55 protein-coding genes, 1 other RNA gene and 1 pseudogene (1 of these 57 cut by a window edge) are annotated in these 55412 nt (G+C 71.5%); 35 read left to right on the plus strand and 22 right to left on the minus strand.

The features are described from left to right. Positions 1-330 (plus strand): annotated as a pseudogene (locus AB0M30_RS03230) (sugar dehydrogenase); the annotation flags it as partial. An 84-nt stretch (positions 331-414) separates the two neighbouring features. On the opposite strand, the gene AB0M30_RS03235 reads toward AB0M30_RS03230, so the two are convergent. Both AB0M30_RS03235 and AB0M30_RS03240 read right to left on the minus strand, forming a co-directional pair. Next, positions 415-1938 carry a 3-hydroxyacyl-CoA dehydrogenase gene (locus tag AB0M30_RS03235; protein WP_364579192.1) on the minus strand — a complete coding sequence of 508 codons (1524 nt, stop codon included), beginning with the start codon at positions 1936-1938 and terminating at the stop codon, positions 415-417. Between the two features lie 37 nt (positions 1939-1975). Beyond that, on the minus strand, positions 1976-2647 hold the full coding sequence (locus AB0M30_RS03240) for a TetR/AcrR family transcriptional regulator (RefSeq protein ID WP_103343512.1): 672 nt from the start codon (positions 2645-2647) through the stop codon (positions 1976-1978). Between the two features lie 126 nt (positions 2648-2773). Here AB0M30_RS03240 and AB0M30_RS03245 point away from each other — a divergent pair, with 126 nt between their 5' ends. Then, positions 2774-3220: a nitroreductase family deazaflavin-dependent oxidoreductase gene (locus AB0M30_RS03245; protein ID WP_103343513.1), complete on the plus strand. Its 447-nt coding sequence runs from the start codon at positions 2774-2776 to the stop codon at positions 3218-3220. Here AB0M30_RS03245 and AB0M30_RS03250 read toward each other — a convergent pair. From AB0M30_RS03250 to AB0M30_RS03265, 4 genes are all read right to left on the minus strand, one after another. After that, a complete protein-coding gene (locus AB0M30_RS03250) occupies positions 3210-3407 on the minus strand; it encodes a hypothetical protein (RefSeq protein WP_364579195.1) in 198 nt (65 codons plus the stop codon). The genes AB0M30_RS03245 and AB0M30_RS03250 overlap by 11 nt on opposite strands. Before the next feature lie 9 nt (positions 3408-3416). Beyond that, positions 3417-4082: a response regulator transcription factor gene (locus tag AB0M30_RS03255; RefSeq protein ID WP_364579198.1), complete on the minus strand. Its 666-nt coding sequence runs from the start codon at positions 4080-4082 to the stop codon at positions 3417-3419. Next, complete coding sequence (locus AB0M30_RS03260) at positions 4079-5233, minus strand: histidine kinase (RefSeq protein ID WP_364579200.1); 1155 nt, start codon at positions 5231-5233, stop codon at positions 4079-4081. Before AB0M30_RS03260 ends, AB0M30_RS03255 begins: the two co-directional genes overlap by 4 nt. 469 nt (positions 5234-5702) lie before the next feature. Further along, positions 5703-6320, minus strand: coding sequence for a hypothetical protein (locus tag AB0M30_RS03265; RefSeq protein WP_364579203.1), 618 nt, complete (start codon positions 6318-6320; stop codon positions 5703-5705). A gap of 181 nt (positions 6321-6501) precedes the next feature. Here AB0M30_RS03265 and AB0M30_RS03270 point away from each other — a divergent pair, with 181 nt between their 5' ends. Both AB0M30_RS03270 and AB0M30_RS03275 read left to right on the plus strand, forming a co-directional pair. Next, complete coding sequence (locus AB0M30_RS03270; protein WP_364579206.1) at positions 6502-7251, plus strand: response regulator transcription factor; 750 nt, start codon at positions 6502-6504, stop codon at positions 7249-7251. Next, on the plus strand, positions 7229-8731 hold the full coding sequence (locus tag AB0M30_RS03275; RefSeq protein WP_364579209.1) for a HAMP domain-containing sensor histidine kinase: 1503 nt from the start codon (positions 7229-7231) through the stop codon (positions 8729-8731). Before AB0M30_RS03270 ends, AB0M30_RS03275 begins: the two co-directional genes overlap by 23 nt. A 14-nt stretch (positions 8732-8745) precedes the next feature. Here the strand turns inward: AB0M30_RS03275 and AB0M30_RS03280 are convergent, their stop codons facing one another. Further along, entirely contained in the window at positions 8746-9360 is a 615-nt protein-coding gene (locus AB0M30_RS03280) for a class I SAM-dependent methyltransferase (RefSeq protein ID WP_364579210.1), read from the minus strand. Between the two features lie 84 nt (positions 9361-9444). Here AB0M30_RS03280 and AB0M30_RS03285 point away from each other — a divergent pair, with 84 nt between their 5' ends. From AB0M30_RS03285 to ffs, 9 genes are all read left to right on the plus strand, one after another. Further along, entirely contained in the window at positions 9445-11328 is a 1884-nt protein-coding gene (locus AB0M30_RS03285; protein ID WP_364579213.1) for a glycosyltransferase family 39 protein, read from the plus strand. 653 nt (positions 11329-11981) lie between these two features. Next, positions 11982-12995, plus strand: coding sequence for an ABC transporter substrate-binding protein (locus AB0M30_RS03290; protein ID WP_364579216.1), 1014 nt, complete (start codon positions 11982-11984; stop codon positions 12993-12995). Beyond that, positions 12992-13942, plus strand: coding sequence for an ABC transporter permease (locus AB0M30_RS03295; RefSeq protein ID WP_364579219.1), 951 nt, complete (start codon positions 12992-12994; stop codon positions 13940-13942). Before AB0M30_RS03290 ends, AB0M30_RS03295 begins: the two co-directional genes overlap by 4 nt. Continuing rightward, positions 13939-14727 carry an ABC transporter ATP-binding protein gene (locus AB0M30_RS03300; RefSeq protein WP_364579222.1) on the plus strand — a complete coding sequence of 263 codons (789 nt, stop codon included), beginning with the start codon at positions 13939-13941 and terminating at the stop codon, positions 14725-14727. Before AB0M30_RS03295 ends, AB0M30_RS03300 begins: the two co-directional genes overlap by 4 nt. 25 nt (positions 14728-14752) lie before the next feature. Further along, positions 14753-17542, plus strand: coding sequence for a nitrate- and nitrite sensing domain-containing protein (locus tag AB0M30_RS03305; RefSeq protein ID WP_364579224.1), 2790 nt, complete (start codon positions 14753-14755; stop codon positions 17540-17542). Further along, positions 17539-17973, plus strand: coding sequence for a roadblock/LC7 domain-containing protein (locus tag AB0M30_RS03310; protein WP_103343522.1), 435 nt, complete (start codon positions 17539-17541; stop codon positions 17971-17973). Before AB0M30_RS03305 ends, AB0M30_RS03310 begins: the two co-directional genes overlap by 4 nt. 11 nt (positions 17974-17984) lie before the next feature. Continuing rightward, the gene (locus tag AB0M30_RS03315) at positions 17985-18338 is read left to right on the plus strand and encodes a DUF742 domain-containing protein (RefSeq protein ID WP_020642116.1); all 354 of its coding nucleotides are present in this window, start codon (positions 17985-17987) and stop codon (positions 18336-18338) included. Then, a complete protein-coding gene (locus AB0M30_RS03320) occupies positions 18316-18915 on the plus strand; it encodes an ATP/GTP-binding protein (RefSeq protein ID WP_103343523.1) in 600 nt (199 codons plus the stop codon). The genes AB0M30_RS03315 and AB0M30_RS03320 overlap by 23 nt, the downstream gene beginning before the upstream one ends. A gap of 21 nt (positions 18916-18936) precedes the next feature. After that, positions 18937-19031: signal recognition particle sRNA small type (gene ffs, locus AB0M30_RS03325), an RNA gene on the plus strand. A 379-nt stretch (positions 19032-19410) separates the two neighbouring features. Here the strand turns inward: ffs and AB0M30_RS03330 are convergent. Then, entirely contained in the window at positions 19411-20286 is an 876-nt protein-coding gene (locus AB0M30_RS03330) for a fused MFS/spermidine synthase (protein WP_364579227.1), read from the minus strand. A gap of 55 nt (positions 20287-20341) precedes the next feature. On the opposite strand from AB0M30_RS03330, the gene AB0M30_RS03335 reads away from it, so the two are divergent. Both AB0M30_RS03335 and AB0M30_RS03340 read left to right on the plus strand, forming a co-directional pair. Beyond that, positions 20342-21907: an ALF repeat-containing protein gene (locus AB0M30_RS03335; RefSeq protein WP_364579228.1), complete on the plus strand. Its 1566-nt coding sequence runs from the start codon at positions 20342-20344 to the stop codon at positions 21905-21907. A 43-nt stretch (positions 21908-21950) separates the two neighbouring features. Then, on the plus strand, positions 21951-24164 hold the full coding sequence (locus tag AB0M30_RS03340) for a DNA polymerase III subunit gamma and tau (RefSeq protein WP_364579231.1): 2214 nt from the start codon (positions 21951-21953) through the stop codon (positions 24162-24164). A 190-nt stretch (positions 24165-24354) separates the two neighbouring features. On the opposite strand, the gene AB0M30_RS03345 is transcribed toward AB0M30_RS03340, so the two are convergent. Then, a complete protein-coding gene (locus AB0M30_RS03345; protein WP_364579234.1) occupies positions 24355-24786 on the minus strand; it encodes a TIGR03618 family F420-dependent PPOX class oxidoreductase in 432 nt (143 codons plus the stop codon). A 49-nt stretch (positions 24787-24835) separates the two neighbouring features. Here AB0M30_RS03345 and AB0M30_RS03350 point away from each other — a divergent pair, with 49 nt between their 5' ends. Beyond that, on the plus strand, positions 24836-25189 hold the full coding sequence (locus AB0M30_RS03350) for a helix-turn-helix domain-containing protein (protein WP_364579236.1): 354 nt from the start codon (positions 24836-24838) through the stop codon (positions 25187-25189). Here the strand turns inward: AB0M30_RS03350 and AB0M30_RS03355 are convergent. Then, the gene (locus AB0M30_RS03355; RefSeq protein WP_364579239.1) at positions 25174-26034 is read right to left on the minus strand and encodes an N-acetylmuramoyl-L-alanine amidase; all 861 of its coding nucleotides are present in this window, start codon (positions 26032-26034) and stop codon (positions 25174-25176) included. The two genes, AB0M30_RS03350 and AB0M30_RS03355, sit on opposite strands and share 16 nt — an antisense overlap. A gap of 78 nt (positions 26035-26112) precedes the next feature. On the opposite strand from AB0M30_RS03355, the gene AB0M30_RS03360 reads away from it, so the two are divergent. Beyond that, positions 26113-26472 (plus strand): YbaB/EbfC family nucleoid-associated protein, encoded by a 360-nt coding sequence (locus AB0M30_RS03360; protein WP_013230627.1) that lies wholly within the window; start codon positions 26113-26115, stop codon positions 26470-26472. Positions 26473-26477: 5 nt separating this feature from the next. Next, positions 26478-27074 carry a recombination mediator RecR gene (gene recR / locus AB0M30_RS03365; protein WP_103343528.1) on the plus strand — a complete coding sequence of 199 codons (597 nt, stop codon included), beginning with the start codon at positions 26478-26480 and terminating at the stop codon, positions 27072-27074. Here the strand turns inward: recR and AB0M30_RS03370 are convergent. Continuing rightward, positions 27071-27628: a glucosaminidase domain-containing protein gene (locus AB0M30_RS03370; protein WP_364579242.1), complete on the minus strand. Its 558-nt coding sequence runs from the start codon at positions 27626-27628 to the stop codon at positions 27071-27073. The genes recR and AB0M30_RS03370 overlap by 4 nt on opposite strands. Positions 27629-27684: 56 nt before the next feature. Beyond that, positions 27685-28794 carry a UDP-N-acetylglucosamine 2-epimerase gene (locus AB0M30_RS03375; RefSeq protein ID WP_360164664.1) on the minus strand — a complete coding sequence of 370 codons (1110 nt, stop codon included), beginning with the start codon at positions 28792-28794 and terminating at the stop codon, positions 27685-27687. A gap of 71 nt (positions 28795-28865) precedes the next feature. Here AB0M30_RS03375 and AB0M30_RS03380 point away from each other — a divergent pair, with 71 nt between their 5' ends. Next, complete coding sequence (locus tag AB0M30_RS03380) at positions 28866-29885, plus strand: glycosyltransferase family 2 protein (RefSeq protein ID WP_364579244.1); 1020 nt, start codon at positions 28866-28868, stop codon at positions 29883-29885. Continuing rightward, the gene (locus AB0M30_RS03385; RefSeq protein ID WP_364579247.1) at positions 29882-31171 is read left to right on the plus strand and encodes a hypothetical protein; all 1290 of its coding nucleotides are present in this window, start codon (positions 29882-29884) and stop codon (positions 31169-31171) included. Before AB0M30_RS03380 ends, AB0M30_RS03385 begins: the two co-directional genes overlap by 4 nt. A gap of 7 nt (positions 31172-31178) precedes the next feature. On the opposite strand, the gene AB0M30_RS03390 is transcribed toward AB0M30_RS03385, so the two are convergent. Further along, positions 31179-33389, minus strand: a complete 2211-nt coding sequence (locus AB0M30_RS03390) for a DUF6541 family protein (RefSeq protein WP_364579249.1) — start codon at positions 33387-33389, stop codon at positions 31179-31181. A gap of 19 nt (positions 33390-33408) precedes the next feature. Here AB0M30_RS03390 and AB0M30_RS03395 point away from each other — a divergent pair, with 19 nt between their 5' ends. The 9 genes from AB0M30_RS03395 to AB0M30_RS03435 all read left to right on the plus strand — a co-directional run bounded on the left by AB0M30_RS03395 (position 33409) and on the right by AB0M30_RS03435 (position 43274). After that, entirely contained in the window at positions 33409-35379 is a 1971-nt protein-coding gene (locus AB0M30_RS03395; protein ID WP_364579251.1) for a DUF6541 family protein, read from the plus strand. A 12-nt stretch (positions 35380-35391) separates the two neighbouring features. Beyond that, on the plus strand, positions 35392-36150 hold the full coding sequence (locus AB0M30_RS03400) for a glycosyltransferase family 2 protein (RefSeq protein ID WP_103343534.1): 759 nt from the start codon (positions 35392-35394) through the stop codon (positions 36148-36150). 13 nt (positions 36151-36163) lie between these two features. Continuing rightward, the gene (locus AB0M30_RS03405; RefSeq protein ID WP_103343535.1) at positions 36164-36598 is read left to right on the plus strand and encodes a DUF2304 domain-containing protein; all 435 of its coding nucleotides are present in this window, start codon (positions 36164-36166) and stop codon (positions 36596-36598) included. A gap of 4 nt (positions 36599-36602) precedes the next feature. Beyond that, a complete protein-coding gene (locus tag AB0M30_RS03410) occupies positions 36603-37139 on the plus strand; it encodes a uridine kinase (protein ID WP_364579254.1) in 537 nt (178 codons plus the stop codon). A 329-nt stretch (positions 37140-37468) separates the two neighbouring features. Continuing rightward, positions 37469-39148: an ABC transporter substrate-binding protein gene (locus AB0M30_RS03415; protein WP_360164650.1), complete on the plus strand. Its 1680-nt coding sequence runs from the start codon at positions 37469-37471 to the stop codon at positions 39146-39148. An 86-nt stretch (positions 39149-39234) separates the two neighbouring features. Continuing rightward, complete coding sequence (locus tag AB0M30_RS03420) at positions 39235-40236, plus strand: ABC transporter permease (RefSeq protein ID WP_103343538.1); 1002 nt, start codon at positions 39235-39237, stop codon at positions 40234-40236. Beyond that, entirely contained in the window at positions 40233-41162 is a 930-nt protein-coding gene (locus AB0M30_RS03425; protein WP_103343539.1) for an ABC transporter permease, read from the plus strand. The genes AB0M30_RS03420 and AB0M30_RS03425 overlap by 4 nt, the downstream gene beginning before the upstream one ends. 7 nt (positions 41163-41169) lie before the next feature. Next, positions 41170-42165: an ABC transporter ATP-binding protein gene (locus tag AB0M30_RS03430; protein WP_364579258.1), complete on the plus strand. Its 996-nt coding sequence runs from the start codon at positions 41170-41172 to the stop codon at positions 42163-42165. Beyond that, complete coding sequence (locus AB0M30_RS03435) at positions 42162-43274, plus strand: oligopeptide/dipeptide ABC transporter ATP-binding protein (protein ID WP_364579262.1); 1113 nt, start codon at positions 42162-42164, stop codon at positions 43272-43274. The genes AB0M30_RS03430 and AB0M30_RS03435 overlap by 4 nt, the downstream gene beginning before the upstream one ends. A gap of 46 nt (positions 43275-43320) precedes the next feature. On the opposite strand, the gene AB0M30_RS03440 is transcribed toward AB0M30_RS03435, so the two are convergent. Then, the gene (locus AB0M30_RS03440; protein ID WP_364579265.1) at positions 43321-44517 is read right to left on the minus strand and encodes a DUF6596 domain-containing protein; all 1197 of its coding nucleotides are present in this window, start codon (positions 44515-44517) and stop codon (positions 43321-43323) included. After that, positions 44514-44870 carry a YciI family protein gene (locus tag AB0M30_RS03445; protein ID WP_364579267.1) on the minus strand — a complete coding sequence of 119 codons (357 nt, stop codon included), beginning with the start codon at positions 44868-44870 and terminating at the stop codon, positions 44514-44516. Before AB0M30_RS03445 ends, AB0M30_RS03440 begins: the two co-directional genes overlap by 4 nt. Positions 44871-44944: 74 nt before the next feature. On the opposite strand from AB0M30_RS03445, the gene AB0M30_RS03450 reads away from it, so the two are divergent. After that, the gene (locus AB0M30_RS03450) at positions 44945-45376 is read left to right on the plus strand and encodes a nuclear transport factor 2 family protein (protein WP_364579270.1); all 432 of its coding nucleotides are present in this window, start codon (positions 44945-44947) and stop codon (positions 45374-45376) included. Between the two features lie 699 nt (positions 45377-46075). Continuing rightward, positions 46076-46729 carry a DedA family protein gene (locus tag AB0M30_RS03455; RefSeq protein ID WP_364579273.1) on the plus strand — a complete coding sequence of 218 codons (654 nt, stop codon included), beginning with the start codon at positions 46076-46078 and terminating at the stop codon, positions 46727-46729. Here AB0M30_RS03455 and AB0M30_RS03460 read toward each other — a convergent pair. Beyond that, positions 46726-47619 carry an EamA family transporter gene (locus AB0M30_RS03460; protein ID WP_364579276.1) on the minus strand — a complete coding sequence of 298 codons (894 nt, stop codon included), beginning with the start codon at positions 47617-47619 and terminating at the stop codon, positions 46726-46728. The two genes, AB0M30_RS03455 and AB0M30_RS03460, sit on opposite strands and share 4 nt — an antisense overlap. An 86-nt stretch (positions 47620-47705) precedes the next feature. Here AB0M30_RS03460 and AB0M30_RS03465 point away from each other — a divergent pair, with 86 nt between their 5' ends. Next, positions 47706-48611, plus strand: coding sequence for a LysR family transcriptional regulator (locus AB0M30_RS03465; RefSeq protein ID WP_364579278.1), 906 nt, complete (start codon positions 47706-47708; stop codon positions 48609-48611). Here AB0M30_RS03465 and AB0M30_RS03470 read toward each other — a convergent pair. Then, positions 48601-49203, minus strand: a complete 603-nt coding sequence (locus tag AB0M30_RS03470; RefSeq protein WP_364579280.1) for a TetR/AcrR family transcriptional regulator — start codon at positions 49201-49203, stop codon at positions 48601-48603. The genes AB0M30_RS03465 and AB0M30_RS03470 overlap by 11 nt on opposite strands. Positions 49204-49261: 58 nt before the next feature. Here AB0M30_RS03470 and AB0M30_RS03475 point away from each other — a divergent pair, with 58 nt between their 5' ends. Next, a complete protein-coding gene (locus AB0M30_RS03475; RefSeq protein WP_364579282.1) occupies positions 49262-49882 on the plus strand; it encodes a peroxiredoxin-like family protein in 621 nt (206 codons plus the stop codon). Here the strand turns inward: AB0M30_RS03475 and AB0M30_RS03480 are convergent. Then, on the minus strand, positions 49869-50420 hold the full coding sequence (locus tag AB0M30_RS03480; protein ID WP_364579285.1) for a DedA family protein: 552 nt from the start codon (positions 50418-50420) through the stop codon (positions 49869-49871). The genes AB0M30_RS03475 and AB0M30_RS03480 overlap by 14 nt on opposite strands. A gap of 131 nt (positions 50421-50551) precedes the next feature. Here AB0M30_RS03480 and AB0M30_RS03485 point away from each other — a divergent pair, with 131 nt between their 5' ends. Beyond that, entirely contained in the window at positions 50552-51454 is a 903-nt protein-coding gene (locus AB0M30_RS03485) for an SDR family oxidoreductase (protein WP_364579288.1), read from the plus strand. Here the strand turns inward: AB0M30_RS03485 and AB0M30_RS03490 are convergent. Both AB0M30_RS03490 and leuA read right to left on the minus strand, forming a co-directional pair. Next, the gene (locus AB0M30_RS03490) at positions 51445-52422 is read right to left on the minus strand and encodes a YafY family protein (RefSeq protein ID WP_364579290.1); all 978 of its coding nucleotides are present in this window, start codon (positions 52420-52422) and stop codon (positions 51445-51447) included. The two genes, AB0M30_RS03485 and AB0M30_RS03490, sit on opposite strands and share 10 nt — an antisense overlap. A gap of 3 nt (positions 52423-52425) precedes the next feature. Continuing rightward, entirely contained in the window at positions 52426-54186 is a 1761-nt protein-coding gene (gene leuA / locus AB0M30_RS03495) for a 2-isopropylmalate synthase (protein WP_364579293.1), read from the minus strand. A 295-nt stretch (positions 54187-54481) separates the two neighbouring features. Here leuA and AB0M30_RS03500 point away from each other — a divergent pair, with 295 nt between their 5' ends. Continuing rightward, a complete protein-coding gene (locus tag AB0M30_RS03500; RefSeq protein WP_364579296.1) occupies positions 54482-54847 on the plus strand; it encodes a hypothetical protein in 366 nt (121 codons plus the stop codon). A 78-nt stretch (positions 54848-54925) separates the two neighbouring features. Here AB0M30_RS03500 and AB0M30_RS03505 read toward each other — a convergent pair whose 3' ends face one another. Continuing rightward, positions 54926-55204 (minus strand): hypothetical protein, encoded by a 279-nt coding sequence (locus AB0M30_RS03505; protein ID WP_364579299.1) that lies wholly within the window; start codon positions 55202-55204, stop codon positions 54926-54928. Positions 55205-55261: 57 nt separating this feature from the next. Beyond that, positions 55262-55412, minus strand: partial view of a nitroreductase family protein gene (locus AB0M30_RS03510; RefSeq protein ID WP_364579301.1) — the final stretch only. The gene runs 443 nt beyond the window's last position; 151 of the gene's 594 nt are visible here — the last part of the coding sequence; its start codon lies beyond the right edge, outside the window; it ends in the stop codon at positions 55262-55264.

The raw sequence follows: 55412 nt of genomic DNA on the forward strand, positions 1-55412 counted from the left end.
ATCTACGGGGAGATCCGGAAGAAGTGGGCCGAGCTGGATTACGAGCGTGGTCTCGGCTATCCGACCACTGACGAGCTGGGCACACCGGACGGCCGCGGCCGCTACAACCACTTCACCGGCGGCGGCTCGATCTACTACACGGGAACCACCGGCGCGCACATGGTGAAGGGCGAAATCCGGAAGCGCTGGGCCGCGCTCGGCTGGGAGTACTCCTACCTGCACTACCCGAAGTCGGACGAGTACGTGACGAACGGGGGCTACCGCAGCGACTTCGAGGGCGGCTACCTCACCTACACCTCCGCCGCCGGGGCCCGGGACCACCACTGGTGACCCGCCACGAAGATTTCCGGCGGCGGCCGTGCTGACCGCCTGATCGGTCGGCGGGTCAGCGGACGTCCGGCCGGAGGCGTCCTCTTAGGACTGACTTAGCCCGGCAGGTGTCGTCCCGGGTGCCGTCAGCGGCAGGCCGAGGGCGACGCGCTCGGTGAGCCACGGGCTCGGCCGGTAGCGGGGGTCGCCGGTGGCCGCGGTGAGGCCGCGCAGGATGCGCAGCACCACGTCGCCGCCGACGAGGTCGCCCCAGGCCAGCGGGCCGCGCGGGTAGCCGAGGCCGAGGCGGACCGCGGTGTCGATGTCCGCCGGCGTGGCCAGCTGCTGGCCCGCGATGAAACAAGCCGTGTTGACGATCGACGCCAGCAGGCGCTGCGCGATCGGGGCGGGCCCGTCGCGGACGACGGTCACCGGGTGGCCGGTCGCGGCCAGCGCGCCCCACGCGGCGCGGCCGGCGGCCGGGTCGAGCCCGGGGTGCACCGACATCGTCAGCCGGCGTTCGTAACCACCCAGCGGATCGACGCCGGCGACGCGGGCCGGCGGTAGCCCGGCGCGGACCGCGGCGTCCACTGTGGATTCCCCGTAGAGCGGCACGAGCAGGACCGCGTCCGGGTAGGCGTCGGACACCACCTGCACGCCCGCGGACGACAGCGCGCGGGCGAGGTGCTCGTCCGCGGTGAACACCGGGCTCGTCGGCTTCGGCGGGGCGGCGGGCTCGTCGGTGACCTGCTGCTTGCCGTCGGTGTAGGTGTAGAAGCCTTCGCCGTTCTTCCGGCCGAACAAGCCGGCGGCCACGCGCGGCCGGGTCAGCCACGACGGCCGCAGCCGCGGGTCGCCGTGGAAGCCGCTCCAGATGCTTTCGAGGACGGCGTGCGAGACGTCGAGGCCGGTGAGGTCGAGCAGCTCGAACGGGCCGAGCTTCAGGCCGAGCACGTCCCGGGCGATCCGGTCGACGTCAGCGGGCCCGGCCAGCGCCTCGGCGAGGATCTGCAGCGCCTCGGTGTTGAGGCCGCGGCCGGCGTGGTTGACCAGGAAACCGGGCGCGTCCTTCGCGAGCACCGGCTCGTGGCCCCAGCTCTTGACCAGTTCGAGTGCTTCGCCCGGCAACCAGCCGTGCGTGCGCGCGCCGGGGACCACCTCGACCAGGCGCATCAGCGGCACCGGGTTGAAGAAGTGCAGGCCGACGAGCCGGCCGGGGTCGGCCAGCTCGGCGGCGATCTCGGTGACCGAGAGCGAACTCGTGTTCGTCGCGAAGACCGTCTCTTGTGGACAGACGCGCTCGAGGCTCGCGAACAGGGCGCGTTTCGTCGCGAGGTCCTCCCGGACGGCTTCGACGACGAGGTCGACACCGTCCGCGGGCGCGTCGGGCGAGTCCACCGCGACCAGCCGGTCCTTCACGGCCTGGGCGTCCTCGCTCAGCTTGCCCTTGCCGGCGAGCTTGTCGACCATCCCGCCGACGTACTCGATCGCCTCGGCGACGGCCTCGCGCCGGACGTCGGCCAGCTCGACGGTCACCCCCGCGGTCGCGGCCAGCTGCACGATCCCGCGGCCCATCACCCCGGTGCCGATCACCCGGATCCTGCCGACCTTCCCGGCCCACCCCGTCACGTCGTGCCGCCTTCCGCCGTTGGACTCCCGCCCCAGCCTAGAGGCCGACGAACTCCGCCATCCGCCTCGCCGAGTGAGCGAAGAACGCGTCGGCCGGGTCGACGCTGCCGACGTACTGGCCGAACAGGTCGAAGCTGATCGCGCCGAACAGCTGGGTCCAGGCCATCAGCAGCCGGGCCACGGTTTCGGGCCCGGCGATGATCCCGAGGACCTTCGTGAGCGACTCGGCCTGGGCGCGCAGCTCGGGCGGGACTTCGCCGTCGATGTCGCGCAGCTCGGTGTGCGTGAGCACGTTGACCAGGGCGAGCGCGACGCGGGCGGCCGGCACGACGGTCTCCTGCGGCGCCGCGTAGCCGGGGATCGGGGAGCCGTAGATCAGCGCGTACTCGTGGGGGTGGGCGCGGGCCCAGTCGCGCGTGCCCTGCCAGATCGCCAGCCAGCGCTCGCGCAGGTCGCCGGTGCCCGGGTCCGCCTTCTCGGCCGCTTCGCCGATCGCGTTGTAGGCGTCGACGATCAGGTCGGTCAGCAGCCGGTCGCGGCTCGGGAAGTACCGGTAGATCGCGGACGACACCATGCCCAGCTCCCGGGCCACCGCGCGCAGCGAAAGCCCGTGCGCGCCGACCTCGGCGAGCTGGCGGCGGGCTTCGTCCTTGATCTCCTGGGTCAGTTCGGCGCGGGCACGTTCGCGTGCGGTGCGGGTGGCGGTCATGGTGATCAGTGTGCCATGACGAGAGCGCTGCACAAAACAGAGAGCAGTGCTCTTGACAGAGTGCGGCGCTCTGATGTTCACTGCTCTTAACCGAGAGCACTGCTCTCCAAAGCTTCGGAGGACACCATGACCGAGACCCGCTACATCAAGCCGAAGAAGTCGACCAACGCGTTCAACGAGCTGGTCGCGAAGCTGACCAACCTGGGCGTGAGCGTCTGGGGCAGCCGCGTGCTGACGGTGGTCGGCCGCAAGAGCGGCGAACCGCGGTCGGTGCCGGTCAACCTGCTGACCATCGACGGCGTCCGCTACCTCGTCGCCCCGCGTGGCGAGACGCAGTGGGTGCGCAACCTGCGGGCGGCCGGTCAGGGCACGCTGCGCGTCGGGCGCCGGGTCGAGGCGTTCACCTTCCGCGAGCTGGCCCACGACGAGAAGCCGGGCATCCTGCGCGCCTACCTCAAGCGCTGGAAGTTCGAGGTCGGCGTGTTCTTCGACGGCGTCGACGCCAAGGCCTCGGACGAGAAGCTGCGCGAGATCGCGCCGGGCTACCCGATTTTCGAGATCTTCACGAAGTAGATTTGCGCCGCGTGAAGTTGGCCGCGATCAGGACCACGCCGACCAGGAACGCGGCGAGCCCGATGAGGAACCACAGCTTCTGGCCGGTCATGAAGCTGCCGGTGATGACGCCGATGCCCTGCAGCACCCAGACGGCGCCGACGAGCACGAGCACGATCCCGGCCGAGAGGGTGATCCACCGCTTCATTGGCCCAGCTTAGGCGGGTCGCTCGTCCGGGACGAGTTTGTGGCGGTAGGCGTAGACGACGGCGTGCACCCGGTCGGGCAGCCCGAGCTTGCTCAGCACGCGGGACACGTGCGTTTTGACCGTTTCCTCGCCGACGTGCAGCTTCCGCGCGATCTCGGCGTTGCTGCAGGCGCCGGCGAGCAGCAGCAGCACCTCGCGTTCGCGGGAGGTCAGCCGGGCCAGCTCCGGGGGTTCGGCGGCCGCCGGTTCGAGGACCGCCGCGAACTTCGCGACCAGCCGCCGCGTCACCGACGGATCGATCAGCGCGTCGCCGCGGGCGGCCACCCGCATCGCCGCGACGAGCTCCTCCGGCGCCAGGCTCTTCAGCAGGAACCCGCTCGCGCCGGCCCGCAGCGCGCGGTAGACGTACTCGTCGGCGTCGTAGGTCGTGAGCACGAGGACGCGCGTGTCGTTGCCGGGCGCGGCCAGGATCGCCTCGGTCGCGGCGAGGCCGTCGAGGCGGGGCATCCGGACGTCGAGGACGGCGACGTCCGGGCGCAGGCGAGCGGTCTCGGTGACGGCTTCGCGGCCGTCGGACGCCTCGCCGACGCAGGTGAAGTCGGGCTGGGTGTCGAGCAGCGCGCGCATCCCGGAGCGGAACATCGCGTGGTCGTCGGCCAGCAGGACGCGGATCATGTGCTCTCCACCGGGAAGGTCGTGCGCAGCTGCCAGAGCCCGGCGGCCTCGCCGTAGGAGACTTGGCCGCCGAACAGGGTGACGCGCTGGCGGATGCCCGCCAGGCCGCGGTGCGCGTGCTCGCCCTCGGCCGTCCGGTCCGCGCGCAGGCCGTTGGTCACCGTGAGCACGACCTCGGTGCGGCCGTGGTTCAGCTCGACCTCGACCGGGCCCTGGCCGTGGCGCAGGGCGTTGGTGAGGGCTTCCTGGGCGATCCGGTAGAGCGCGACGTCGAGCGAGCCGGGCAGTTCGCGGGCCTCGCCGCGCAGCGTCAGCCGGGTCGGCAGGCCGGCCGCGCGGACGGTTTCGACCAGCTCGCCGAGGTTGTCCAGGCCGGGCTGTTCGACGTCGGTCTCGGCGTGCAGCAGGTCGAGCAGCCGGCGCAGGTCGGCCATCGCCGAGCGGCTCGCCGACTCGACGGCGCCGAGCGACTTCCGCGCCGGTTCGGCGCCGTCGGGGAGGCCGAGCCGGGCGGCGCCGGCGTGCACGCCGATGGCGCTGACGTGGTGGGAGATGACGTCGTGCAGGTCGCGCGCGATGGTGGTGCGTTCCTCGAGGACGGCCCGTTTGATGGCTTCTTCTTCGTGTTGGCGACGTTCGTCGGCTTCCCGTTCCAGGTCGGCGATGTAGGCGCGCCGGGCGGTCGTGTACCGGCCGACCAGCCACGGCAGCAGCGCGGAGACGCTGACGTTGATGGCGACGAGCCGCCAGTCGGAGGCGGTGCGCCCGCCGCCGGCGATGCAGCCGGCGGTGACCCCGGCGACCAGGGCACCGAGCGCGAGCACGGCGGGCCGCGGCCGCAGCCAGGCCCCGGCCCGGTAGCCGGCGATGAGGATCCCGGCGTTGTTGCCGGTGACGTACCCGTGACAGGTGCAGAGCAGCAGTGGCGCACCGACGAAGAGCACGGCGTGGGCGAGGGCGACCCAGCCGGAGTACCGCGCGGCCCCGGCGAGGGCGGCGTTGACGGCGACCCCGCCGAGCAGCACGACCCAGGCCCGCCACCCGGCCTCGCCGAGAGGGCCGCGAAGGGTGAAGAGGGCGGCGTCGCAGACCACGCAGACGAGCGCGACCAGCAGCGACTGCCGTCTCAGCGACCCCCGGATGTCCTGCACACCCGCAACTCTGCCTTAACGGGTGGGCGGGAGGGACGGAAACGCCCCGATGCGGCGTGGAGGGGTACGCGGCAGCGGGGCGTTCCCTGGTCGGTGGGGTGGTGGCTGGGGTCGGGTGGGTGCCCCTCGCTGCGGGTGCGCGCCAGGTGGCGCGGGCGGAGCGGGCGGCCGGCTTGGCTGCGGATCAGCGCGCTGGGTTCAGGCCGCAGGCGACCCGGCTGCGGGCTGGGTCGCCGGACGGGTTTGGTCGCTCAGCCGCCAGCCGCCAGCCGCCAGCCGCCAGCCGCCAGCCGCCAGCCGCCAGCCGCCAGCCGCCAGCCGCCAGCCGCCAGCCGCCAGCCGCCAGCCCGCCCGAGCGCCGGTTGGCGCGCTGGGGCGGATCACCTCGCCTGGCCATGGGCCAGCTCGCCGGGAATGGCGAGCGCCCGGCCGCCCAGCCGCCCGGCCGGGTCTTGCCGCCGGGCGCGGGTCAGCTCGTCGGGCGGGTCGAATATCCTCCGCGGCGCTGGCCCGGCTGGCGCTGGCCCGGCTCGAAGCCCTTGCCCAGGGACGTTGCCGTCGCCGTCTGGCCGTCCACCTTTGCCACCACCGTCACGTTCGTGTCGCCCGTCTTCACGTCGCCCGTCTTCTGGGTCGACGAGTCGAGCGTGTACGTCTGCTTGTAGCCGTCCTTGCTGGTCAGCGTGACCGATGTGGCGCTCAGCTCGGTGACGTCGCCCGTCTGCAGGCGCTCGGTCGTGTAACCACCGTTGCCGTTCGACACCACGAAGTCGCCGTGGAGGGCGTCGCGCATTGCCGCCATTCCGCCGCCGAAACCGCCTCCCGGCATGCCCTGGCCGCGGAACTGGCCGCCGCCCGGACCGCCTGGACCGCCCGGGCCGCCGAAGCCGCCGGGGCCCTGGGCCGTGTTGTCGGCGCTGCTGGTGCCCGCCCAGATCGCCGCGCCGCCGCCCGCCGCGATCACCACGGCGATGCCCGCCGCGATCGCCGTCTTCTTGCCGGACCAGCCCTTCTTCGGCGCCGCCGGGGCCGGATCGCCCCAATTGGTGCCCTCGGGCTGGGTGTTCGGCATCGGCTCGGTCGTCATCGTGTCCCTCCGGGGGTGCCCGCACTGGTCCCGCTCAGGTTCGCCGCCTCGGCTGTGTTTGAGCTGTGCGGAACGTCAGCGGGTGCTGTGCCTCGAAAGCAGCCACGAAAGCGCGAACCTTCACAGCAAATGCACAGCCACCGCACAGCGAACACCGACGCCGGGCCGGGAAGGTGGCACTATGACCGCTATGAACGCCACGTCACCCGGCGCTGGCAAGGCCGACCTCCGCCGCGCCGACGGGAGCCCGGTGCGGGTGCTCGTCGTCGACGACGAGGCGACGCTGGCCGAGCTCGTCTCGATGGCCCTGCGGATGGAGGGCTGGGAGGTGCGCAGCGCGGGCGACGGCACCGAAGCGGTCCGGATCGCGCGCGAATTCCGCCCCGACGCCGTCGTCCTCGACGTCATGCTCCCCGACTTCAGCGGCCTCGAAGTGCTGCGCCGGATGCGGTCCGAGGCGCCCCACCTGCCGGTGCTGTTCCTGACGGCGAAGGACGCGGTCGAGGACCGCATCGCCGGGCTCACCGCGGGCGGCGACGACTACGTCACCAAGCCGTTCAGCCTCGAAGAGGTCGCGCTGCGGCTGCGCGCGCTGCTGCGCCGCGCCGGCGGGGTGACCGGCGCGAGCGGGTCGCAGCTGGTCGTCGGCGACCTCACCCTGGACGAGGACAGCCGCGAGGTGCACCGCGGCGGCGACCTGGTGCCGCTCACCGCGACCGAGTTCGAGCTGCTGCGCTACCTCATGCGCAACCCGAAGCGCGTGCTGTCGAAGGCCCAGATCCTGGACCGCGTGTGGAGCTACGACTTCGGCGGCCAGGCCAACATCGTCGAGCTCTACATCTCCTACCTGCGCAAGAAGATCGACGCCGACCGCGAGCCGATGATCCACACCATGCGGGGCGCCGGGTATGTCCTCAAACCGGCAGGCTGAACCGAAGCGCGTCCGCCGGCCGTGGTCGCTGCGACGGCGGCTGATCGTCCAGCTCGCCGCGCTGCTCGCCCTGGTGTGCCTGGTCGTCGGCGTGGTCACCGAGTTCGCGCTGAGCGAGTTCCTCGTCGGCCAGCAGGACAAGCGGCTGGCCGCGGCGAGCGAGCGTGCCGCGCACGGCCTCGAACGCCCGCCGCCGTGGCCCTACGGCGAAGCGCCGCCACCGGACCCGCTGCGGGTGCTCGGCCAGGGCGAGGGCACCCTCGCCGTGGTCCAGGTCGGCTCGAAGGCCTCCGCCGGGGTGCTCGACTCGAGCGCGGCCGGGGTGTCGAGGCGCAAGGCGCCGTTCAAGGACATCCCGAAGGCGCAGGTGCTGACCCTGCTCGAGGTGCCGTCCGACGGGAAGCAGCACAGCGTCGACCTCGGCGGCTCCCTCGGCGAGTACCGCGTCGTCTCGACGACGTCGCCCCGCGGCGAAAAGACGGTCATCGGCCTGCCACTGAAGGACGTCAACGAGACGCTCTGGCAGCTCGGGTTCATCCTCGGCGGGGTCGCGCTCGCCGGGATCCTGGTGGCGGGCGCGGTCGGCGCGGCGACGATCCGGCGCACGATGCAACCGCTCGACCGGCTGGCCGCGACCGCGACGCGCGTCTCCGAACTGCCGCTGGACCGCGGCGAAGTGGCGCTGTCCGAGCGCGTCCCGGAGGCCGACACCGACCCGAACACCGAGGTCGGCAAGGTCGGCTCGGCGCTGAACCGGATGCTGCAGCACGTCGCGAACGCGCTGACCGCGCGGCACGCGAGCGAGAACCGCGTCCGCCAGTTCGTCGCGGACGCGAGCCACGAGCTGCGCACCCCGCTGGCGGCGATCCGCGGCTACGCCGAGCTGACCCGCCGCGGCGGCGAGCAGGTGCCCCCGGACGTCGCGTTCGCGATGAGCCGCGTCGAGTCCGAATCACGCCGGATGACGACGCTGGTGGAGGACCTGCTGCTGCTCGCCCGCCTGGATTCCGGCCGCCCGGTGGTGCACGAGTGGGTGGACCTGTGCCGCCTGGTGGCCGACGCGGTCGCGGACGCGCACGTCGCGGGCCCGGACCACAAGTGGCTGATGGACGTCCCCGGCGAACCGATCGGCGTCCGCGGCGACGCGGGCCAGCTGCACCAGGTGGTGATCAACGTCCTCGCCAACGCGCGCACGCACACCCCACCGGGCACGACGGTGACGACCACACTGTCCACATCGGACGGAATCGTCCGGCTCCGGGTGGCCGACGACGGCCCGGGCATCTCCCCGGAAATCCTCCCGGACATCTTCGAGCGCTTCGCCCGCGGCGACAATTCACGGTCCCGCGCGGCGGGGAGCACCGGGCTCGGGCTGGCCATCGTGGCCGCGGTGGTGGCGGCGCACGGTGGGCGGGTCGGGGTGCAGAGCCGGCCGGGGCGGACGGAGTTCGAGATCACCTTCCCGGAAGCGCCGGGGTAGCGGGCCGCCACCGGTCATGTTCCGACGTGGCCGGGGTAAGTGGCCACGACCGTCGCGAGGTCCGGAGCCAGCCGCAGCTCGGTCGCCAGCAGTTCCGGGTGCCGCAGCCAGTGCAGCCGTGCTTCGTCCGGCTCGCCCCGGAACGTCGGCGGCCAGGAGGACATCGGCGTGAAGTCGTCGACGACGAGGCAGCCGCCCGGCCGCAGCCACCGGTGCGGTTCCAGTGGCGGTCCGGAGCCCTTGCCCTGGCCGCCACCGTCCAGCACGAGCAGGTCGAACGGTCCCGCCGCGGCCAGCTCGGTCCAGTCGCCCCGCAGGAGCGTCACGGCCGGTTCGCCGGCGAACACCTCCGCCGCGGCCGCGTGCCGCTCCCGGTCCCGCTCGATGCCGACCAGCGCGGTGCCCGGGCCGGCCCCGGCGGCGAGCCAGGCCAGCCCCACTCCGAAGCCGGTTCCGGTTTCGCCGATCGTGCCACCCGCCACACCGCCGGCGAGCAGGTGTAGCAATCGGCCCTGGGCGGGACGGCAGGAGCAGCCGAAACCCGCGCGCCCGGCCGCCCGCACGGCGCGGCGCACCAGCTCGGGCAAGCCGGTTTCGCCCGCGTACTCCGCTGTCCCGTTCTCCGACATGCCTCACCCGTCCGATGCCGATGCACAGCTGACGCACAGCTTCGCCACAAGTTCACCACATCCGGCGCCGACACGGTGAACGCCATGACGACCACGCTGTCGGCGCCCGAACACGCCCAGCCCCAGCCGCCCGCTCCGGTCCGGAAACCGCGGTGGGTCAACCCTTCCGTGACCGCGCTGCTGGCCGGGACCGCGCTGCTCTACCTGTGGGACCTGGCGAAAACCGGCTGGGCCAACGACTTCTACGCGATGGCCGCGCAGGCCGGCACGTGGAGCTGGAAGGCGCTGTTCTTCGGTTCGCTCGATCCGGGCAACGTCGTCACCGTCGACAAACCGCCGTTTTCGCTGTGGATCATGGGACTGTCCGGCCGGCTCTTCGGTTTCTCCAGCTGGAGCCTGCTGGTGCCGAACGCGCTCGCCGGGGTCGCGTCCGTCGGATTGCTCTACCTCGCCGTGCGACGGCTCTCGGGACCCGGCGCCGGGCTGCTGGCCGGGGCCGGGCTCGCACTGACGCCGGTCGCCGCGCTCATGTTCCGCTACGACAACCCCGATGCCTTCCTCGTGCTGCTGCTGGTCGCCGGGGCCTACTGCGTGGTGCGGGCGCTGGAGCACGCGAGCACGAAGTGGCTGGTGCTCGCCGGGGTCGCGATCGGCTTCGGGTTCCTCGACAAGATGCTGCAGGCCTTCCTCGTGCTGCCCGCGTTCGTGCTGGTGTACGCCGTCGCGGCGCCGACGTCGCTGGGCCGACGGATCGCCCAGCTGTTCGCCGCGGCGGGCGCGGTGCTCGTCTCCGCCGGCTGGTGGATCGCGGCCGTCGCGCTCTGGCCGGTCGCGGACCGGCCCTACATCAGCGGCTCGACCGACAACACGGTGCTGGAACTGGCTTTCGGCTACAACGGCCTCGGCCGGATCTTCGGCGAAGGGCGCGGCGGCCGGGCGGGCACGCCGCCCGCCGGGCTGGAGCTGCCCACCGGTGCCCGGGGTGGTTTCGGCGGCGGCTTCGGCGGCCAGGCCGGCCTGACCCGGTTGTTCTCCGGCGAATTCGGCGGCGAAGCGTCGTGGCTGCTGCCCGCCGCCGTCATCGGGCTGGTCGCCGGCTTGTGGTTCACCCGCCGCGCGCCGCGCACCGACCGCACGCGGGCGGCGCTGCTGCTGTGGGGTGGCTGGCTGGTGGTCACCGCGCTGGTGTTCAGCACCATGAGCGGCATCATCCACCCGTACTACACGGTCGCCCTGGCCCCCGGGATCGTCGCGACGCTGGCGATTTCGGCGCGCGAGCTCTGGCGCGGCCGGGCGAACTTCGCGGCTCGCGCGGTGCTCGCCGTCATGCTCGCGGTGACGGCGGTGTGGGCGTTCGTCCTCCTCGCGCGGACGCCGGACTGGCAGCCGTGGATCCGCTACGCGCTCCTCGTCTCCGGCGCCGCCGCCGTCGGGGGCCTGCTCTTCGGCGCCGACCGCTTCCGGCGGCTCGGCCCGGTCGTGGCCGTGCTCGGCCTGTGCGGCGCGCTGCTCGGGACGGCGTCCTTCACGCTGGCGACGGCCGCGACCGCGCACGCCGGCGGGACGCCGTCGTCCGGGCCGTCCGTCGCGAGTGGACGTGGCTTCGGCCAGCGCGGCTTCGGGGCGGGGGAGACCGACACCGCGGTGATCGACCTGGTGAAGGGCACGACGACGAAGTGGGCCGCGGCGCAGAGCGGCGCGATGCAGTCGGCGGGCCTGGCACTGGCGAGCGGACGGCCGGTGCTCGCGATCGGCGGCTTCAGCGGCAGCGACCCGGCGCCGACGCTGCCGCAGTTCCGGCAGTACGTCGCCGACGGCGACATCCACTACTACGTCGCCGGTGGTCGCGGGGGCTTCGGCGGCGGCCGCGGGACCGCCGGGGAGATCCAGGCCTGGGTCGAGCAGAACTTCGCGCCGCTCTCGGTGGGCGGCACGACCGTTTACGACCTGACTAAATCTGTCGGTTGATCGAAATTCCGCCGCCGAGTGGAATTGTTTCCAGCGTGTTAACAGTCCGGGAATCATTCGGCGTATCCCGGGCCGGTGCGGTATCGGCCGATGCGGACAGGTGTTCGATTTCCGGGATGGCGGCCGGCCGATTCCGAACGATCGTTCGGAACTGCCGGCTCGCTCTCGGTGATGATCTCGGCATTCCTCGCCGCCTCGGTAACGACTAGGGGTGATCGGTCGTGCAGTTGCACACGATCCCCGCACGCGCACGCGCGTGAATTGACCGGGCGGCCGACAGAAACACCCGAAAAGTTGATCTTGAAACCCGCGAATCCATGCTGGTTAGCCCAGCTGGCGGTCACTCGTTCGGCTGAACTGGCGGACGTTGTGGGGATCTTGTGCTACTCGCTAGGCTCTCCGCCGGGAGAGGGACAGGGGTGGCTGATCCGGTGCGCTGCGTGCCGGGAATTCACTGAGCGTAGGTGCTTCCTGTCCGCGTTCTCTCGCGATGACCCGATCAGGTGCGGCCGGAAGTGAGCAGCGATGACCGTGCGCGGTAGCGCAGCTCGACGAGATCCCCCTTCCCGTCGTCACCGCCGGTAGCCCCGAGTACCGCAATTCCCCCTTTGGTACGGCACCACTCCACTTCCCCCGCATCCTGGAGTCTCGTTGTGATTTCCCGTCCTCGCCCCCGTCTGCTGACGGTGCTCCTGACTTTGCTGACCCTCGCCGGGGTCACCGCGCTTTCGGGGTGCAGCGACAGCTCCGCCTCCGGCAGCGGCAACAAGGTCACCATCGGGTTCAGTGCCTGGCCGGGCTGGTTCCCCTGGCAGGTGGCGCAGGAACAGGGCCTGTTCGCCAAGAACGGCGTCAACGTCGACCTCAAGTACTTCGACAACTACACCGACAGCATCAACGCGCTGTCCAGCGGGGCCATCGACGCCAACAGCCAGACCCTCAACGACACCCTGTCGTCGGTCTCCGGCGGCGCCAAGCTGTCGATCGTGCTGGTGAACGACAACTCCACCGGCAACGACAAGGTCATCGCCCGGGACGGGATCACCAGCATCGCCGACCTCAAGGGCAAGAAGGTCGCCGTCGAGCAGGGCGCGGTCGACCACTACCTGCTGCTGCTCGCGCTGCAGTCGGCGAACCTGACCGAAAAGGACATCCAGCTCGTCAACCTCCCGACCGACGCCGCCGCGGCCGCGTTCAAGAGCGGCCAGGTCGACGCGGTCGCCGCGTTCGCGCCGTTCACCTCGACGGCGCTGGAGCGCGCGGGCAGCCGCGCGATCTCGACGTCGGCCGAATTCCCCGGCGCCATCCCGGACCACCTCGTGACGTCGCAGAAGCTGGTCAAGGACCACCCCAAGGACGTGCAGGCGCTGGTCAACACCTGGTTCGAGACGCTGACCTGGATCAAGAACAACAAGGACGCGGCCGTGAAGATCATGGCCAAGCGCGGTGGCGTGTCCGATGCGGACTACAAGTCCTACGACGCCGGCACCACGATCTTCACGCGCCAGCAGAACATCGACGCGTTCACCCCGGGTGTCACCGCGCAGCACCTCGACTTCCAGGCGAACAAGATCATCGACTTCATCGTCGGCACCGGTCTCGCCCAGCAGCGGCCCTCGCTCGACGGCCTGTTCGACGACCAGTTCGTGAAGGCCGCCCCCCAGTGAGCGGTCCGACCCAGCGCACCACCTCGGCGAGCACGGCCGAGGCGCGGGCCGCCGAGGCGCAGGAGGCGGAGCAGCGGCTCGCCGAGCAGCAGGAGGCCGGCCGGGCGGGCGGCGGACGGCCGGACTGGTCGCCGCTGCCCCGCCGGGCCGGGCTGAAGCCGTCCGCTTCGCCGCTGTTCTCCTTGCGCACGCCCATTTCCGCGGCGTCCCGGTGGACGCTCGCGGTGCTGTCGTTCGCCATCCCGTTCATCGCGTGGGTGGTGCTCGGCATCAGCGGTGCGGTCGACTCGACGTTCCTGCCGTCGCCGGTCGCGGTGCTCAAGGCCGGGGTGGACATGGCCGGCACCGGTGAGCTCTTCGACGACCTCTGGACGACCACCCTGCGGGTGCTCGAAGGCTTCGGCCTCGCCGTGCTCGTCTCCGTGCCGCTCGGCATCCTGATGGGCTCCTTCGCCGCGGGGCAGGCGTTCTTCGAGCCGCTGATCGGGCTGCTGCGCTACCTGCCGGCGAGCGCGTTCATCCCGCTGCTGATCATCTGGCTCGGCCTCGGCGAGCCGTCGAAGATCGCCATCCTCTTCATCGGCACGGTCTTCTTCAACACGCTGATGACCGCCGACGTCGTCCGCGGCGTGCCGGACTCGCTCATCGACGTCTCCTACACGCTCGGCGCGCGCCGCGGCGAGGTGCTGCGCAAGATCGTCGTGCCGCACTCGCTGCCGGGCATGATCGACGCGATCCGGGTCAACGCCGCCGCGGCGTGGAACTTCGTGGTCGTCGCCGAGCTGATCAACTCGTCGGCGGGCCTCGGCTACCGGATCGTCCGCGCGCAGCGATTCCTGCAGACCGACAAGATCTTCGCGGTGCTCGTGGTCATCGGGATCGCCGGGCTCGCCATCGACGTCCTGCTGCGCCTGCTGCGCACGCGGGTCGGGAAGTGGGCGGCATGACGCTGGAACTGCGGAACGTCGCCAAGGACTACACCGTCCGCGGCAAGACCACGCGCGCGCTCGACGGCGTCGACCTCGAAGTGCTGCGCGGCGAGTTCGTCTGCGTCGTCGGCGCGAGCGGCTCGGGCAAGTCGACGCTGTTGTCGCTGGTGGCCGGGCTCAGCCGGCCGACCGAGGGCGAGATCGTGCTCGACGGCGTCCCGGTGACCGGGCCCGGGCCGGACCGGGGGCTCGTCTTCCAGGCCGGCGCGCTGTACCCGTGGCGCAGCGTCGAGAAGAACGTCGCGTTCGGACTCGAGCTGCTCGCCCTGGATCCGGTCGAGCGGGCCAAGCGCATCGACTGGTACCTGGCCGAGACCGGGCTCGAAGCCGTGCGGAAGTCGCTGCCGAAGCAGCTTTCCGGGGGCCAGAAGCAGCGGGTCGCGATCGCGCGGGCCCTGGCGTGCGAACCGGAAGTTCTGCTGCTGGACGAACCCTTCGGCGCGCTGGACGTCCAGACCAAAGAGGACATGCAGGTGCTGATCCGCCAGGTGTGGGCCGACACCGGCACCACGGTGCTGATGGTCACCCACGACGTCGAGGAAGCGGTCTTCCTGGGCGGCCGGGTGGTGGTGCTCGCCTCCGACCCGGGCCGGATCGCCGCCGACGTCGAGGTGGCGCTGCCCGCCGAGCGCGACCTGGCGGTGAAGCGCGAACCGGGGTTCCTCGCGCTGCGCGCCCGGATCGAGGATCTGGTCCGGGAGCAGCACCGGGGCCACGTGAGCCGGGTGGCCGCGGTCGAGTGAGAACGGAAGACGGGAAGGTGGCGGGATGAGACACGGCAGGCCGGTCGCGAAACGGGCCGGTGGCGGGGGTTTTCTCGCCCGGCTCGGGATCCGCGGCAAGCTGAACCTGCTGCTCCTGCCTCCGCTGGTCGCGGTGGTGCTGGTGTCGGTGCCGTTCGTGCTTACGCAGGCGAACAGCGCCGGTGCGGCGGCGCAGTCGGCGACGGTGGCGCGGCACGCGCAGCAGCTCGGCGGGTTGATGTGGCAGCTGCAGCGCGAGCGGCTGCTGACGGCCGCGTTCGTGGCGACGCCGTCGGCGAGCCCCGACCAGATGGTCCAGCAGCAGAAGGTGGTCGACAGCACGGTCGCCGACGTCCGTGCCGCGCTGGGGGCCGACGCTCCCGACGAGCTTTCCGCGGCGCTGACCCGGATCGGCTCGCTCGGCGAGCTGCGGCAGAACGCCGCCCGCCGCGGCGTCGCGCTCGACAGCGTCGCCCGTACCTACAACGCCGTGGTCGACGCGGTAATCGATTCACTGCGCCTGGTCCCGCAGCTCACCAGTGACGCCGAGGGCACGCGGGAGCTGACGGCCCTGGACGCGCTGCTGCGGGCGAACGAGGAGAACTCGCTGCGCGCGATGGCCCTCATCGTGACCGCGGTGTCGCCGGCGGCCGGCCGGCCCATCCTGGACGACGCGACCCAGCAGGCGCCGATCTTCGTCGACCGGTTCGTCAAGCAGGGCGACGACGGTGACGACAGCGAGCGCGCCGCCCAGGTCGTCCACGTCGAGCAGAGCGACGCCGGCCGGCGCGTCGACGACCTCGCCGCCCAGGTCGGCAACCCGCGTGACGCGGCGGGCACCACCCAGTACGTCTCGAGCGTGCTCTCCGCGGCGGACAGCCACGCGGGGCAGCGGAAACTCGTGCAGGAGCGGGCGATCAGCGAGATCACCGACTCCGCGACCGGACGAGCCGACAGCGCGGTCCGGCTGGCCTGGACGGTCGGCCTCGGCGCGGGCGGGCTGTTCCTGCTGGTCGTCTTCCTCGCCGTCGCGGTGTCCCGCTCGATCGCCGGGCCGCTGCGCCAGCTGACCACCGCGGCGACGTCGGTCGCCGACCTCGCCGGCACCGAGCTCGTCCGCGTGACCGACACCGAGGAGGCCGAGGAGCAGGTCCCGCGCCTGGCCACCATCGACGTCGTCTCCGAAGACGAGCTGGGCAAGCTGGCCGCCGCGTTCAACCGGGTCCAGACCACCGCGGCCGAGCTGGTCGAGCGCCAGGCGCTCACCCGGCGCAACACCAGCCTGATGTTCGCGAACGTCGCGAAGCGGACGCAGAACCTCGTCGGCCGCCAGCTCGCCCTGATCGACGAGGTCGAGCGCAACGAGCAGGACACCCGGCTGCTGGCCAGCCTCTACCGGCTCGACCACCTCTCCACCCGCCTGCGCCGGAACGCCGACAACCTGCTCGTGGTGTCCGGCACCCGCGACGAAACGCGGATCGCCGGCCCGATCGAGCTGTCCACGGCGCTGCGCTCGGCGCTCGCGGAGATCGAGGACTACCAGCGCGTCAAGCTCGGTGTCGTCGCCGAAATCCTGCTGTCGTCGGCCCTCGGTGCCGACCTCGTGCTCGTGTTCGCCGAGCTGCTGGAGAACGCGACGTCGTTCTCGCCGCCGGGCTCGATGGTCGAGGTCGACACCATGCTGCTGTCCGACGGTGCCTGCCTGGTGAGCATCGTCGACCACGGCATCGGCATGACCGCGGAGAAGCTGGGCGAGGAGAACCGGCGGCTCGTCGAGCGCGAGCGCCTGGAGCTCGCGCCGACCAGTGTGCTCGGCCTGTTCGTGGTCGGCCGCCTGGCGCGGCGCCACGAGCTGCGGGTCGAGCTGCTCGCGACGCCGACCACCGGTGGCGTGACCGCGCGGCTGACCATCCCGGCGTCGCTGTTCAGCCACCGCACCGAGCTGCGGCCGAAGGCCGAGCAGGCACCCCTGATCCCGGCGCAGGCCGCGCCGCCGATCGCGTCGTCGCCGCGGCACGCCGCGCCGGCCGTCCCGATCGCACCGGCTGTCCCCGCCGCACCGCCTGCTCTGTCCTCTTTGGACGAATTTCGGCCGACGGCGCCCGAACCGGTCCCCGACCGGCCCGCCGAACTGCCGGCGCCGGCGATCCCGGCGCTGCTCGGCCACGGCAACGGCTTCCGCTGGTTCCGCGAACTGGAACCGGTGTGGCCGGACGCCGAACCCGACGCCGAACCCGCCGAAGCCGCCGAAGCGCCCGAGCCGGTGGCGGCGGCCGCGGCGACGGCGGAGTCGCGAGGCGGCCTGCGCCGCCGGGTCCGCGGCGCCCAGCTGCCCAGCCCGGGCACGTCCGCGGCGGTGGCCGACACCAAGCCGCGGCACGACCCGGAAGCGACGAAGGCGGCGATGGACGGTTTCGCGAGCGCTTTCGCGAAGGCCGCCGAGGTCAGCGCGCTGACGGCCGACCCGCCGCCCGCCGCCGTGCCCGAACCGGTGTCAGCTGTCCCGGCCCGCGTCCCCGTGGACGCGCCGCTGGTGGCCACGGCCCCGTTCACGGCCGCCGCGCAGTCGCGCGACGGCCTGATGCGCCGTGTCCCCGGTGCCCAGCTCGCCCCCGGCCTGCGTCAGCAGACCGCGGGGCGGCCGCTCGCCCGCGCCGTCGCCAACCGCTCCAAGCGGGACCCGGCGGCCGAACGAGCGGCGTTCGACGCGTTCGCCGCAGGCCTCGCCAAGGCGGAGGACGTGACGGCAGACAGCCCGCCCCAAGGTGTGGTCGCCGGTCGTGTGATGGAACGAGGAGAAGAGAGCAGGAAATGAGCATCCCCGCACCTGGCGTCAGTGTCGAAGCCCAGAACTTCAACTGGCTGGTGAGCCGCTTCGCGCAGCACACCGCGGGCGCGATAGCCGCCATCGCGGTCTCGGCCGACGGCCTGCTGATCGCGATGTCGACGGAGCTCGAGCGCTCCAACGCCGACCGCCTCGCCGCGATCTCCTCCGCCATGCTCGGGCTCGCCCACGGCGTCTCCGACAGCCACCCGCTCGGTTCACCCGACAAGGTGATCATCGAACTCGAGTACGGGTACCTGCTCGTCTGCACGATCAGCATCGGCTGCTCGCTGGGCGTGCTGGCCAACAAGCAGGCCAGCTTGGGCACGATCGCCTACGAAATGGCGATGTTCGCCAACCGTGCCACCGAAGTTCTGACGCCCGGGCTCATCGAGGAGCTTAAGAACACCGTCGGCAGCTGAGGAGCGACGCGATGACCGAAGAACCGGACATCTCGCTGCTGCGGCCGTACCTGATGACCTCGGGACGGGCCCAGCCGGTCGACCAGAGCCTCGAAATCGAGGCCCAGGTCATGACGTCCCGCCTCGGTGCGGCGTCGCACCCGAAGCTCACGTTCGAACGCCAGGAAATCGTTTCCCTCTGCCGGAACACGATGTCGGTCGCCGAGGTGGCCGCCATGCTCGGCCTGCACATCGGCGTGGCCAGGGTGCTGGTGGCCGACCTCGCCGAACTGGGCTACGTCGTCGTCCGGCGGCCGGGCAACCACAACTCGCACGACCTCGGCATGATCGAAAGGGTCATTCGTGGACTCGAAGCCATTCACTGAACCGGGCACCCGGCCGCCGGCCCCGGTCAAGATCGTCATCGCGGGCGGCTTCGGCGTCGGCAAGACGACGGCGGTGTCGTCCATCTCGGAGATCAAGCCCCTCACCACCGAGGCGGCGATCACCTCCGTGGCGGCGACCGTGGACAGCACCGGCCACGTCCCGGCCAAGACCACCACCACGGTGGCCCTGGACTTCGGCTGCATCACGATCGACGAAGAGGTCAAGCTGTACCTGTTCGGCACGCCGGGCCAGGACCGCTTCGGCTTCATGTGGCAGGACCTGGTCCACGGCGCACTGGGCGCCCTGGTCATCGTCGACACCCGCCGCATGGACGACTGCTACCCGGCGGTCGACTACTTCGAGAACGCGGGCCTGCCGTTCGTGGTCGCGGTGAACATGTTCGACGGATCACTCGGCCACAACCTCGAGGACATCCGCTGGGCCCTCGCGGTGAGCGACGACGTCCCGCTGATCACCTTCGACGCCCGGCAGAAGCTTTCGGTGCGAGACGCGCTGCTGGCGGTGCTGCACAACACGTTCAAGCGGGCCCGAGCCCAGGCAGGTGCGGGGGCCTGAGCGGACTTCGCTACACTGATCCACGGACCCCGCGCGGCGTCCACCCTGTGAACCTCCCCAGGGCCGGAAGGCAGCAAGGATAAGCAGGCTCTGACGGGTGCGCGGGGTCCCCTTTTTTTCGGCTACCGGCTCTGGGGCTTCGCCCCTTCGCCGGGCCTTCACTTCGTTCTTTCACCCGGGGGCCGAGCCCCCGGACCCCCACGGTGCCTCGGGTTCGGCCTGGGAGCGCTGCCGCGCCCCCGGCGGGCCTGCCGTGTCCTCTGGTCTGCCGTGTCGTCCGGTCTGCCTTGGGTGGGCTGCCGCGGCCCGTGGGCCTGCCGTGTCGTCTGGTCTGCCTTGGGTGGGCTGCCGCGGCCCGTGGGCCTGCCGTGTCCTCTGGTCTTCCGTGGGTGGTGGGGCGGCGCGAGCGCCCCAATGTGGCCTTGGTTGCGTTGAACGCACCGAAGGCCACATTGGGTGCGTTGGACGCACCGAAGGCCACATTGGGGCGCTGGGTCAGAACAGGCCCAGGACGTCGTCCGGGGGCTTGGGGGACGGTGGGGCGTCCGCGTCCGTTATCGGGGCCGCTCTTCCCGCCAGTTTCCGCAGCTCCGCGCCGTAGACGCACCGTGCCGGGAAGGCCGCCGAGGCCGTTTGGCGGGTCAGCTCCTCCGTGGGGAGCTCGGTTGCCGAGGCCGCCAGCACCAAGTTGCCGAAGCGGCGGCCGCGCAGCACCCCCGGGTCCGCCAGCAGCAGGACCTCCGGGAAGACCTCGAGCAGCGTGGCCAGGAAGCGGCGGGCGAACGGCAGACCCGAGCCGTCCGTGATGTTCGCCAGGTAGCTGCCCTGGGTGCGGAGGATGCCCGCGATCGCCCGGGTCGCCTCCAGCGTCGCCAGGCCGCCGGCCAGGGTGGCCCTCTCGAACGCGTCGACCACCACCAGGTCCGCCGACTCCTCGCGGCGCGTCGCCAGGCCTTCGCGGCCGTCCGTCACCCGGACGCGCAACCCCGGCACCCGCAGCCCCAGCTGCGCGCGGACCAGCTCCACCAGCTCGCCGTCGGCGTCGAACACCAGCTGGCGGGACCCCGGCCGCTTCGCCGCGACGTACCGCGGGAGCGTGCACGCCGCCCCGCCGATGTGGAGCGCGTCCAGGGGGCCCGGTGGCAGCCGGTCCACCACGTCCGCGAACCGGCGGACGTAGTCGAACTCCAGGTGGGCGGGGTCGTCGAGGTCGACGTACGACTGCGCGACGCCGTCCACCGACACCAGCCAGGCGTTGCCGCGGGCGGTGTCGCGGACCAGCTCCGCCGTGCCGAACCGCACCGGGTACCGCCCGGGCACCGGCTCGGGCTTTCGCGTGCGGCTCACGGGATCCGAGGTTATCGGAAACATTCCGACCGCTCCGGCGATATGGGAACGGACGATCATCGATCGAGGGGGTTTTACCTTGCGTGCAAACGCAGTAATCGTTGCCGCGGCACTCGCGGCCGGGGTCTTCGCGACGCCCGCGGCGGCGGATGTGCTGCCCGACCGGGCGCAGGCCGTTTCGCTGCTGGAGACCGGCGGTCCGGGCGTGGCGCGGGCCGCCGAAGCGGCGTTGCTCGGCTCGCCCGCCGACCTGCAGGCCTTCCTGGCCACCGGCCGCCAGCAGGCGCAGAACGACGACGAGCGCGTCCTCGTCAGCCAGGCGCTCACCTCCGGCGGCCCGATCACCAAGCGCACCGCTCAGCGGGCGCTCAGCGGCACCCAGGACGACATCCGCGAGTACCTGGCGAACGGCCTGCCACTGGCCCGCAGCGCCGACGACCGGATCGCCGTCAGCCAGGCCATGGACACCGGTGGCCCGACCGTCAACGAGCGGGGCACGGAGGTGCTCGACAACGGCACGCCCGCCGACGTGCGGGCCTTCCTGGAGACCGGCCTGCAGCAGGCCAAGGACACCGACGACCGCATCGCGACCCTCCAGGCCCTGGCCGACGCCGGCCCCGAGTTCACGGCCGCCGCGCAGACAGCGCTCGACGGCACGCCGGAGGACGTCCGGTACTTCCTGTCGCTGTGGCGGCAGGTCGCCGCGAACTACGACGGCGAAGTCACCGCGGTCCAGGAGCAGCTCGACGCGGCCAAGGCCGCCGCGGCCGGCAACCGGCCCCAGGACGTGAAGCTCGCCGCGGACAAGGCCGCACAGCTCGCCGCGGACGCGCGGACGGCGAACACCAACCGGCTCGCCGCGCAGCGAGCCCAGAACCAGCAGGACGGCCGGGCCGCCTCGGCCGCCGAGGCGGCCGCGCAGCAGCAGGCCAGTGAGGCCGCGGCGCGCGCCGCGCAGGCGAAGAAGGACAACGACAAGCTGCTCGCCGACGCGGCCGACCCGGCGCTGACCGTGCCGAACGGCCGCAAGGCGTCCGTCTACCTGCTGCGCAACGGCGGTGCCGCCGTCAAGAACGCCGCCCGTGCCGCGCTGAGCGGCTCGGACGACGACGTCGTCACGTTCGTGCACAGCGGTCTCGCCGTCGCGCAGGAGGCCGACGACCGCGCCGCCGTCTCGGCGATCGCGGCGGACCCGAACGCCCGCCCGGGCCTGCGCCAGGCGGCTCGGGACGCGCTCGCCGGCCCGTACGCCGGGGTCGCCGCGCTGCTGCGCAACGGTGATTACCCGGGCCGCGACACCGACGACCGCATCGAGGTCAACCAGATCATGGCGGCCGGTGGCCCGGCGACGAAGTCGTGGGCGCAGAACGCGTTGGACGGGACCGTGGCCGACATCCGCGAGTTCCTGGCCCACGGCCGGGACAAGGCGCACCTGATCGACCTGGACATCTACGTCACCCGGACCCTGGGCGAGGGCCCGGAGGTGCAGGCGGTCGCGCAGGGCGTGCTCGACGGGCCGGACTCCGGCGCGCAGCACTACCTGGACGTCGAGCTGCCCAAGGCGCGGGCACGTGACGCGTTCACCGCGGCGCACGTCACCAAGGTGAACGCTCTGGTCGCCGAAGCGGCGGCCCTGGTCTCCTGACCGCACGGCGAAGGTTGTCGGTGGTGCCCGGTAGTCTCGCGGCGTGGCTCTCGCGCTGTACCGCAAGTACCGTCCGGCAACCTTCGCCGAGGTCGTCGGGCAGGAGCATGTGACCGAACCCCTCCGCACGGCGCTGTCCGCCGGGCGGATCAACCACGCCTACCTCTTCTCCGGTCCACGCGGCTGCGGCAAGACGTCGAGCGCGCGCATCATGGCGCGCTCGTTGAACTGCGCCAAGGGCCCGACGCCGGACCCGTGCGGCGAGTGCAACTCGTGCAAGGCGCTCGCGCCCGAGGGCCCGGGCAGCGTCGACGTCACGGAGCTCGACGCGGCCAGCCACGGCGGTGTCGACGACGCCCGCGAGCTGCGTGACAAGGCGTTCTACGCGCCGGCCGAGGCGCGCTATCGCGTGTTCATCATCGACGAGGCGCACATGGTCACCACGCAGGGCTTCAACGCCCTGCTGAAGATCGTGGAAGAGCCGCCCGAGCACGTCATCTTCATCTTCGCCACCACCGAGCCGGACAAGGTGCTGACCACCATCCGCTCGCGCACGCACCACTACCCGTTCCGGCTGATCCCGCCGAGCTCGATGCGCAATCTCCTGGAGCGCAACATCGCCGCCGAGGGCGTCGAGGTCGAGCCGGCGGTGTACCCGCTGGTCATCCGCGCGGGCGGCGGGTCGGCGCGGGACACGCAGTCGGTGCTCGACCAGCTGCTCGCCGGCGCCGGGCCGGAGGGCGTTTCGTACTCGCGGGCGGTCTCGCTGCTGGGCGTCACCGACGTCGCGCTGATCGACGACATGGTCGACGCGCTCTCGGCCGAGGACGCGGCCACGGTGTTCGGCACGGTCGAGAAGCTCACCGAGGCCGGCCACGACCCGCGCCGGTTCGCGACCGACCTGCTCGACCGGCTGCGCGACCTGGTGCTGCTGCGCGCGGTGCCGGAGTCCGCGGGCGGGCTGGTGTCGGCGCCGGAGGAGGAGCTGTCGCGGATGGTCGCGCAGGCCGAGCGGCTCGGCCTCGGCACCCTGTCCCGCTACGCCGACATCGTCCACAATGGACTTCTGGAGATGCGCGGCGCGACCTCGCCCCGGCTCGTGCTCGAGCTGCTGTGCGCGCGGATGCTGCTGCCGTCGGTGACCGATGCGGAGAAGGCCCTGCTGGCCCGGCTCGAGCGCTTGGAGCGCCGCGCGACGCTGGCCGCCGGCGGCGCACCGGCCGAGGGCGGCGTGGAGCCCCCGGTGCGGGCGGCTCCGGAACGCGAGTTTTCGAGGCCTTCGCAGCGCCCGGGCTCGGCGGGCCCGGCCCCGGTGCCGGAGCCGGTCAAGCCGCCCGGCCGCCCGGCCGACGCCGCCGACGGCGGAAGTGCCGTGCGTCCGCCCGCTTCGGCGCAGCCCCGCGAAGGCGGGAGTGCCGCGAATGCGCCGGTTGCGGCCCAGCCGGGCGACGGTGGTCCGGGTGCCACGCGCACTCCCGCCGCGGCGGCACCGGCTGCTGCGGCTGCTCCGGCAGCTTCGGCGGCCGAGACCCAGCAGGGCGGCTGGGGCGCGGTGCGCACCCCCGGCGGCGGCACGCCCGCTCCGGCGAGTGCCTCCGTGTCTTCCGATGACGGCGCGCGCGCGGCCGCCCCGGCGCCGGAACCCGCGGCCGCCGCACCCACGACCTCGGGCGGGATGGACGCCGCCGGGATCCGGAGCATCTGGCCGCAGCTGATGACCGCGTTGCGCAAGTTCACCGGCGGCCGCAGCATCGAGGCGATGCTGACGCAGGCCACGGTGGCGAGCGTCGAGGGCAACGCCTTGACGCTCACCCACAAGTCCGAACCGCTGGCCCGCCGCCTGTCCGACCAGGACAACGCCCGCAAGATCGCCGGCGCCCTGACCGAGGTCCTGGGCGGCGACTGGCAGGTCCGCTGCGTCCACGGCAACGCCCCGGCCGCGGCCGCCGCCCGGCCGCAGCAGGCGGCACCGGCACCGGAGCGGTCGTTCACCCGCCAGTCGGCGACGGCCGCGCCGCCCGCCGAACCCGCGGCCCGCCCCGCGACCCCGCCGCCGCCCCCGGCGCGGCCCAAGGTCACGACGAGCGAGCCGGACATCCCGCTGCCCCCGGAACCCTCCGACGAGGACGACGAGGACCTCTACAACGAGGACGCCAGCCCGGCCCCGCCACCGCCCCCACCCCCGCCGGACAAGGACCCGGACGAGCTGGCCCGCAAGCTCCTCTCCGAGCACCTAGGCGCCCGCCCCCTCGACTGAACGAACGCCCCCAGAGGGTCGGCTCGCGTACCCAGTGGGTCGGTTTGCGTACCCAGTGGGTCGGTTTGCGTACCCAGTGGGTCGGTTTGCGTACCCAGCCGGTCGGCTGACCGGCCGACCCTCCAGGTACGCCAGCCGACCCTGCGGGTACGCGGGCCGACGTTCGGGGTACGCGGGACGACACGGTGGGTCAGGAGGCCCAGGGGCCGATGCCCGTGACCCGGTCGGCCGTGATGCGGACGATCACGGCCGTCGGTGAGCCCTGGTTGCCCAGTTCGTACTTCTCGGCGCCGAGGTACCGGCGGGCCTGCCGGTCCATCAGCGCCGTGAACTCGTCGGCGATGTCCGGCCCGGTCACCCGGGCGGTGCCCCGGACCAGCAGGTACTGCGGCAGCCCCCGCGCGTCGCGCTCGTCGTGGTCCTCGATCAGCACGGTGACGCGCGGGTCGTTGCGGATGTTGCGCACCTTGGGCCGGCGGCCCTCCATGCCCATCACGATCTCGTCGCCCTCCCGGCTGGCCCAGACCATCGAGGTCTGCGGCGAGCCGTCGGGGTTGACGGTTGTCAGCACGGCGTTGAACGGCCGTTCGAACAGGCGGTGGCTGCTTTCGGGAAGTTCCATGGTTCCGAGACTAGGAAGCCGACGGGTACCGCTCGGTACCTTTGTTCCCATGGGTGACTTCTCGGGTGACGTCTTCCTCGCCGACTGCCCGGCCCGGCTGGCGATCGAGATGATCGCCGACAAGTGGGCGGTCGTCGTCGTGTTCGCGCTCAGCCGCGGCCCGCGGCGGCACGGCGAGCTGGCCGGCCTCATCGGCGGCATCTCCCGCAAGGTCCTCACCCAGACGCTGCGCAAGCTCCAGGGCTACGGCCTGGTGGACCGCCGCGCGTACGCCGAAGCGCCGCCGCGCGTCGAGTACTGCCTGACCGAGCTCGGCCGGACGCTCGTCGAGCCGATCGGCGTGCTCACGAAGTGGGCGACGCTGCACGGCGAGGCCGTCCTCGAGGCTCAGGAGGCCAGGTAGGCCTCGATCGCCGCCGCGATGGCCGACGCGAACTGCTGCCGGCCGTCCGCACTCGTCATCCGGGCCGCCTCCGTGGCGTTGCGCATGTTGCCGCACTCCACCAGGGCCGCCGGCCGGGTGGAAAGGTTGAGGCCGCCCAGGTCCGCGCGGGCCGACAGGCCGTTCGTGCCGATGTAGTTCGCCGCGCTGAAGCCGCTCGTGCGCATCGTGTCGCGCAGCGCCTGCGCCAGCCGCGTCGAAGGTGCTCCCTGCGCGGCGTTCAGCGGGGGTGATGAATACGCGACGTGGAAGCCGTTCGCCCCCGCGGCCTCCGAGCCGTCGGCGTGGATGGAGACGACCGCGTCCGCGCCGGCCTCGTTGCCGATCGCCGCGCGACGGTCGACGCAGGGGCCGACACCGGTGTCGTCCGGTCGCGTGTAGACGACCTTGATCCCCTTGTCCGCCAGCGCTTTCCCGACCCGCTGGGCGACGTCGAAGGTGAACGCGTGCTCGGGGTAGCCCGCGTTGGTCGCGGTGCCGGTGGTGTTGCACGGCTTGGTCTGCCCGCGCCCGGCCGGCACCGGGCGGTTGATCTCCGCCGGGTGGGCGCCGTTGCCGCCGTTGTGCCCGGGGTCCAGCACGACGACCTTCCCGGCCGCCACCGGCGGCGGCGTGGCCGATGGAGACGAAGACGGCGTCGGCGTCGGCGAGGGCGATGGAGACGACGGCGTGGGCGACGCGGTCGTCGACGTGACCACGGGCGCCGGAGGGGGCGCGGGCGCCGCTGGAGCGTCGTCGGAGCAGCCGGTGAGCAGGAGGGCACCGGCCAGCAGGAGGGGAGCAGTCGCGCGTCGCACGGCGACCACGGTGCCACAGCCCGGCACTTCGCGTGGCGCGACTACCCTGGTGGGGACACAGGCGTGCAGAGAGGACCGAGTGCGATCATGGCCCAACCCGGCGGCGGCTTCGACCTTTCCCAGCTGATGCAGCAGGCGCAGCAGATGCAGCAGAAGCTCGTCGAAGCCCAGGAAGAGCTGGCCAACACCGAGGTCACCGGCACCGCCGGGGGCGGACTGGTCACGGCGACCGTGTCCGGTGACAGCCAGCTGAAGAGCCTCCAGATCGACCCGAAGGTGGTCGACCCGGACGACGTCGAGACGCTGTCCGACCTGATCGTGGCGGCGGTCCGCGACGCGTCGGCGAGCGCGCAGAAGCTCACCGAGCAGAAGCTCGGCCCGCTGGCCGGTGGCCTCGGCGGCGGTGGCGGCATGCCGGACCTCGGCAGCCTCGGCTTCGGCGGCTGACGAACTTGTACGAAGGTGTCGTCCAGGACCTGATCGACGAGCTCGGGCGCCTGCCCGGGGTCGGGCCGAAGAGCGCCCAGCGGATCGCGTTCCACCTGCTGGCCGCGGACCCGGCGGACATCTCGCGGCTGCAGGACGTCCTCGGCAAGGTCAAGGAGGGCGTGCAGTTCTGCGAGGTGTGCGGCAACGTCTCCGAGCAGCAGAAGTGCCGCATCTGCCGCGACGAGCGCCGCGACCTCACGGTCATCTGCGTGGTCGAGGAGCCGAAGGACGTCCTGGCGGTCGAGCGCACCCGCGAGTTCAAGGGCCGCTACCACGTCCTGGGCGGCGCGCTCGACCCGCTGTCGGGCATCGGCCCGGAGCAGCTGCGGATGCGCGAGCTCCTCAAGCGCATCGGCGAGGCCGACATCAGCGAGATCATCATCGCGACGGACCCCAACACGGAGGGCGAGGCGACGGCGACTTACTTGGTCCGCATGTTGCGCGACTTCCCGGGCCTGAGCGTGACGCGGCTGGCGTCGGGGCTCCCGATGGGCGGTGACCTGGAGTTCGCCGACGAGCTGACCCTGGGTCGCGCGCTCTCCGGTCGCCGGGTGCTCTAAGGGGCGTCGAAGCGGCGCAGGTCGTACAGGTTCATCAGCCTGATCACCTTGTTCGCGTACTCCGGGTCGGTGGCGTACTTCTTCGCCACCGCCCGGATGAACGCATCCGGGTCCGTGCGCACCGGCAGCGCCGCCGCGTAGTTCGACGACGTCGTCAGCAGCCGGCCGTAGTCGCGGAATGAGTCGTCGATCGAGGCGTACGAGCGGAAATACGCGTCCACCGGGTGGCACGGCGCCGGAATGCACTCCGTCGTCGGGTAGCGCGCGCACCGCCGGGCGATCGGCCCCGGGCTCGACGGCGTCACGCACTTGAAGCCGAAGTGGTTCAGCTCCGCCGTGGACAGCTTGCTGCGCCCCCAGTTCGACTCCAGGATCGCCTGCGCCAGCGCGACCGACGCCGGGATGTCGTACGCCGCGTGGATCGCTCGCGCGATCGGGCCCGCCGCGCCGACGTACGCCTCCTGGAAGCCCGCCGTCAGCGCGGCGTCACGAACCGCGCTCTGGTCGATGGGCGGGACCACCACCAGCGCGGCCGCCAGTCCGATGTGGATCATGGCGACACTTTGCCCGGCTCACCCCCGGAGAAACCCGGGGTCACCCCAACGAGACCTCAGCAGTAGCCGAGCTGCGCCAGGGTGTCCACGACGATCTCGGACGGGTGGTACTTGTCCATCCAGGACTCACCGCGGCGGTTCTGGTACGTGTCGAGGAAGTTCTGCAGCTTGTCGCCGCGCATTTCCGTCAGCACCACCGTCTCGCCGAGGTGCTGCGGCGTCTCCGTGCGCTCGCGGTGCACCGCGCACGGCAGGCCGAGGTAGTAGCACTCCGCCGAAAGACCACCCGAATCGGTGACGACGTACTCGGCGCGCGCCACCAGCGGCAGGAACTTCAGGTAGCGCATCTTCGGCTGGACGATGAACTGGTCGTCGAAGATGTTCCCGATGCCCAGCGAGCGGATCTTCTCGCGCTCCGGCGCGCCGGCCATGTACAGGATCGGCATCTTGCGGCTCTGCTCGCGCAGGATCTCCAGCGCCTCGCGGTACTTGTCCGGGCGCGAGACCAGCTCGAAGCGGTGCAGCGTGGCCAGGCCGAACTTCTCCGGCAGGTCCGGCACGTCCAGCGGCTGGTTGATCGCCAGGCGCATCGCGTCGATCGCCGTGTTGGCCTCGGTGTCCACGACCACGCCGCGGGCGTTGCGGAGGTTGTTGACCTCGCGGATGCTCGGCGCGAAGTGGATGTCGACGATCTTCGCCGCGATCTTGCGGTTCAGCTCCTCCGGCAGCGGCGAGAGGATGCTGCCCGAGCGCGCGCCCGCCTCGACGTGCCCGACGCGGGACTTCAGGATCCGCTTGCCGATCAGCGAGCCGTACGGCGTGGTGAACGTGTCGCCGTGCACCAGCACCAGCGGCGGGCGGCCGTCCTCGGTCAGCGCGGCGCGCAGTTCGTGGCGGCGGCTCCACGCGGTGCGCAGCACCTGCGCGGCCCAGCCCGGGACCTGCGCCGGCGACTCGAGGTTGTGGGCCTTGTCCTCCGGCACCAGCCAGACGTCCGGCTGCGGCATGTTCAGGTCCGCGAGAACGTCTGCGACCTCGTCGACGTGCTGGGCCGTGAACCAGATCTTCGGCCGCATCCCGCGCTCGCGGATCCCGTGGTAGACCGGGGCGATCTTGATCAGTTCCGCGGTGGTGCCGAGAATGAAGGAAATCACCGTGAAGCCCATTTCTGGTCGGGTGCGGTGGCGTAAGGATACTGGCCGACCTGTCACGGGGGCCGCCGGGTAGCCTCGGCACGGTGAGTGCGAACCCGCTCCTCCCCTCGCTCAGCGTCGTGATCCCGGTCTACAACGAGCAGGACTGGATCGAACGCAGTGTCGGCGCGCTGCTCGCTTCGGCGTCCGCCGCGAGCTGGCCGATCGAGGTCGTCGTGGTCGACGACGGCAGCACGGACGCCACGCCGTCCCGGCTCGACGACCTGCGCGAACGCCACGGCATCACCGTGCTGAGCCAGCCCAACTCCGGGCGCTTCGAGGCCCGGCGGGCGGGCATCGCCAAGTCCTCCGGCGAGTGGATCGCGCTGCTCGACAGCCGCGTCATCGTCGACGAGCACACCCTGACGTTCCTGCGCGACCAGCTCGTCGAACACCCCGAGCGCGCGGTCTGGAACGGCCACATCAACGTCGCGTCCGAGCACAACCCGTACGCCGGGTTCATGGCCGGCCTGGTCAAGGTGCCCTGGCGCAAGTACTGCGCGAACCCGCGCCTGATGTCGTACGGCATCGAGGAGTTCGACGTCTACCCGAAGGGGACGACGTTCTTCTGCGCCCGCCGCGGCCTCCTCGAAGGCTCGGTGACGGCGTTCGCGTCGCTGTTCGACGACCTCCGCTTCGCCAGCGACGACACCCGCATGCTGCGCTGGATCGCCGAGCACGAGCGGATCTGGCTGGCCCCGGAGCTGTCGGCGACCTACCACGGGCGCGACTCGTTCAAGAAGTTCACGCAGCAGGCCTACTTCCGCGGCACGACCTACGTGGACTCCTACATCGCTTCGCCCGGCCCGGCCCGCAACGCCCTGTTCGGCGCGCTCGCGGCCGGTGCCGTCGGCCTGGTCTTCGCCGCGAAGAAGCCGAAGACGACGCTGGCCGCCGGTGTCCTCGGCGCGGTCGCGGCGGGCGAGATCGTCAAGAAGTGCGGCGCGACCGGCCCCGAGGCCCGTGCGGTCAGCACGCTGCTGCCGGTGTTCGCCGGCGGCTTCGGCGCCGGTGTCCTGCGTGGACTCGCCATGGCCGGGCGCGCCCGGCTCCGCCGTCGATGAGCACCGAAGTGGACACACCGGCCACCGCGCGCAGCGGACGCACGACCGCGGGCAGCCTCGGCGGCTCGCTGATCGTCTCCATCGGCCTCGGCTACCTGCTCACGGTCGCCTGCCAGCGCCTGCTGCCCCCGCCGGAGTACGCGGTTTTCGTCACCTTCTGGGGCCTGGTCATGGGCCTCGGCAGCACGCTGTCGCCGCTCGAGCAGGAGCTTTCGCGCCAGTCGGCGGTCGCCGCGCTCGCCGGCGGCAAGGCCGGCCGCCCGGCGCTGCGGGCGGTCGCGATCGGCGTGGTCGTCGCGGCCGCGTTCTCGCTCGCCCTGCTGATCCCGCCGGTCAACGAGAAGCTCTTCCGCGGCGACTGGTCGCTGGCGCTGATCGTGCTGTGCGGCGGGGTCGCGTTCGCCTGCCAGTTCGGCACGCGCGGGCTGCTCATCGGGCAGCACAAGGTGAAGGCCTTTTCCCTGCTCGTGGTGGCCGAACCGGCGATCCGGGCGCTGATCCTGGGTGTCCTGTTCGTCTCGGTCGCCTACAACGTCGTCTCGCTGGCGATCGCGGTCGCGGCCGGCTCGTTCGCCTGGCTGCTGTTCGCCCGCCCGGCCCGGCAGCTGCTCGACTTCCGGGTCGAGGGCGACGGCTGGGGCGTCACGTCCCGCCGGATGGGCATGCTCCTGGTCGGTGCCGCCCTCACGGCCGCGGTCATCACGGGCTACCCCGCGCTGGTCGGCCTGCTCGCGCCCGGCGGAGACCGCGACCGCGTCGGCTCGCTGTTCGCGGCGCTGGTCATCGCCCGGCTGCCGCTGACCCTGATCGGGCCGGTGCAGTCGCTGGCGGTGCCGTTCGTCGTCCGGCTCTCGGTCACCGAGGAAGGCCGCCACAAGCTGCGCCGCGTGCTGGCTCTCGGCGCTGGCGCCGCGCTGGTGCTCGCCGCGGTCGGTGCCCTGGTCGGCATGTGGATCGGGCCGTGGGCGGTCCGGTTCGTCAGCGGCCCGAAGTACGACATCGACGGCTGGTCGGTCGCGGGGCTGGTGTGGTCGTCGGTGCTGCTGGTGCCGATGCAGCTGCTCACGGCGGTGCTGATCGCTCGCACCCAGGCTCGGCTCGTGCTGGTCACGTGGGCTGTGGTGACTGGCACGGCGTCTCTGGTGTTGCTGTTCGTGCCGGGTGACACGGTGTTCCGCGCGGTGGTCGCGCTGGCGGTGGCGCCGACGCTGGGGCTGGCGGTGGTGCTCGCCTTCGTCCTGCGGCGGGCGCCCGAGCCGGTTGACGCCGGCCCGGCAACCCCCTGAAGCCCCGCTAGCCCCGGGGCGGGGTCTGCGGCAGGTCCAGCCGGTACACGCTGACCGTGCCCGAGCTGAACGCCTTCGTCAGGCCCGGCAGGCCGGTCAGCCCGCTCAGCCCCGGTGCCAGGCTGAACGTCAGCTGGCCCGTCCAGTGGTGGCCGTCCGTGCCGACCGTCGGGGCCGAGGAATCCACGTACACCCAGCGGACGTTCTTCGCCCTCAGGATGTTCTGGACCTGCGGGTCGGCCGGGAAGTCGTTGAACTTCGCCAGCAGCGTGATGTTGTCCTCGATCGGGCTGTGGCCGTCCGGGACGATGTTGAGGATCGGCAGGTCGTAGTCGACGTACAGCAGCGTCGAGCCGTCGTTCGCGTTGTTGAGGATCGTCTCGCCCGGGGCCGCGTTCTCGTGCAGCCACTTCGCGGCCGCGTCGTCGGCCGCGTTGTAGCGGACGAACTGCGGGGCCGCGTAGCGCTGGCTGAGCGACAGCGCCCCGGTGTTCATGTAGCCGCGGAACGACGTCACCGTCAGCGCGCCGAGCAGCACCACGATCAGCCCGAACGCCACCGCCGGCCGGAGCCGCGCCGGGATCGGGTTGCGGGCCCGCACCGCGACGACGAACAGCCCGAGCGCCACGAACAGGACCCCCGCCAGCGGCGGGATCAGCAGGTAGACGTGGGTGTCGAGGCGGTTGGCGACCCGGTAGTAGTAGCGGCCGATGGTCGCGCCGAACCCCGAGTTGGGCGAGTAGTGGAAGCTCACCATCACCGCGGCCCAGAACAGCCAGGCCGTCAGCAGCGGCCACGCCCGCCGGGACAGCAGCGTGGCGATGACGCCGGCCAGGCCCAGCAGGCCGAGCACCAGCTGGCCCATCGTGCCGCCCGGGTCGAAGTAGCCGCCGTAAGGCAGCCGGGCGACCAGCTCGGCCGACTCGCGCAGCGGCGAGCCGGGGATGTTGGCCGGCGCGTCGACCACCGTGCCGCCGCCGAGCCGCAGCAGCGCCAGCACGTCCGGGACGATGAGGACGACGGCGACCACGCCCGTCAGCACCAGCGGCAGCAGCGCGCGGACGAAGGCGAGCCGGCCCGCCTTGGTGAACAGCAGGCCGACCATGGCCGCGACCGTCGTCAGCGCCACCGAGGTCAGCGCGCTCGGGTGCAGGTTGAACGCGCCGGCGGCGGCGACGCCGACCAGCACCGCACGGCCCCAGTGGCGCTTGCCGATCACCAGCATCACCGCGACGAGGCCGGGCATGAGCGTCATCGCGGCCGCGTTCGGCAGAACCCCGCCGTCGTGGGCGAAGGCGATGCCGGGGCGGTACAGCTGCACGGAGACCAGCGCGGCCACCCCGGCGGCGAGCTCGACCCAGCCGCGGCCGAGCCGGCCGTGCCGGAGCACCGCCGCGGTGAAGGCGGCCACCGACAGCGGCAGCACGACCACCATGAACACGACGGTCGTCAGGTTCAGGGACAGCATCGTGTCCCCGAAGATGTCGGTGAGCAGCGCGCAGATGTCGGTGAAGCCCGGCGGGTAGAACTGGACGTTGGTGTCGTGCACGACGTCGATCGGCAGGATCTGCCACGGCGCGGCCTTGCCGGTGAAGTGCGTGAAGGCGGTCAGCACGGCGTGCGTGACGGTGTCGTGCTCCTGGGTCGGCGTCCGCCACGACCCGAGGCCCTTGTGCCACATGCGGACGCCGAGACCGACCCCGGCGACGGCGATGAGCGCGCCCAGCACCTGGGCGGCCGTCCCGGCCCGGCCGGTCAGCGTGCGCAGCCGCGGGTCTTCGGCGGGCCCGGCCGGATCCGCGGCCGGGCGACGGCGGCGGACCAGCCACCGCACGCCGCCGAGCACGAGCAGCACGACCACGAGCGCGACGACCGCGGTCAGCAGACCGAAGCGGAGTCCGGTGACGCCGGTGAACAGGGACACCAGCAGGACGAACCCGGTGGTCAGCGGCGCCGAGAGGCCCGCCAGCCACAACCGTTCGCGTACGCCGGCGACCAGGAGAATCGAGAATCCGGGGAGCAATACCACCAGGATTCCCACGGCCAGCCGGACAGCTTCGGACAGCATGCCTTCTCCGATCAACAAAGCCGTCAACGCCCGGGAGTCTATGGGGGGCGGCGGTGTGCCCAGGATGCGGGTGACCAGCGAGCTGACGTGCACGGTAGCGTGGCCGCCGCCGTCGGAGACGCCGTTCACCGCGGTGGCGGGACGGCTCACGGCGAAATGGGATGGGACAATGGGGTTTCTGCTCGTTCTGGCCGCATTCTGGCTGCCCGGCGCCGTTTTCGGCGCGGCGATCGGCCTGCGCGGCTGGACGCTGGGCGCGGCGGCACCGGTCCTCACCTTCGGCGTCGTGGCCCTCGCCATCCCGCTGCTCGGCGCCACGGGCATCCGGTGGACAGCGCTCTCCGTGACACTGTGGACGCTCGTGGTTTCGGCCGCCGGCTTCGCGGTCACCTGGGCCGTGGCCCGGTTCACCCGGCGGCGCCGGCCGGACGCCGAGGCGGCCCCGCCCGAGCGCCCGCGGTGGTCGTGGCGCGCCCACGCCTTGATGGCGCTCGGCGTCGCCGCCGGGATGGCGGTCGGCGCGCTCACCGTGCTGCGCGGCATTCCGGCACCCGGCACGGTAAACCAGGACTGGGACGCCGCGTTCCACGCGAACCTCGTCCGCTGGATCGCCGAGCGCGGCGACGCGCGCCCGTCGACCGTCAGCACCATCGCGAACCTGCCGGACGAGACGCACTACTTCTACCCGGACACCTACCACGCGCTGCTCGCCCTGCTCTTCGGCAAGGGCGGGCTGACCGTGATGCCGCTGCTGAACTTCGCGTCCATCGCCGTCACCTTCGCGGTGCCGCTCGGCGTGGCCGCGATGTGCCGCGCGTGGCGGCTGCCCCCGGTGACGGCCGCCGCGGCCGCCGTCGCTTCCGCCTGCTTCACCTCGTTCCCCTACGACCTGTTCTGGCACGGCCCAGTCTGGCCGTACGCCGCCGGCGTCGCCCTGGTCCCGGCCATGCTCGCGGTGGTCCGCCTGCTGCTCGAGCCGGGCGGTGCCACCGGGCCGCTGGCCGTGGGCGTCGGCGTCGGGGGCCTGGCGGCGCTGCACACCAGCGTCGTGTTCGTCCTCGTCGTCTACTGCGTCCTGATCCTGGCCGCGGTGCTCTTCCGGTTCGAGCCGATCGACTGGCGGCGGGCCTGGCCGTCGCTGGTGGCGGCGGCGCTGCTCGCCGTCCTGCTCGGGCTGCCCCAGGTGCTGCCCTCGCTCTACAACGCCGGCGGCGTGACGTCCGCGATCTGGGGGAACGCGGCCACCGTGACCGGCGCGGTCGGGCAGACGGTCACGTTCTCGCCGATGGCGGACTTCCCGCAGTGGTGGATCGGCGTGCCCGCCGTCGCCGGCGTGGTCCTGCTGGCCCGGCACCGGCGGGTGGTCTGGCTGGTCGCCGCGTACGTCGTCCTCGGCGGCTTGTACGCGGCGACGGTGTCCATGGAGAACGGCCTGGTCCACCTGCTGACCGGGCCGTTCTACAACGACAACTACCGGATCGCCGCCCTGCTGCCGCTGATCGGCGCGGTGGGCTTCGGCGAGTTCGTCCACACCGCGACGGCGTGGTTCGCGGCGAAGGTCCGGCCCCGGCTGCCGAAGCTGCACCCGGCGGCGCCCGTGCTGGCCGGCGTGGTGCTGCTGGCGGCGGTGATCGGCGGGTTCAGCCGCGGGTACGTCTACATCAACTCCGTCCACGTGAACATCGGCTACCGAGGCTTCCCCTCGGTGAGCGCGGACGAGGAGACGGCGTTCGCCTGGCTGGCCGGGCACACCGTCCCCGGCGAGCGCGTCCTGAACGACCGCCTCGACGGGTCGGTCTGGATGTACGCGCTGCAGGGGGTGAAGCCGACCCAGTGGAACTACTACGGCGCGCCGCCGGCCAGCGACATCGGCTACGTCAGCGCGCACGCGAACCGGCTGGAAGCCGACCCCCGGGCCCGGAAGATCCTGCGGGAGCTCAAGGTCCGCTACGCCTTCGTCGGCCAGGGCAACGCCGTTCCCGACGGGCCGAACGATCCCGGCCTGCTGAACCTGGACACCGCTCCGGGGTTCAAGCTGGTCTACCGCAACCCCGGTGCCTCGATCTACGAGATCGCGGGGCAGCAGGACGTCGTCACGGCGGGCGCCGCACCCGGGTCCGCGGCCGGCGACGGGCGGTGAAGCGTTAAAGTGATGCCCGTGTCTGTGACCTCGGCGAACCCGGTGACCAGCCGCCGCGTGCTCATCGTGATGCCCGCCCTCAACGAGTCGGCGAGCGTCGCGTCGGTCATCGAGCAGGTGAAGCGGGCCCTCCCGGGCGGTGACGTGCTGGTCGTCGACGACGGCTCGGTGGACGACACCGCCAAGCTGGCCCGCGCCGCGGGCGCCGAGGTGGCCCGGCTCGCCGTGAACCTCGGGGTCGGCGGCGCGATGCGCACCGGGTTCCGCTACGCCGCCGCCCGCGGGTACGACGTCGTCGTCCAGGTGGACGCCGACGGCCAGCACGACCCGGACGAGCTCGACGCGCTGCTGCGCGGCCTGGACGACGCGGACATCGTGATCGGCTCCCGGTTCGCCGGAAAGGGCGCGTACAAGGCCAGCGGGCCGCGCAAGTACGCCATGGTCGCGCTGTCCATCGTGTTCTCGCGGCTGGCGAAGACGCGGCTCACCGACGTCACGTCCGGCTTCAAGGCGATGGGGCCGCGCGCGATCCGGCTGTTCGCCGGCTACTACCCGGCCGAGTACCTCGGCGACACGGTGGAGTCCCTGGTCATGGCGATCCGGGCGAAGCTGACCATCAAGGAAATTCCGGTCGTCATGCGGGAGCGCGCGGGCGGCACGCCCAGTCACTCGCCCGTGAAGTCGGCCGTCTACCTGAGCCGGGCCGGGCTCGCACTGCTGCTGGCGCTGGTACGCCGCCGCCCGGCGGTCGACTCGTCCGACTCGGCATAAGGGAGCTTGCGAGATGGAAGGTTGGCGCGTCCTCAGCATCGTCGTCGCCTGCGTCGTGCTGTTCGTCGTCCTCGAGATGATGCGGCGGCGCAAGCTTCGGGAGAAGTACGCGGGCGTGTGGCTGGTCGTCGCCATCGGCGTCGTGGTGCTGGCCGTGATTCCGGCGGCCGCGAAGTTCCTCGCCGGGCTGACCGGGGTGGAAACGCCGTCGAACTTCGTCTTCCTCCTCGCCGGCGTGGTGCTGGCGCTCGTGTCGCTGCACCTGTCCACCGAGACCGGGCACCTCGAGGAAGAGGTGCGCACCTCGGTCGAGGAGATCGCGCTGCTGCGCTGCGAGCTCGAAGACACCCGGCGCGAGCTGGCGAGCCGGATCGCCGAGCTGGAGGCGAAGACGGCGGCACCCGACGACGTCAAAGGGCTCCCGGAGGTCGAGCGCGTCAGCAAGTGACGCGGTGATCGAAGCCCTGCTCGCCGCCCCCGCGCGGCTGGGCCGGGTGCGTGTGCTGGCCATCGACGGCCCGTCGGGCGCCGGCAAGTCCACACTGGCTGCCCACGTCGTCGCCGAGCTGACCGCCCGCGGGTGCCGCACGGCCTTGGTGAGCACCGACGCCTTCGCGACGTGGGACGACCCGGTCTCGTGGTGGCCCCGGCTCGCCGGCGGCGTCCTGCGGCCCCTGGCCGGCGGCGTGGCGGGGGCGTACCGGGCAATGGACTGGTCCACTGGGGCACCCCGGCCGGGTGAACTCGTCCGGGTGGCCGTGCCGGACGTCCTGGTGCTGGAGGGGGTTTCGAGCGGCCGCACTTCGGTAAGACCCCTGCTTTCCCACCTCTGCTGGCTCTCCGGCGGCTCCGAAGCCGAACGGCTGGCCAGAACCGTCGCCCGGGACGGTGAGGCCGCACGGGCCGAATTGGCGCGGTGGCAACGCTTCGAGCGCGGCTGGTTCGCCGTGGACGGCACCGCCGGCGCCGCCGGAACGCGACTTCCGTAGGGGAAGGCGGGGTCACCCAGCGTGTCCGGGGGACTCCGAATCGATCAAGCTGTCCGTAGCCGGATACACGAGTGGAGTAATGCCGGTACCGCCATCTGAGTCATGGATCAGGCACCCAGGGCAGCCATGGGCCGCAAATGGTCACATTCTGTCGTGATTTACGGACACATTGCGGTCAAATCGGTGTCCACGTAGCGCGATCGTAACCTCACGTGCTTAAGTGCGGGCCGAGTTCCCGCTAGTGTCGGCGAGCACACCGATCGTCCGTCGAGTTCCTGACCGACCGGACGGTGACTTTGAAACCCGAAACATCTCCCAAGGGGTGCCAGATGCAGCAATTGCGGCTGACCCGAACACGCCGCGTGGCCCTGATCGGGCTCGCCGGCGCGCTCGCGGTTTCGCTGTCCGCCTGTGCGGAGTCCAAGCGTGACGAGGGCGCAGGGGGTGGTTCCGGGGGCACGATGATCTTCGGTGCGGCCGGTAACCCGAAGTTGTTCGACCCCATCTTCAACGACGAGGGCGAAACCTTCCGGATCACGCGCCAGATCTTCGACACGCTGATCCAGAACAAGCCGGGCACCGCCGACCTCGAAGCCTCGCTGGCCGAGAAGTGGGAGCCCAGCAACGACGGCAAGACCTGGACCTTCTCCCTCAAGCAGGGTGTGAAGTTCTCCGACGGCACCGCCTTCGACGCGACCGCGGTCTGCTTCAACTTCGACCGCTGGTACAACATGAAGGGCGCCGCCGCCCAGAGCCAGATGATCTACTACGCCGACGTCTTCGGCGGGTTCGCCAAGAACGAGAGCGACGACTACAGCGACCCGGTCTACAAGAGCTGCGAAGCCAAGGACCCGGCGACCGCGGTCGTGAACCTGAACAAGGCGAAGGGCGCGTTCCCGGCGGCCTTCACCCTGCCGTCGTTCGCGATGCAGAGCCCGACCGCGCTCAAGCAGTACAAGTCCGACGAGGTCACCCAGTCCGGCGACTCGTTCACCTACAGCGAATACGCGAACAAGCACCCGGTCGGCACCGGCCCGTTCAAGTTCGACAGCTGGGACCAGGGCAAGGGTGAGATCATCCTGTCCAAGAACGACACCAGCCCGACCCAGACGGCCAAGCTCGACAAGCTGATCTTCAAGGTGATCCCGGACGAGAACGCCCGCAAGCAGGCGCTCAAGGCCGGCGACATCCAGGGCTACGACTACCCGGCGCCCGCCGACTACGGCCTGCTGCGCAACGAGGGCGAGCAGGTGCTGGTCCGCCCGCCGTTCAACGTGCTCTACATGGGCATCAACCAGTCGGGTCCGGCCGGCGACAAGCTGAAGGACGTCCGCGTCCGCCAGGCGCTGGCCTACGGCATCAACCGCGAGCAGTTCGTGAAGAGCAAGCTGCCCGAGGGCGCCGAGGTGGCCACCGAGTTCGTGCCCAAGACGATCTCCGGCTACACCGACGAGGTCACCAAGTACGCGTACAACCCGGAGAAGGCCAAGCAGCTGCTCCAGCAGGCCGGCGCGACGAACCTGACGCTGAAGTTCTACTACCCGACCGAGGTCACCCGTCCGTACATGCCGAACCCGGCGGACGTCTTCACCTCGATGTCGGAAGACCTGAAGGCGATCGGCGTCAAGATCGAACCGGTGGCCAAGCCGTGGAACGGTGGCTACAAGGACGACGTGCAGAAGTTCGGCAAGCAGGACCTCCACCTGCTCGGCTGGACCGGTGACTACAACGACGCCGGGAACTTCGTCGGCACCTTCTTCGGCCGCAAGAAGCCGGAGTTCGGGTTCGACAACCCGCAGCTGTTCCAGGCGCTCGCCGCCGCGGACGCTTCGCCCGCCGGCGACGCGCACGCCAAGGCGTACCAGGAAGTCAACAAGCAGATCATGGACTACCTGCCGGCCATCCCGATCTCCTACGGACCGCCCGCCATCGTGGTCGGCCCGAAGGTCAAGGGTCTGGTCGCCAGCCCGCTGACCGACGAGCGGTTCAACACCGTGACTGTCAACTGACGGTTCCACTTTGCGAGGCATGGGGTGGGTGCTACCGCGCCCACCCCATGTTCCGTACTCAGCGGGCTGCCACCTAAGGACTGCAAGTGCTCCGTTTCCTCGTGCGTCGGCTGCTACAAGCGATCCCGACGCTCCTCATCCTGTCCATCCTGGTCTTCGCCTGGCTACGGTCGCTGCCCGGAGGGCCCGCGGCCGCCCTCCTCGGCGACAAGGCAACGCCGGAGAAGATCGCCAACCTCAACCACGTGCTGGGGCTCGACCAGCCGGTCATCTTCCAGTACTTCAGGTTCCTCGGCCGCGCGATCACCGGTGACTTCGGTGCCTCGCTGGTCTCCACCCAGCCGGTGATGTCGGAGATCGGCACCTTCCTGCCGGCCACCATCGAGCTGGGCATCTCCGCGATGATCGTCGCGGTGGTCATCGGCATCCCGGCGGGCTACATTTCGGCCCGCTACCGCGGTGGCGCCGCCGACAACGTGATCATCGTGCTGACCCTGATCGGTGTCGCGGTCCCGGTCTTCTTCCTCGGCTACATGATGCAAGACCTGCTCGCCGGGCCGCTGGGCCTGCCGTCGCAGGGAAGGCAGGCAGCCGGCCTGGACGCCACCGCCATCACCAACTTCGCCATCCTCGACGGCATCATGACCAGCGAGTGGGACGCGGTCTGGGACGCGATCAGGCACCTGATCCTCCCGGCGTTCGCGCTCGCCACCATCCCGCTCGCGGTGATCACCCGGATCACCCGCGCGTCGGTGCTCGAAGTGCTCAACGAGGACTTCATCCGCACGGCCAACTCGAAGGGCCTCACGCAGCCGGTCGTCCGGCGGCGGCACGTGCTGCGCAACGGCCTGCTCCCGGTGGTCACCACCATCGGCCTGCAGACCGGCGCGCTGCTCGGCGGCGCGGTGCTGACCGAACGGGTGTTCAACTTCCGCGGCCTCGGGTTCCTGCTGGCCGAAGGGATCGAACGGCGTGACTACCCCCGGCTGCAGGCGCTGCTGCTCTTCGGCGCCCTGGTGTACGTGCTGGTGAACACACTGGTCGACGTCTCGTACGGGATCATCGACCCGAGGGTGCGTGTGCGATGAACACTCTGCTGAACAAGAAGAAGGAACCGATCGACAAGCTCGCGTCGGCGTCCGGGCACAGCCTGGGCGGCGAAGCGGTGCGGCGGATGCTGCGCAGCCCGGTGGCCATCACCGGCGGCGTGATCACCGCGCTGTTCCTCCTGCTGGCGATCTTCGCGCCGCTGATCGCGCCGAAGGACCCCTACGTCCGCTACCTGCAGGACAAGGTCTCCCTCGGCCAGGGCATCATCCCGGGCGCCCAGCCCGGGTTCCCGCTCGGCGTGGACGACTTCGGCCGCGACTACCTCTCGCGGCTGCTCGTCGGCGCCCAGCAGACGCTGCTGGTCGGCGTGCTGGCGACGGTGATCGGCGTGCTGATCGGCGTCATCATCGGCGGCCTGGCCGGCGCGTTCGGCGGCTGGGTCGACACCGTCCTCATGCGACTGGTCGACGTCATGCTGTCGGTGCCTTCGCTGCTGCTGGCGATTTCGGTGGCGGCGCTGTTCCAGAAGCCCAGCCAGTGGACGGTGATCCTGGCCGTGTCGATGATCGGCGTGCCGATCTTCGCGCGGCTGCTGCGCGGTTCCATGCTGGTGCAACGCGGCAGCGACCACGTGCTCGCCGCGACGTCGCTGGGCGTGAAGCGGACGTCCATCGTGTTCCGGCACATGCTGCCGAACTCGCTGGGCCCGGTCATCGTGCAGGCGACGCTGACCCTGGCCACCGCCATCCTCGAGGCCGCGGCGCTGTCGTTCCTCGGCCTGGGCGACCCGGACCCGAACCGGGCGGAGTGGGGCATCATGCTGAGCCGCGGGGCCCGGCAGTTCCTCGACGTCCGGCCGGAGCTCGCGTACTACCCGGCCATCGCGATCATCGTGGTGGCGCTCGGGTTCACGCTGCTCGGCGAGTCCCTCCGCGAAGCCCTCGACCCGAAGAACAGGCGGTGAAGCACTGATGGCACTCCTTGAAGTCCGTGATCTCAAGGTCGACTTCGTCCGCCGTGGCGAAAAGTCGTTCACCGCGGTGGACGGCGTGAGCTTCGACGTCGAACCGGGCCAGACGGTCGGCCTGGTCGGCGAGTCCGGCTGCGGCAAGTCCGTGACGTCCCTGGCGATCATGCGGTTGCTCGCCAAGCGTGGCAACAAGGTCAGCGGCTCGGTGCGCTTCGAGGGCGCCGACCTGCTCAAGCTGTCCGACCGGGAAATGCGCGACCGCCGCGGCCGCGACCTCGGCATGGTGTTCCAGGACCCGCTGTCCTCGCTGAACCCGGTCATCCCGATCGGGCTGCAGATCACCGAGGTGCTGGAGCGCCACCGCGGGATGTCGCGCAAGGCGGCGTCCGTCGAAGCGGTGGACCTGCTGGACAAGGTGGGCATCCCGGATCCGTCCCGGCGGCTTTCCGAGTACCCGCACCAGCTTTCCGGCGGGATGCGGCAGCGTGCGCTGATCGCGATCGCGCTGGCGTGCCGGCCGCGGCTTCTCATCGCCGACGAGCCGACGACCGCGCTGGACGTCACCATCCAGGCGCAGATCCTGGCGCTGCTGCGGGAACTGGTGCAGGACACCGGCACCGCGCTGATCATGATCACCCACGACCTCGGCGTCGTCGCCGGGCTGTGCGACGAGGTCAACGTGCTCTACGGCGGCAAGATCGTCGAGCGGGCCCAGCGGCACCAGCTGTTCGCCGAGCCGCGCCACCCGTACACGCACGGCCTGCTGGCGTCGATCCCGCGCCTGGACGCGGGCCGCGGCGAGAAGCTGATCCCCATCCGGGGTTCGGTTTCCGACAACATCCCGTGGGACCACGGGTGCGCCTTCGCGCCGCGCTGTCCGAACGCGCTGCCGGTCTGCCGCGAGGCCCAGCCGCAGCTGGTGCCGGACCGGGCCGGACTGCTGCGCTGTCACAACCCCGTGCGGCCCGCGGTCGCGGCGGGAGGAGGAGCCCGATGACCCGTCCTGCTGGTGACGTGCTGCTCGAGGTCACCGACCTCAAGGTGCACTTCCCGATCAAGAGCGGCGTGGTGTTCGACCGGACGGTCGGGCACGTGTTCGCGGTCGACGGCGTCGACCTGGCCATCCGGCGAGGCGAAACCTACGGCCTGGTGGGCGAATCCGGCTGTGGGAAGTCCACTTTGGGCCGGGCGATCCTGCGGCTCAACGAGCCCACTTCCGGGCACGTGGTGTTCGACGGCACCGACGTCGCGCAGCTCAAGGGAGAGGAACTGCGGAAGGCCCGGCGCCGGATGCAGATGATCTTCCAGGATCCGATGTCCAGTTTGGACCCGCGGCAGTCGGTCGAGTCGATCCTGGTCGAGGGCATGCACGCGCACGGCCTCGACAAGGACAAGGAAAAGACCCAGCGGCGGCTGCGTCAGCTGCTGTCCGCGGTCGGCCTGCCGGAGACGTCGTTGCGGAAGTACCCGCACGAGTTCTCGGGCGGGCAGCGCCAGCGCATCGGCATCGCGCGGGCGCTGGCCGTGGAGCCGGACCTGATCGTCGCCGACGAGCCGGTGTCCGCATTGGACGTTTCGGTGCAGGCCCAGGTGGTGAACCTGCTGGAGGACCTGCAGCAGCAGCTCGGCCTGACCTACGTCGTGATCGCGCACGACCTCGCGGTGGTGCGGCACATCTCCGACCGCATCGGCGTGATGTACCTGGGCGCGCTGGTGGAAGAGACCGACGCGGACTCGCTGTACCGGGACCCGCTGCACCCGTACACGCGGGCGCTGCTGTCGGCCATCCCGGTGCCGGACCCGCAGGTCGAGGACACCCGCGAGCAGATCCTGCTCGCCGGTGACCTGCCCTCGCCGGCGAACCCGCCGTCGGGCTGCCGCTTCCACACGCGCTGCCCGTGGAAGCAGGCGAGCCTGTGCGACACCGACCGCCCGCAGCTGCGGGAGATCGGCGGCGGGCACCGGGTGGCGTGCCACTACGCGGAGGACATCCGCGACGGGCGCATCCAGCCGCACGAGGTGGAGCCGGAGCTGGTGGAACTGACCGGGGCGCTCAACCCCGACCTGGGCCCGCCGGACATCGGCACCGCCGCCGAGATCCTCTGATGCTCACGTGAAACGGCCGGCCGGGCCTTGTCCCGGCCGGCCGTTCTCATGTCTCCAGCTTGGCGGCACGCGACTGCAGGTACGCCTGCTCGGGCAGGCTCAGCGTCCGCCGGGCGGCAGCCAGGTACGCCTCGCGGGCCCCGGCCGGATCCCCGGACAACTCCAGCAGGTGCGCGCGGATCGCGTCGACCCGGTGGTGGTTCGCGATGGCGGGGTCCTTGGCCAGTTCCGACAGCTCCGCCAGCCCCGCCTCGGGGCCGTGGACCTGCGCGAACGCCACGGCCCGGTTCAGCGTCACCATCGGGCCGGGTGCCACCACCCGCAGCAGGTCGTAGAGCGTGAGGATCTCGGCCCAGTCCGTCTCGTCGGCGGTCGCGGCCTCGTCGTGGACCGCGGCGATCGCCGCCTGCAGCTGGTACGGGCCCACCGGCGCGGTCGCGAGGGCTTTCGTGATCAGCGCGACGCCCTCGTCGACGAACGCCCGGTTCCAGCGGGTCCGGTCCTGGTCGGCCAGCGGGACGAGGGCCCCGGTCGCGTCGACGCGGGCCGGGCGCCGGGCCTCGGTCAGCAGCATGAGGGCGAGCAGCCCGGCGGCCTCGCCGTCGTCCGGCAGTTCCGCGTGCAGCTGCCGGACCAGCCGGATCGCCTCGGTCGTCAGCTCGACGCGGCTCAGCGCGTCCCCCGAACTGGCCGTGTGCCCCTCGGTGAAGATCAGGTAGAGCACCTGCAGCACCGCCGCCAGCCGTTCGGCACTGACGTCTCTGGTGAGCCGCTCCCCTTTCAGCTTCTGTTTCGCGCGGCTGATCCGCTGCCCGATCGTCGCTTCCGGGACGAGGAAGGCCCGCGCGATCTCGGCGGTGGTCAGCCCGCCGACCGCGCGCAGGGTGAGGGCGACTTGCGACGGCGGCGTCAGCGACGGGTGGCAGCAGAGCAGCAGCAGGGTCAGGGTGTCGTCGACCCCGCTGACCGGCTCTTTGCCGGGCGGCTCGGCGAGCGCGACGGTTTCTTCACGCCGTTGCCGCGCGGTCTCACTGCGCCACTGCTCGATGCGGCGACGGGACGCCGTCGTGATCAGCCACCCCTTCGGGTGATCCGGAACGCCTTCGGCCGGCCACTGCTGCGACGCGGCGAGCAGCGCCTCCTGGACGGCGTCTTCGCAGGTGTCGAAGCCGCCGTACCGCCGGACGAGCGCGGCGAGGACCTGCGGGGCGAGCTCGCGGAGCAGGTGTTCGACGTCGGTCACAGCTCCGGCCCGTGCAACCCCATCACCGGCCGCACCTCGACCACGCCGAAGGAGGCTTCCGGGATCCGGCGCGCGATCTCGAGGGCGCGTTCCTCGCTCTCGCAGTCGAGCAGGTAGAAGCCGGCGAGGAACTCCTTGGCCTCGGCGAAGGGGCCGTCGGTGGCCATGGGACCCACCCGCTTGGCGAGCTCGGGGAAGGCGAGCCGTTCGGAGACGATCCGCTCGCCGGAGGCGTCGAGATCGTCGTTGAGCTGCTGGTAGTAGGCCAGCCCGGCGGCCCGCTGTTCGTCGCTCATCCCTTCCCACGCGCTGCGCGACTCGGGGTTGCCGTAGATCAGGACCACGTATTTCACGTCCGCCTCCTGTCGAAATCCGTCCGGCGGCGCCTACGTCTCCTGTGCAAGCACCCGACCTTGAGGAGAATGGCATGAGTGAGCAGCAAATCCGCGAGTTGATGGCGGCGCGTGAGGTGGCGATGTCGGCCCGCGACGCGGAGACGCTGGGAGCGCACTACGCCCCGGACGTCGTGGCGTTCACGCTGGCGCCGCCGCTGGTGCACCGAGGTGCGGAGGTCAGCGGCGTCGCGGCGCGGAAGGCGTGGTTCGAGACGTTCGAGGGGCCGATCGAGTACGAGATCCGCGACCTGGAGATCACCATCGGCGGGGACATCGCGTACAGCCACGCGCTGAACCGCATGTCGACGACGCCGAAGGGGGCCCCGGCGGGATTCGAGCTGTGGTTCCGGTCGACGGTGTGCTTCCGCCGGGAGGACGGCGAGTGGCGGATCAGCCACGTGCATGATTCGACGCCGTTTTACATGGATGGGACGCTACGGGCGGCGGTGGACCTGAAGCCCTGAGGGCTGCTGCCCCGGCCCCCGAGCAGCTCCCCACCCTCCCGGGGGGCGTGCCCAAGTCCAGTCTATCGGTGGGCCCTGTCGAAACTGCTCGATCGGCAGTTATCCACCGGAGTTGTCCACATGGGGGTGGACTCTGTGGACAACTCCGGAGGAGGAGCCGCCCGGCTGTCATGCGTGATGCCTTGGCGAGCACGGGAACTGGCCTTCCACCGACCCGAACGCCGGATTGTTCAACGGCCGGCACGCCGGGTCAAGGCGGGAAAGCGTGCCTTGACCCGGCGTGCCGGCCGCTGATGCGGCTGCGTATCGGCTCGGCAGGGGGGTGTGCTCGCTGGGGGTGCTGGAAGGCGGCGCGCCGGGCTGCAGGTGGCGAGGGGTGTGTTCGCTGGGGTGCTGGAAGGCGCTACGCCGGGCCGCAGGTGCCGAGGGGTGTGCTCGCTGGGGTGCTGTGAGGCGGCGCGCCGGGCCGCAGGTGTGTGCTCGCTGGAGGTGCTGGAAGGCGCTACGCCGGGCCGGAGATGCCGAGGGGTGTGCTCGCTGGGGCCGCCCGAAAGCGCGTTTCCGGGTCGCTCCGCTGGGTGACCCCCGACCTAAGTCGTACCTCGGTCAATACCTGAGGATGCCGCCCGGCGCGGGCCGCCCCGGTACTCTTCGGAAAGCGAACACCAATCCCGACGTACGTTGCAGGGGGTACGGGCTGTGCACATCGACCAGTGGCTGGAGGCGATCCCGCCGATCTCGGTGTACCTGATCGTCGGTGCGGTGATCATGATCGAAAGCCTCGGTATTCCCCTGCCCGGCGAGGTCGTGCTGGTCAGCGCCGCCCTGCTCACGCTGAGCCACCCGAACCTGAGCCCGTTGTGGGTCGGCGTCGTGGCCAGTGCCGGTGCCATCATCGGGGACAGCATCGGCTATCTGATCGGGAAAACCGGCGGCCAGCGGCTGTTCGCCTGGGCCGGGCGGAAGTTCCCGAAGCACTTCGGGCCGACGCACATCGCCAACGCCGAACGGATCTTCAACAAACGTGGCATGTGGGCCGTCTTCTTCGGCCGGTTCATCGCGTTCCTGCGCATCCTCGCCGGTCCGCTCGCCGGGTCGCTGCGCATGCACTACCCGAAATTCCTGATCGCCAACGCGCTCGGCGGCATCGCCTGGGCGGGCGGCACCACCGCCCTCATCTACTACGTCGGGGAGGCCGCCGAGAAGTGGCTCGGCGACTTCTCCAAGTACGGCCTGGTGGCGGCCGTCGTGATCGGGGCCGTCGTCTTCGTCGTCATGAAGAAGCGGCTCGGCCGCGAGCACAAGGGCGAGAGCGACGCGGAAACCCCGAAGCAGGAAGAGACCGCCGCTTAGACCGCGACGAGCTCGGGCTTGCGTGCCGGCCGTCGCAGGGAGCCGAGCAGGACGCCCGCGATCACGACGACGGCGGCGCCGACCTCCAGCCAGGTCGGCCGCTCGCCCAGCAGCAGGAACGACGCCGTCAGTCCGACCACCGGCACCAGCAGCGAGAACGGCGACACCACGCCGGCCGGGTTGCGCCGCATCAACGTCGTCCACAGGCCCGATCCGACGACCGTGCCGATCAGCACGACGTAGGTCAGGCCGCCCAGCGCGGTCAGGCCGACCGGGGTCCCGAGCGTCGTCAGCGACCGCCACTGCGCGGCCGGGCCCTCCATGACCAGCGAAAGCGCGAACATCGGCAGCGGCGGCACCACCGACATCCACAGCGTGAAGTGCAGCGGGTTGTCCGGCTTGGCCTGGCGCGTGCTCAGGTTGCCGAACGCCCAGCTCAGCGCGGCCAGCAGCGTCAGGATCATCGGCAGCAGCGCGGCGTGCCCGGACCGCTGCCACGCGATCGCGGCCATCCCGGCCACCGCCAGCGCGATGCCGGCCAGCTGCTGCCGCGTGACGCGTTCGCCCAGGAAAACAGCGCCGAGGAGCACCGTGAACGGCGCCGACGCCTGCAGCACCAGCGACGCGAGCCCGGTCGGCATGCCGGTGTCCATCGCGATGAACAGGAACGCGAACTGGCCGGTGCCGAAGCCGAGGCCGTACCCGAGCAGGTGCCGCACCGGCACCTTCGGCCACGGCACGAACAGGATCGTCGGGACGGCGATCACGGCGAACCGCAGCGCGCCCGCGAACACCGGCGGGAACTGGCCGAGCGTGGCGTGGATGGCCAGGAAGTTGAGGCCCCAGAGGACGGCGACGAGCACGGCGAGCAGGCGATCACGGGCGGGCATGCTTCCACTGTGACAACGAGGACCGTGAAGGACCAGCGAGAATATCTGCAGGAACCTTGTAGCGGTGCTTCAAGTACAGTGACGGCGTGGATCTGGGCCGGTTGCGCACGCTGCGGGAGTTCGCCGACCGCGGGAGCGTGACGGCGGCCGCGCGGGCGCTGCACTGCACGCCGTCGGCGGTCTCGCAGCAGCTGCGCGCGTTGCAGGGCGAGGTCGGCCTGCCGCTCACCGAGCCGGCGGGCCGCGGCCTGCGGCTGACCGACGCCGGCCGCGCGCTGGTCGCCCGCGCCGACGAGGTGCTCGCCGCGCTCGAGCGGGCCGAGTCCGAATTGGACACCTACCGCAGCGCGCCGCGCGGGCGGGTGCGGATCGCGATCTTCCAGTCGGCCGGCCTGATGCTGCTGCCGGGGCTGCTGTCCCGCGTCGCCGGGTACGACGGCCTGGAGATCGACGTCCGGGACGTCGACATGACGCCGCCCGAGGTGCCCGGCCTGGTCGCGGACTACGACATCGTCGTGGCGCACCGCGACGAGCACGCGCCGGAGTTCGCCTCGAGCCGCCTCGACGTGGTGCCGCTGCTGCGCGAACCGCTCGACGTCGCGCTGCCGGCCGGGCACCGGCTGGCGGACCAGCGCCGCGTGGAGCTGGCGGAGCTGGCGGACGAACGCTGGATCAGCGTCGACTTCGGCTTCCCGGTGGACGACGTGCTGCGCTCGCTGACCACCCGCACCGGCGTGCGGCCGGTCGTGGTGCAGCGGATCAACGACTTCCGGATCACCGAACGGCTGGTCGCCGCCGGCCACGGCATCGCCCTGCTGCCCCGGTACACGATGAACACCGGCCCCGGAAGCGGGCTGGTCGGGCGGCCGCTCGCCGGCATCCGCGCGGCCCGCCTGGTGGAGGCGGTCTGCCGGACGGGCGCCCGCCAGCGCCCGGCGGTGGCCCAGGTGATCGCGGAACTGCGTGCGGAGGTCGGTCAGCTCACCGCTTGAAGCCGCGCAGGTACGCCAGCGCGATGCCGAGCGCGTCCTCCAGCGCCGTGAGGTCGTGCCGGATGTGCGCCAGCAGCAGTCCACCTTGGACGGACGTCATCGCCGCCTGCGCCAGCCGCGCCGGGTCGGCGTCCGCGGCCAGTTCGCCGTTGTCCTGCAGGGTTTTCAGCCCGCGCGCGAGATGGGACTCCCACGTCCGGTAGGCCTGGTCGACCAGCGGCGCGAGCTTCGGGTTGTCGCCCACTTCGCCGGCGAGGTTGCCCAGCGGGCAGGCGATCGGCGCGCCCGCGCGGCGGTGGACGTCCAGCAGCTGCTCGGTCCACGTCTCCAGATCGGCCCAGGAGGCCAGCGTGAAGATCGCCGGCTGGTTGCCGAGCACCTGCTCGAGGTAGCGATCGATCACCGCCCCGACCAGCTGTTCCTTGTTCTTGAAGTAGTGGTACATCTGCGATTTTCCGGCCCCGCTCGCGGCGAGCACCTTGTCGACGCTCGTGCCCGCGACGCCGTCGACGTACATCAGCGTGGCCGCCGCGTCGACGATCGCCTCGCGGGTCCGCCTGCCGCGCGGGGTCGAAGCCGCTTGCGTCTCCATGTACCGGATAGTACAGTCTGCTTCACTGTACCAATCAGTACAACTGCTAGGGGGATCCATGACGCTCGAGAACGCCCTGACCGGGGTCAACGACCAAGCCCGCGGGGCACTGCCGCCGGAGATCTTCGCGATCCTCGAAGCCGACCGCCGCCGCGGCGGCGCGACCGAGTTCGCCGAAGCGGGCGGCAAGATCGACGACTTCACCCTGCCGGGCGCCGACGGGGCGCCGAAGAGCCTCGGCGAGCTGGTGGCGGCCGGGCCGGCGGTGCTCGTGTTCTACCGCGGCCAGTGGTGCCCGTACTGCAACCTGACCTTGCGCACCTACCAGCAGGAAGTGCTGCCCGAGCTGGGCAAGTACGGCGCGACGCTGGCCGCGATCAGCCCCCAGCGGCCGGACGGCTCGGTGCCGGTCGAAGACCTGGGGTTCCCGGTGCTTTCGGACGTGGGCAGCACGGTCGCGCGCGGCCTCGGGCTGAGCTACCCGGTGTCCGAGCCGGTGCGCGACGCCATGGAGTCGCTCGGCACCGACCTCGAGAAGGTCAACGGCACCTGGGAGCTGGTCCACCCGGCGGTGGTCGTGGTCGATCGTGACCGGGTGATCCGCTACATCGACGTCCACCCGGACTTCGTCACGCGCACCGAGCCGGCGGACATCCTGGAAGCCGTCAAGTCGCTTTGACGCTGTGCCGGACGCTGTAGGTGAGCACCGAACCCAGGACCAGGGCCACGGCCAGGGAGAGCAGCAGGCTGATCCCGGGTTCGGTGACGATCCGGCCGCCCGCGTAGCCGAGGAAGGCCACGTACGACGTCCAGAGTGTGACGCCGACGGCCGAAGCGGTGAAGAACTCCGCCATCGGCCACCGGAGTGATCCGGCGAGGAGGGCGCCGAGGGTTCCTCCCGACGGCAGCCAGCGGGCGACCACCAGCACCGGCCGGGGATGGCGCTGCAGCCGCCCGTCGAGCCAGCCGAGGCCGGCGGCGATCTTCTTCCGCCGGCTCAGCCGGTCCAGCGCCGCCCGGCCACCGAACCGGCCGAGGGCGTAGAGCGCCTGGTCGGACGCCAGGCACCCGGCACTCGCCACGGCGATCACCAGCGCCAGAGACGTCCCGCCCTGCGCCGCCGCGATGCCCATGCCGAGGATGGTCACCTCGGTCGGCAGCAGCGGCACGAGCGAGACGACGAACAGCACCAGCAGGCCCGCCGTCGATCCGTTCACACCTCCATTAACCGCTCGCTCGCCGCGAAGCACTCCCGATCAGCGGGGACTCACAGCAACCCGACAGCTCGTCCACAGATTCGCCGAAACCATGCCAGGAGTTGTCATGGTTCGCCGTGAGGCTGGGGTGCATGAACACACTTTCCGGAAAAGTCGCCCTGGTGGCGGGCGGTACGCGCGGCGCGAGCCGGGCGATCGCCGTCGAACTGGGCCGCGCGGGCGCCTTCGTGTACGTGACCGGCCGGACGACGCGCGCCGGGCGGTCCGAAGTGGACCGGCCGGAGACGATCGAGGAGACGGCCGAGCTGATCGAGCGGGCGGGCGGGGCGGCGGAAGCGATCCGCGTCGACCACCTGGTGCCGGCCGAGGTCGAAGCCCTGGCCAAGCGCATCGATCGCCTCGACATCCTGGTCGACGGCCTGTGGGGCGGTGACCAGCACCTGGGCTGGGGCAAGCCGGTGTGGGAGCACGATCTCGACGCGGGCCTGCGGATGATCCGCCTCGGCGTCGACGCGCACCTGATCACCAGTCACTACCTGCTCCCGCTGCTGATCGGCCGGCCGGGCGGGCTGGTCGTCGAGCTGACCGACGGGACGGCCGAGTACAACGCGAAGTACCGCGAAGGCACTTCGCTGCCGTTCTACCTGGCGAAAGCGTCGGCGCACCTGCTGGCGATCGGCGAGGCGGCCGAGCTGGCCGCCCACGGTGCGACGGCGGTGGCCTTCACCCCGGGGTACCTGCGGTCGGAGGCGATGCTGGAGCACTACGGGGTGACGGAGGAGAACTGGCGCGACGCTTGCGAGCGCGTGCCGCACTTCGCGATTTCGGAGACGCCGGCGTTCGCCGGCCGCACGGTGGCGGCGCTGGCCGCGGACCCGGACCGGCACCGGTGGACCGGGCGGACGCTGAACAGCGGGCAGCTGGCGAAGGAGTACGGCGTGGACGACGTCGACGGCAGCCGGCCGGACGCCTGGCGGTACATGACGGAGGTCGCCGACGCGGGAAAGCCCGCGGACACCACCGGCTACCGCTGAGCGTTGCGGGCGGCCAGGTCCGCGCCGATCGCGGCCAGCGCCGCCCGCAGCTCCACCGGCTCCAGCACCTCCACGCCCGGGCTCAACGCCACCAGTTGGCCGAGGCCGATCTCGTCGTCTTCCAGGGCGAGCTCGGCCTCGGCCCAGCCGTCCGCGTCCGGCGTCCCGAGCGAAACCACCGTGTCCGCCAGGTGCTCGCCCCCGAACACGCGACGCAGTTCCCGCACCGCCGTCCGGTCGAGCCGGGCGCGCACCCGCAGCGGCCGCGGCACCTGCTCGAAGGCGGCCGCCGATGAACGCCACCAGCGGGCCAGGTCGAACGATGACGGCCGCGAGAAGGCGGTTTCCGAAGCAACAACCTCCGAGATCCGCGAGACCCGGTAAGTCCGCAAAGCGTCGTCCGGGACCACGCGCGCCACCAGGTACCAGACCCCCGCCTTCAGCACGAGCCCCAGCGGCTCCAGCTCCCGCGACGCCACCTTGTCGCGGCGCCGGTACGTCACCGAGACCCGCCGCTGCGACCACACCGCCCGCACCACCGCCGCCAGCGCCGGTGGCTCGTCCGGCGAGCCGAACCAGCCCGGCGCGTCCAGGTGGAACCGGCCCGCCACCAAGGCCGCGTGGTCCCGCAGCTCGGCGGGCATTCCCGCGGACACCTTCGCCCGCGCCGCGCTGCCCGCGGTGTCGAGACCGAGCCCGGCGAGCGCTTCCGGCACCCCTAGCGCGAACAGCGCGACGGCCTCCCGCGCGGTGAGGCCGTCGAGCCCGGAGCGCCAGCCGTCGACCAGGCGGAAGCCGCCGTGCCGCCCTTGCTCCGTCCACAGCGGAACGCCCGCTTCGCGCAGGGCCGCCAGGTCGCGGTGCATCGTGCGCTCGGAGACGCCGAGCTCCACCGCGAGCTCGGCGGCGGTCGCGCTGCGCCGCCGTTGCAGCGTGAACAGCAGCGCGACCAGCCGCTCGGCTTTCACCGGCTAGCGGTTGGCGCGGTTCACCGCCGAGACGACCGCGCGCAGCGACGCCGTGACGATCGACGGGTCGATGCCGATGCCCCAGAACACCCGGTCCGAGATCGCGCACTCGATGTACGACGCGGCGCGCGCGTCGTCGCCCGGCGAGAGCGTGTGCTCGCTGTAGTCCAGCAGGCGCAGGTCGAAGCCCACCGTCGACAGCGCGTCGAAGAAGGCCGCGATCGGGCCGTTGCCGCGGCCGGTGACCTCGTGCTCGTCACCCTCCACGCGCACGGTCGCGGTGATGTCGTACTCGCCGTCGCCGTTGTCGCGCACGTGCTGGCGGACCAGCTCCAGCGGCGTCTTGAGCTCCAGGTACTCGGCCGAGAAGGCGTTGTACATCGTGGCCGGGTCGACCTCGCCGCCCTCGGTGTCGGTGTAGCGCTGGATGACCTTCGAGAACTCGATCTGCAGCCGCCGCGGCAGGTCGAGCTGGTGCTCGGCCTTCATGATGTAGGCGACGCCGCCCTTGCCGGACTGCGAGTTCACCCGGATCACGGCCTCGTACGTGCGGCCGACGTCCTTCGGGTCGATCGGCAGGTACGGGACCTCCCACGGGTACTCGTCGATCGGCACGCCCTGCTTTCCGGCGGCGTCCTTCAGCGCGTCGAGGCCCTTGTTGATCGCGTCCTGGTGGCTGCCGGAGAACGCGGTGAACACCAGGTCACCGCCCCACGGCGAGCGCTCGCCGACCGGCAGCTGGTTGCAGTACTCGACCGTCCGCTTGATCTCGTCCATGTCGGAGAAGTCGATCTGCGGGTCGATGCCCTGGCTGTAGAGGTTCATGCCCAGCGCGACCAGGTCGACGTTGCCCGTGCGCTCCCCGTTGCCGAACAGGCAGCCCTCGATCCGGTCGGCGCCGGCCTGGTAGCCCAGCTCGGCGGCGGCGATGCCGGTGCCGCGGTCGTTGTGCGGGTGCAGCGACAGGATCACCGAGTCGCGGCGCTCCAGGTTCCGGGACATCCACTCGATCGAGTCGGCGTAGACGTTCGGGGTGGCCATCTCGACGGTCGCCGGCAGGTTCAGGATCACCGGCTTCTCCGGCGTCGGCCGCCAGATCTCGGTGACGGCGTTGCAGACCTCGAGCGCGTAGGACAGCTCGGTGCCGGTGTAGGACTCCGGCGAGTACTGGAACCGGAAGTCGGTGTCCGGCTGCTTCGCGGCCAGCTCGACGACCATTTCCGCGGCCTGCGTGGCGATCTTCTTGATGCCCTCGCGCTCTTCGCGGAAGACCACGCGGCGCTGCAGGATCGACGTCGAGTTGTAGATGTGGACGATCGCCCGCGGGGCGCCTTCGAGCGACTTGAAGGTGCGCTCGATCAGCTCGGGACGGCACTGGGTCAGCACCTGGATGCTGACGTCGTCCGGGATGGCGTGCTCTTCGATGATCTCGCGGACGAAGTCGAAGTCGGTCTGCGACGCGGCCGGGAAGCCGACCTCGATCTCCTTGTACCCCATGCGGACCAGCAGGTCGAAGAACTTGCGCTTGCGCGCGGGCGACATCGGGTCGATCAGCGCCTGGTTGCCGTCACGCAGGTCGACCGCGCACCACAGCGGCGCGCGGTCGATGCGCTTCTCGGGCCAGGTGCGGTCGGGCAGGTCGATGTTCTCGATCAGGTCGTACCAGGGGCGGTAACGGTGCACCGGCATGGACGTGCCGCGCTGGGTGTTCCAAGCGGGCTGGTCAGCGGGCGCGGGACGAGAGGGTTTGCGGATCTTGCTCATGGGATTTGGGGTGTCTCCAGCTCGACGGGTGCGACCGGCACCACGAAGCCCCGCGACGGGGAGCCGGTCCGGTCAGGCCCCGTCGCGGCAGCGAAGCAGGAGAGCACGCGCCACGGCCCCACCATAACCAGGGAACGCGGACTGAGGGAAGCCGGGCCGCGACGGAACCGGTCCTCCCCTGCCCCCACCACCGCCCTCAACGGAGGTGCTTCGCGCCGCCGAATTGTTATTCGTGATCGACCGAACGTGTTACCAGCGGGTAGCAATCGGCGGGGTGGCGTGCCAAACTGCGGGCATGGGTGAGCACGCAGAGTCGTCGGAGGAGACCCGTGTCTCCCGTCGCGCCGCCGTCGACTGGCGCCGGACCGGGGGCCGGGTGGCCTCGCTGGTCGCGTCGATCGTCCGCTGGGTGGGCCTGGTCTTCGCCGCGTTCCTGGTGATCCACGTGATCTTCACGGTCGGCTCGGCCAACCCGGACAACGGCATCGTCTCGTTCGTGAAGTCCTGGGCCGACAGCCTCGCGCTCGGCTTCAGCGACCTGTTCACGCCGAGTGACCAGAAGCTGCGCGTCCTGGTGAACTACGGCATCGCGGCGATCTTCTGGCTCGTGGTGTCCGGGATCCTGGCCAAGGTCATCCGCCGCGTCGGCGGGGCGTCCTGATTTCGCGGTGATCACGATCGGCGCGGGCGCCGCGGTCATGTTCACCTTGCTGTCGCCGGCGCCGAAGGACGCTACGGGCTAGACCGTCGGCACCACTGGGAACCTGCTCACCTCGGCCGCCGTGATCATGGGCCTCGTCGTGATGGTGGTCGCCTGCGTCCAGCAGGTGAAGCTGCGCCGGGAGATCCTCGGCCTGGCCCCGGCCGAGCGGCCCGGCGAAGACCCCGCGCTCGCCGCCGCGTTCGCGGCACGGGAGCGCCGGGCCGAGGCGCGCAAGCTCGTCGCGAGCGACCCGCTCATCGCGCGTGACCTGCGGATCGGCCGCCAGGTCGGGACGACGGTCGGCGGGTTCGCCACCGTGGTGCCCTACTCGGTGCTGAAGCGTGTGCGCGACCGCGCAATCGTCCTCCCGGGTCAGCGCAGCGCCGGTTCGCCCCACCGGCCGGTGAAGGCGAACTCCGCCAGCGGCAGCCGCACCCGGTCCGCCTTCTCGCGCTCGATCCGCCGCTCCTCCTCCAGCACGTCCGGCTCGGCCGGCGACCCCACCGCGATCGCCACCTTCGGC

It is taken from the genome of Amycolatopsis sp. NPDC051716 (genome assembly GCF_040681595.1).
Classification (GTDB): domain Bacteria; phylum Actinomycetota; class Actinomycetes; order Mycobacteriales; family Pseudonocardiaceae; genus Amycolatopsis.

Coding starts and splice junctions, on each gene's coding strand:
- AB0M30_RS03240 (WP_103343512.1), bottom strand. CDS start 2,647: ATGACCGCCACCCGCACCGCACGCGAACGTGCCCGCGCCGAACTGACC.
- AB0M30_RS03245 (WP_103343513.1), top strand. CDS start 2,774: ATGACCGAGACCCGCTACATCAAGCCGAAGAAGTCGACCAACGCGTTC.
- AB0M30_RS03250 (WP_364579195.1), bottom strand. CDS start 3,407: ATGAAGCGGTGGATCACCCTCTCGGCCGGGATCGTGCTCGTGCTCGTC.
- AB0M30_RS03255 (WP_364579198.1), bottom strand. CDS start 4,082: ATGATCCGCGTCCTGCTGGCCGACGACCACGCGATGTTCCGCTCCGGG.
- AB0M30_RS03265 (WP_364579203.1), bottom strand. CDS start 6,320: ATGACGACCGAGCCGATGCCGAACACCCAGCCCGAGGGCACCAATTGG.
- AB0M30_RS03270 (WP_364579206.1), top strand. CDS start 6,502: ATGACCGCTATGAACGCCACGTCACCCGGCGCTGGCAAGGCCGACCTC.
- AB0M30_RS03275 (WP_364579209.1), top strand. CDS start 7,229: ATGTCCTCAAACCGGCAGGCTGAACCGAAGCGCGTCCGCCGGCCGTGG.
- AB0M30_RS03280 (WP_364579210.1), bottom strand. CDS start 9,360: ATGTCGGAGAACGGGACAGCGGAGTACGCGGGCGAAACCGGCTTGCCC.
- AB0M30_RS03285 (WP_364579213.1), top strand. CDS start 9,445: ATGACGACCACGCTGTCGGCGCCCGAACACGCCCAGCCCCAGCCGCCC.
- AB0M30_RS03300 (WP_364579222.1), top strand. CDS start 13,939: ATGACGCTGGAACTGCGGAACGTCGCCAAGGACTACACCGTCCGCGGC.
- AB0M30_RS03305 (WP_364579224.1), top strand. CDS start 14,753: ATGAGACACGGCAGGCCGGTCGCGAAACGGGCCGGTGGCGGGGGTTTT.
- AB0M30_RS03310 (WP_103343522.1), top strand. CDS start 17,539: ATGAGCATCCCCGCACCTGGCGTCAGTGTCGAAGCCCAGAACTTCAAC.
- AB0M30_RS03315 (WP_020642116.1), top strand. CDS start 17,985: ATGACCGAAGAACCGGACATCTCGCTGCTGCGGCCGTACCTGATGACC.
- AB0M30_RS03330 (WP_364579227.1), bottom strand. CDS start 20,286: ATGTTTCCGATAACCTCGGATCCCGTGAGCCGCACGCGAAAGCCCGAG.
- AB0M30_RS03345 (WP_364579234.1), bottom strand. CDS start 24,786: ATGGAACTTCCCGAAAGCAGCCACCGCCTGTTCGAACGGCCGTTCAAC.
- AB0M30_RS03350 (WP_364579236.1), top strand. CDS start 24,836: ATGGGTGACTTCTCGGGTGACGTCTTCCTCGCCGACTGCCCGGCCCGG.
- AB0M30_RS03360 (WP_013230627.1), top strand. CDS start 26,113: ATGGCCCAACCCGGCGGCGGCTTCGACCTTTCCCAGCTGATGCAGCAG.
- AB0M30_RS03370 (WP_364579242.1), bottom strand. CDS start 27,628: ATGATCCACATCGGACTGGCGGCCGCGCTGGTGGTGGTCCCGCCCATC.
- AB0M30_RS03375 (WP_360164664.1), bottom strand. CDS start 28,794: ATGGGCTTCACGGTGATTTCCTTCATTCTCGGCACCACCGCGGAACTG.
- AB0M30_RS03385 (WP_364579247.1), top strand. CDS start 29,882: ATGAGCACCGAAGTGGACACACCGGCCACCGCGCGCAGCGGACGCACG.
- AB0M30_RS03395 (WP_364579251.1), top strand. CDS start 33,409: ATGGGGTTTCTGCTCGTTCTGGCCGCATTCTGGCTGCCCGGCGCCGTT.
- AB0M30_RS03400 (WP_103343534.1), top strand. CDS start 35,392: ATGCCCGTGTCTGTGACCTCGGCGAACCCGGTGACCAGCCGCCGCGTG.
- AB0M30_RS03405 (WP_103343535.1), top strand. CDS start 36,164: ATGGAAGGTTGGCGCGTCCTCAGCATCGTCGTCGCCTGCGTCGTGCTG.
- AB0M30_RS03415 (WP_360164650.1), top strand. CDS start 37,469: ATGCAGCAATTGCGGCTGACCCGAACACGCCGCGTGGCCCTGATCGGG.
- AB0M30_RS03425 (WP_103343539.1), top strand. CDS start 40,233: ATGAACACTCTGCTGAACAAGAAGAAGGAACCGATCGACAAGCTCGCG.
- AB0M30_RS03430 (WP_364579258.1), top strand. CDS start 41,170: ATGGCACTCCTTGAAGTCCGTGATCTCAAGGTCGACTTCGTCCGCCGT.
- AB0M30_RS03435 (WP_364579262.1), top strand. CDS start 42,162: ATGACCCGTCCTGCTGGTGACGTGCTGCTCGAGGTCACCGACCTCAAG.
- AB0M30_RS03450 (WP_364579270.1), top strand. CDS start 44,945: ATGAGTGAGCAGCAAATCCGCGAGTTGATGGCGGCGCGTGAGGTGGCG.
- AB0M30_RS03460 (WP_364579276.1), bottom strand. CDS start 47,619: ATGCCCGCCCGTGATCGCCTGCTCGCCGTGCTCGTCGCCGTCCTCTGG.
- AB0M30_RS03470 (WP_364579280.1), bottom strand. CDS start 49,203: ATGGAGACGCAAGCGGCTTCGACCCCGCGCGGCAGGCGGACCCGCGAG.
- AB0M30_RS03475 (WP_364579282.1), top strand. CDS start 49,262: ATGACGCTCGAGAACGCCCTGACCGGGGTCAACGACCAAGCCCGCGGG.
- AB0M30_RS03485 (WP_364579288.1), top strand. CDS start 50,552: ATGAACACACTTTCCGGAAAAGTCGCCCTGGTGGCGGGCGGTACGCGC.
- leuA (WP_364579293.1), bottom strand. CDS start 54,186: ATGAGCAAGATCCGCAAACCCTCTCGTCCCGCGCCCGCTGACCAGCCC.
- AB0M30_RS03500 (WP_364579296.1), top strand. CDS start 54,482: ATGGGTGAGCACGCAGAGTCGTCGGAGGAGACCCGTGTCTCCCGTCGC.